At 73.1% G+C, this 57671-nt stretch carries 48 protein-coding genes and 1 pseudogene (1 of these 49 running past the window's edge); 35 read left to right on the forward strand and 14 right to left on the reverse strand.

Features of this window, described 5'->3' with window-relative positions; all coding sequences use genetic code 11:
• Positions 1-71: 71 nt before the first annotated feature.
• From WA762_RS27515 to WA762_RS27525, 3 genes are all read right to left on the reverse strand, one after another.
• Positions 72-605 carry an EF-hand domain-containing protein gene (locus WA762_RS27515; protein WP_335939193.1) on the reverse strand — a complete coding sequence of 178 codons (534 nt, stop codon included), beginning with the start codon at positions 603-605 and terminating at the stop codon, positions 72-74.
• A gap of 238 nt (positions 606-843) precedes the next feature.
• Complete coding sequence (locus tag WA762_RS27520; protein ID WP_335939195.1) at positions 844-2184, reverse strand: nucleotide sugar dehydrogenase; 1341 nt, start codon at positions 2182-2184, stop codon at positions 844-846.
• Positions 2184-2489, reverse strand: a complete 306-nt coding sequence (locus WA762_RS27525) for a hypothetical protein (protein ID WP_335939196.1) — start codon at positions 2487-2489, stop codon at positions 2184-2186. Before WA762_RS27525 ends, WA762_RS27520 begins: the two co-directional genes overlap by 1 nt.
• Before the next feature lie 526 nt (positions 2490-3015).
• Here WA762_RS27525 and WA762_RS27530 point away from each other — a divergent pair.
• The 3 genes from WA762_RS27530 (at position 3016) to WA762_RS27540 (ending at position 5740) form a co-directional block, all read left to right on the forward strand.
• A complete protein-coding gene (locus WA762_RS27530; RefSeq protein WP_335939198.1) occupies positions 3016-3729 on the forward strand; it encodes a 4'-phosphopantetheinyl transferase family protein in 714 nt (237 codons plus the stop codon).
• A gap of 192 nt (positions 3730-3921) precedes the next feature.
• Positions 3922-5073, forward strand: a complete 1152-nt coding sequence (locus tag WA762_RS27535) for a DmpA family aminopeptidase (RefSeq protein WP_443080691.1) — start codon at positions 3922-3924, stop codon at positions 5071-5073.
• A 115-nt stretch (positions 5074-5188) separates the two neighbouring features.
• A complete protein-coding gene (locus WA762_RS27540; protein WP_335939199.1) occupies positions 5189-5740 on the forward strand; it encodes a hypothetical protein in 552 nt (183 codons plus the stop codon).
• A gap of 175 nt (positions 5741-5915) precedes the next feature.
• Here the strand turns inward: WA762_RS27540 and WA762_RS27545 are convergent, their stop codons facing one another.
• Together WA762_RS27545 and WA762_RS27550 are read right to left on the reverse strand one after the other, a co-directional pair.
• A complete protein-coding gene (locus tag WA762_RS27545; protein WP_335939200.1) occupies positions 5916-6746 on the reverse strand; it encodes an acyl-CoA thioester hydrolase/BAAT C-terminal domain-containing protein in 831 nt (276 codons plus the stop codon).
• 118 nt (positions 6747-6864) lie between these two features.
• Complete coding sequence (locus tag WA762_RS27550; RefSeq protein WP_335939202.1) at positions 6865-7749, reverse strand: SIS domain-containing protein; 885 nt, start codon at positions 7747-7749, stop codon at positions 6865-6867.
• Positions 7750-7935: 186 nt separating this feature from the next.
• Between WA762_RS27550 and WA762_RS27555 the strand changes: the two genes are divergently transcribed.
• The 22 genes from WA762_RS27555 to WA762_RS27660 all read left to right on the forward strand — a co-directional run bounded on the left by WA762_RS27555 (position 7936) and on the right by WA762_RS27660 (position 34235).
• A complete protein-coding gene (locus tag WA762_RS27555) occupies positions 7936-8739 on the forward strand; it encodes a DeoR/GlpR family DNA-binding transcription regulator (protein ID WP_335939204.1) in 804 nt (267 codons plus the stop codon).
• 565 nt (positions 8740-9304) lie between these two features.
• Positions 9305-10282, forward strand: coding sequence for an ABC transporter permease (locus WA762_RS27560; RefSeq protein WP_335939259.1), 978 nt, complete (start codon positions 9305-9307; stop codon positions 10280-10282).
• Entirely contained in the window at positions 10279-11238 is a 960-nt protein-coding gene (locus tag WA762_RS27565) for a carbohydrate ABC transporter permease (RefSeq protein WP_335939205.1), read from the forward strand. The genes WA762_RS27560 and WA762_RS27565 overlap by 4 nt, the downstream gene beginning before the upstream one ends.
• 131 nt (positions 11239-11369) lie before the next feature.
• Complete coding sequence (locus tag WA762_RS27570; RefSeq protein WP_335939206.1) at positions 11370-13010, forward strand: type 2 periplasmic-binding domain-containing protein; 1641 nt, start codon at positions 11370-11372, stop codon at positions 13008-13010.
• A 90-nt stretch (positions 13011-13100) separates the two neighbouring features.
• Entirely contained in the window at positions 13101-14273 is a 1173-nt protein-coding gene (locus WA762_RS27575) for a Gfo/Idh/MocA family protein (RefSeq protein ID WP_335939208.1), read from the forward strand.
• Positions 14274-14872: 599 nt separating this feature from the next.
• Positions 14873-15874: an MBL fold metallo-hydrolase gene (locus tag WA762_RS27580; protein WP_335939209.1), complete on the forward strand. Its 1002-nt coding sequence runs from the start codon at positions 14873-14875 to the stop codon at positions 15872-15874.
• Positions 15875-15979: 105 nt separating this feature from the next.
• Positions 15980-17446, forward strand: a complete 1467-nt coding sequence (locus WA762_RS27585) for an ATP-binding protein (RefSeq protein ID WP_335939211.1) — start codon at positions 15980-15982, stop codon at positions 17444-17446.
• Positions 17443-17868, forward strand: a complete 426-nt coding sequence (locus WA762_RS27590) for a roadblock/LC7 domain-containing protein (RefSeq protein ID WP_335939212.1) — start codon at positions 17443-17445, stop codon at positions 17866-17868. The genes WA762_RS27585 and WA762_RS27590 overlap by 4 nt, the downstream gene beginning before the upstream one ends.
• The gene (locus WA762_RS27595) at positions 17865-18218 is read left to right on the forward strand and encodes a DUF742 domain-containing protein (RefSeq protein ID WP_335939214.1); all 354 of its coding nucleotides are present in this window, start codon (positions 17865-17867) and stop codon (positions 18216-18218) included. Before WA762_RS27590 ends, WA762_RS27595 begins: the two co-directional genes overlap by 4 nt.
• Positions 18196-18810, forward strand: a complete 615-nt coding sequence (locus WA762_RS27600) for a GTP-binding protein (protein WP_335939216.1) — start codon at positions 18196-18198, stop codon at positions 18808-18810. Before WA762_RS27595 ends, WA762_RS27600 begins: the two co-directional genes overlap by 23 nt.
• A complete protein-coding gene (locus WA762_RS27605) occupies positions 18807-20105 on the forward strand; it encodes a cytochrome P450 (RefSeq protein WP_335939218.1) in 1299 nt (432 codons plus the stop codon). Before WA762_RS27600 ends, WA762_RS27605 begins: the two co-directional genes overlap by 4 nt.
• Positions 20106-20209: 104 nt before the next feature.
• On the forward strand, positions 20210-20611 hold the full coding sequence (locus WA762_RS27610) for a cell division protein SepF (RefSeq protein ID WP_335939220.1): 402 nt from the start codon (positions 20210-20212) through the stop codon (positions 20609-20611).
• A gap of 765 nt (positions 20612-21376) precedes the next feature.
• Entirely contained in the window at positions 21377-22552 is a 1176-nt protein-coding gene (locus WA762_RS27615) for an AAA family ATPase (protein ID WP_443080694.1), read from the forward strand.
• Between the two features lie 2 nt (positions 22553-22554).
• The gene (locus WA762_RS27620; protein WP_335939222.1) at positions 22555-22926 is read left to right on the forward strand and encodes a nucleotide pyrophosphohydrolase; all 372 of its coding nucleotides are present in this window, start codon (positions 22555-22557) and stop codon (positions 22924-22926) included.
• Between the two features lie 124 nt (positions 22927-23050).
• Positions 23051-23629: a DUF6099 family protein gene (locus WA762_RS27625; RefSeq protein WP_335939224.1), complete on the forward strand. Its 579-nt coding sequence runs from the start codon at positions 23051-23053 to the stop codon at positions 23627-23629.
• 144 nt (positions 23630-23773) lie between these two features.
• Positions 23774-24697 carry an LLM class F420-dependent oxidoreductase gene (locus WA762_RS27630; protein ID WP_335939226.1) on the forward strand — a complete coding sequence of 308 codons (924 nt, stop codon included), beginning with the start codon at positions 23774-23776 and terminating at the stop codon, positions 24695-24697.
• Between the two features lie 60 nt (positions 24698-24757).
• The gene (gene mmuM, locus WA762_RS27635; RefSeq protein WP_335939228.1) at positions 24758-25774 is read left to right on the forward strand and encodes a homocysteine S-methyltransferase; all 1017 of its coding nucleotides are present in this window, start codon (positions 24758-24760) and stop codon (positions 25772-25774) included.
• Between the two features lie 54 nt (positions 25775-25828).
• Positions 25829-27400, forward strand: a complete 1572-nt coding sequence (locus WA762_RS27640) for a 3' terminal RNA ribose 2'-O-methyltransferase Hen1 (RefSeq protein ID WP_335939229.1) — start codon at positions 25829-25831, stop codon at positions 27398-27400.
• Positions 27397-29961 (forward strand): polynucleotide kinase-phosphatase, encoded by a 2565-nt coding sequence (locus WA762_RS27645; protein ID WP_335939230.1) that lies wholly within the window; start codon positions 27397-27399, stop codon positions 29959-29961. Before WA762_RS27640 ends, WA762_RS27645 begins: the two co-directional genes overlap by 4 nt.
• 155 nt (positions 29962-30116) lie before the next feature.
• Positions 30117-31352, forward strand: coding sequence for an arginine deiminase (locus tag WA762_RS27650; RefSeq protein WP_335939231.1), 1236 nt, complete (start codon positions 30117-30119; stop codon positions 31350-31352).
• A gap of 120 nt (positions 31353-31472) precedes the next feature.
• Positions 31473-32492: an ornithine carbamoyltransferase gene (gene argF / locus WA762_RS27655; protein ID WP_335939232.1), complete on the forward strand. Its 1020-nt coding sequence runs from the start codon at positions 31473-31475 to the stop codon at positions 32490-32492.
• Between the two features lie 273 nt (positions 32493-32765).
• Positions 32766-34235, forward strand: coding sequence for an amino acid permease (locus WA762_RS27660; protein ID WP_335939233.1), 1470 nt, complete (start codon positions 32766-32768; stop codon positions 34233-34235).
• 45 nt (positions 34236-34280) lie between these two features.
• Here WA762_RS27660 and WA762_RS27665 read toward each other — a convergent pair whose 3' ends face one another.
• Positions 34281-34715, reverse strand: a complete 435-nt coding sequence (locus WA762_RS27665; RefSeq protein WP_335939234.1) for an ATP-binding protein — start codon at positions 34713-34715, stop codon at positions 34281-34283.
• Positions 34716-34943: 228 nt separating this feature from the next.
• Between WA762_RS27665 and WA762_RS27670 the strand changes: the two genes are divergently transcribed.
• The gene (locus WA762_RS27670; RefSeq protein WP_335939235.1) at positions 34944-35771 is read left to right on the forward strand and encodes an enoyl-CoA hydratase family protein; all 828 of its coding nucleotides are present in this window, start codon (positions 34944-34946) and stop codon (positions 35769-35771) included.
• Positions 35772-35775: 4 nt separating this feature from the next.
• Entirely contained in the window at positions 35776-38103 is a 2328-nt protein-coding gene (locus tag WA762_RS27675) for a bifunctional salicylyl-CoA 5-hydroxylase/oxidoreductase (protein ID WP_335939236.1), read from the forward strand.
• A gap of 115 nt (positions 38104-38218) precedes the next feature.
• Here the strand turns inward: WA762_RS27675 and WA762_RS27680 are convergent, their stop codons facing one another.
• Both WA762_RS27680 and WA762_RS27685 read right to left on the reverse strand, forming a co-directional pair.
• On the reverse strand, positions 38219-39058 hold the full coding sequence (locus tag WA762_RS27680) for a GNAT family N-acetyltransferase (protein WP_335939237.1): 840 nt from the start codon (positions 39056-39058) through the stop codon (positions 38219-38221).
• Positions 39059-39206: 148 nt separating this feature from the next.
• Positions 39207-40829, reverse strand: a complete 1623-nt coding sequence (locus WA762_RS27685; RefSeq protein ID WP_335939238.1) for an AMP-binding protein — start codon at positions 40827-40829, stop codon at positions 39207-39209.
• 434 nt (positions 40830-41263) lie between these two features.
• Between WA762_RS27685 and WA762_RS27690 the strand changes: the two genes are divergently transcribed.
• Positions 41264-42403: an acyl-CoA dehydrogenase family protein gene (locus WA762_RS27690; RefSeq protein ID WP_335939239.1), complete on the forward strand. Its 1140-nt coding sequence runs from the start codon at positions 41264-41266 to the stop codon at positions 42401-42403.
• On the forward strand, positions 42400-42801 hold the full coding sequence (locus tag WA762_RS27695) for a RidA family protein (RefSeq protein WP_335939240.1): 402 nt from the start codon (positions 42400-42402) through the stop codon (positions 42799-42801). The genes WA762_RS27690 and WA762_RS27695 overlap by 4 nt, the downstream gene beginning before the upstream one ends.
• Positions 42802-43096: 295 nt before the next feature.
• Here the strand turns inward: WA762_RS27695 and WA762_RS27705 are convergent, their stop codons facing one another.
• From WA762_RS27705 to WA762_RS27720, 4 genes are read right to left on the reverse strand one after another with little or no spacing between them, the layout of a single operon-like run.
• Entirely contained in the window at positions 43097-43666 is a 570-nt protein-coding gene (locus WA762_RS27705; RefSeq protein ID WP_335939241.1) for a GTP-binding protein, read from the reverse strand.
• A gap of 6 nt (positions 43667-43672) precedes the next feature.
• Positions 43673-44077: a DUF742 domain-containing protein gene (locus WA762_RS27710; protein WP_443080692.1), complete on the reverse strand. Its 405-nt coding sequence runs from the start codon at positions 44075-44077 to the stop codon at positions 43673-43675.
• Positions 44074-44511, reverse strand: coding sequence for a roadblock/LC7 domain-containing protein (locus tag WA762_RS27715; protein WP_335939242.1), 438 nt, complete (start codon positions 44509-44511; stop codon positions 44074-44076). The genes WA762_RS27710 and WA762_RS27715 overlap by 4 nt, the downstream gene beginning before the upstream one ends.
• Positions 44508-47282 (reverse strand): nitrate- and nitrite sensing domain-containing protein, encoded by a 2775-nt coding sequence (locus tag WA762_RS27720; RefSeq protein WP_335939243.1) that lies wholly within the window; start codon positions 47280-47282, stop codon positions 44508-44510. The genes WA762_RS27715 and WA762_RS27720 overlap by 4 nt, the downstream gene beginning before the upstream one ends.
• A 400-nt stretch (positions 47283-47682) precedes the next feature.
• Between WA762_RS27720 and WA762_RS27725 the strand changes: the two genes are divergently transcribed.
• From WA762_RS27725 to mnhG, 6 genes and pseudogenes are all read left to right on the forward strand, one after another.
• On the forward strand, positions 47683-50688 hold the full coding sequence (locus WA762_RS27725) for a Na+/H+ antiporter subunit A (protein ID WP_335939244.1): 3006 nt from the start codon (positions 47683-47685) through the stop codon (positions 50686-50688).
• Positions 50685-51275, forward strand: a pseudogene (locus WA762_RS27730) (Na(+)/H(+) antiporter subunit C); the annotation flags it as partial. The gene WA762_RS27725 and the pseudogene WA762_RS27730, both read left to right, overlap by 4 nt.
• 209 nt (positions 51276-51484) lie before the next feature.
• Positions 51485-53140, forward strand: coding sequence for a Na+/H+ antiporter subunit D (locus WA762_RS27735; RefSeq protein ID WP_335939246.1), 1656 nt, complete (start codon positions 51485-51487; stop codon positions 53138-53140).
• Positions 53137-53754: a Na+/H+ antiporter subunit E gene (locus tag WA762_RS27740; RefSeq protein WP_443080693.1), complete on the forward strand. Its 618-nt coding sequence runs from the start codon at positions 53137-53139 to the stop codon at positions 53752-53754. Before WA762_RS27735 ends, WA762_RS27740 begins: the two co-directional genes overlap by 4 nt.
• 13 nt (positions 53755-53767) lie before the next feature.
• On the forward strand, positions 53768-54169 hold the full coding sequence (locus tag WA762_RS27745) for an MrpF/PhaF family protein (protein WP_335939247.1): 402 nt from the start codon (positions 53768-53770) through the stop codon (positions 54167-54169).
• Positions 54166-54519, forward strand: coding sequence for a monovalent cation/H(+) antiporter subunit G (gene mnhG, locus WA762_RS27750; RefSeq protein ID WP_335939248.1), 354 nt, complete (start codon positions 54166-54168; stop codon positions 54517-54519). The genes WA762_RS27745 and mnhG overlap by 4 nt, the downstream gene beginning before the upstream one ends.
• A 279-nt stretch (positions 54520-54798) precedes the next feature.
• Here mnhG and WA762_RS27755 read toward each other — a convergent pair whose 3' ends face one another.
• Positions 54799-55596, reverse strand: coding sequence for an AfsR/SARP family transcriptional regulator (locus tag WA762_RS27755; RefSeq protein ID WP_335939249.1), 798 nt, complete (start codon positions 55594-55596; stop codon positions 54799-54801).
• A 944-nt stretch (positions 55597-56540) separates the two neighbouring features.
• Positions 56541-57671 carry the end of an amino acid adenylation domain-containing protein gene (locus tag WA762_RS27760; RefSeq protein ID WP_335939250.1) on the reverse strand. Its footprint extends 4047 nt past the window's final position, so only the last 1131 of its 5178 coding nucleotides appear in the window; its start codon lies beyond the right edge, outside the window; the stop codon is at positions 56541-56543.

A 57671-nucleotide genomic window follows, 5' to 3' on the forward strand; every position in this document is an offset into this window, starting at 1 on the left:
GGGCTGCGCGGCCCGGGCGGGGGCGGGGCCGGCGGGGGGTGTCGGGCCACGGCCCCGGCCTTGTGCCGTGCTCAGCCCAGCAGCTCGACGTCGAGACGCCCGTAGTGGTACTCACGCACCACACGCAGCAGCTCGTCCTCGCTCAGCTGCCCGTCGCCGTTCTCGTCGATCTTCTGGAAGGCCTCCGCGGCGGTGGTACGCGGCAGACCGATCGCGCTCAGCCACGTCTCGAACTCGGAGGCGTCGAGGGTCCCGTTGCCGTCGCTGTCCGAGAGGGTGACGAGGGCCTTCACCACCGGCGCGAGGGCGCGGCTGAACGCCGCCTCGCCCTCGGTGAACAGCAGCCGCTCGGTGGCCTGCAGGAAGCCCTGCTCCGAGATGCCGGCCTGGGCGTCGCCGCCGGACTGCTCGGCGAGGTGGGTGTAGAGGGCCTCGAAGGCGTCGTGCAGCGCCCGCGCCCCGGGGGAGTCCGGCGCCGCGTCGAACCCGCTGACGATGCGGGCGGCCTCCTGGCGGAAGTCCTCCAGCTCCAGCAGGCCGTTGCCGTCCACGTCCCAGCGGGCGAAACGCTTGCGCAGCCGGTCCTTGGCCAGGGCATTGCTCATGATGTGCTCCTTACTCATGGTGTTTCTCGATATCCGCGACGCCGCGACGAGCAGGCCGCGACGCCTCGGTGAAGAACCGGGCCCCGAAGCCCCCGTGCGACGGGGGTGAACGGAACCCGGCCGCGCACGCCGGACCGGCGTGCGAGCACGGGGGCCACCGCCCGGTACGCGGGCGGGGCACGGAAAACGGGGAGCCGACGAGGCGCGGGGGTGAGGACGCGAGGGCGGCGGGGCCCGCTCAGAGCGGGGTGATGTGCCGTCCGACGAGCGTCCCCCGGGTGTCGAGCACGGGGCGGCCGCAGCGGCCCAGTGTGTGCGGGGCGTAGCAGGAATGGGGTTGGAGGAGGACGACGAGGTCGGCCGTGTCCAGCGCCGCCTCCAGGTCGGTCGCCCGGGGCAGCGAGTCGCCGTGCACCGGGAAGTCCGCCACGTACGGGTCGTGGTAGCTCACCTGGGCCCCGGCCTCCAGCAGCCGGGCCGCGACGGCCCGGGCCGGCGTCTCGCGGGTGTCGGCCACGTCCGGTTTGTAGGTGACGCCCAGGAGCAGCACCCGCGCCCCCTCGGCCTTGACGCCGTGCGCGTCGAGCAGCTCCAGCGCCCGCCCGGCGACATGTCCCGGCATCGCGTCGAGCACGTCCCGCGCGGCGTCGAGCAGCCGGAAGGAGAAGCCCTGACGCTCGGCCTCGACGGCGAGATAGCGCGGATCCACGGGGATGCAGTGACCGCCCACCCCCGGCCCGGGCGTGAAGCGGCCGAAGCCGAAGGGTTTCGTCCCGGCGCAGTGCAGAACGTCCCAGACGTCGATTCCGGCGCGGTGGCAGTAGAGCGCCACCTCGTCGATCAGAGCGATATTGACATAGCGATAGGTGTTCTCCAGGAGCTTGGCCATCTCCGCCTCTCGCACGCCTTTCGCCAGGACGAGATGGCGGACAAATGCGGAATAGAAGGAGACCGCGCGTCTCGCGCATTCCGGAGTGTGCCCGCCGATGATTTTCGGCGTGTTCTCCACCCCCCATTCCCGATTGCCGGGATCGATGCGCTGAGGGGAATATGCGAGTGGGAAATCCCGGCCCGCGACCAGCCCGCTCCCTTTCTCCAGCAGCGGTTTGACGATGCCGTCCGTGGTGCCCGGATGGCTCGTCGACTCCAGGACCACCAGGGTCCCGGGGGCGAGGGCGCGGGCCACCTCCGCGGTGGCCGCCTCGATCGCGGAGAGGTCCGGACCGCCGTCCGGGGTGAGCCCGGTGGGCACGCAGATCACCACCGTGCGCGCGCCGCGCAGGACGGCGGGGTCGGCCGTGGCGCGGAAGCCGCGCTCCAGCATCCCCGCGACCTCCTCGTCCGAGACCCCGCCGACGTGCGAACGCCCGGCTTCCAGACCGGACACCACCGGGGCGGCGACGTCCATTCCGACGGTCCGGACCCCCGCGGCGCAGGCGGCGCGGGCGAGCGGCAGCCCGACGTGTCCCAGCCCGACGACCACCAGCTCGGCGGGCCGGTCGTCCGCCCCCGGCGACGGCGTCTGCCGGGGCAGCCGCGCCGCGGCGCCCACCGGGCCCCCGTAGGGCGCTTCCCCCATCAGACGGAGAAGCTGCCGCTGCCGGGCGCGACATGCGCGCCGTGCCCGGGCTGCACGACCAGCCCGGGGGTGAGGCAGAACGGGTCCCCGTACACCGTCACCGGGCGGTCGCTCCGATTCACCAGGACATGGGAATCGGCCGGGAGCTTCCGGCAGCCCGCGGGATTCTCGTACACCGTGACCGGAGAGACCTCGGTACGGAAGACGACGACGTCACCGCTGCCCGAGTCGGCATAAGCCCCCGGCGCGCATACGGAAAGCGCCCCCGCGGCGGCGAGCACGGCTGCGGCCCCGAAACGATGCAATTTCCAACCTCCTGTTAAGCGGTGTGCGCGAAGAATTCGCGGACACTGAATATCTTGGGGCCCTGAGCGGCCCTTCACGGCCACCGCGGGGGATGTACACCCGTATGGGTGACGACGGGGATCGCGGCGGCGGCGCGCGAACGGCCGCCGGAGGCGGGCCGGGCCCCGGCGGCCCGGGTGCCCGCCCCGCGACGAACCCCGGGATGACCTGCGGGCCGGAAGCCGAGCCAAGGGTCTCCGGCGGCCGGCCCGGGTGCGCGGCGGGCGTCAACAGAATGGTTTCCTCTCGCGGACCCGCCGGTGCCGGGCCGTGCGCCCGGGGACCGCGCCGCGCCCCGAGGCCCCGGGCCGTGTCCCGGGAAGCCCGCCGGGGACGGGCGGGCAGCCCGTAGGCTTTGCGGGACACGGCCCGACGTCCGACGGACACGGCCTCGTGTCCAGCTGGAGGGGAAGCGCCGGAACCGGCGCCGGGCGGACGGGCGGTGGGCCCTCCGGCGGCGCGGTGGATGAGGATGAGGGGGAGACCGTGATCGAGAGAATCCTGCCGTCCCGGGTGGTCGTGGAGGAGGCGTTCTCCGATCCGCCCGAGGTCGCGCTCTTCCCCGCCGAGGAGGAGCTGATCCGCAACAGCGTGGAGGTGCGGCGCCGGGAGTTCGGCACCGTGCGGCACTGCGCCCGACGCGCGCTCGGCGCCCTCGGTGTGGCCCCGGCGCCCATCCTCAAGGGCGAGCGCGGCGCGCCGCTGTGGCCGGCCGGGACGGTCGGGAGCATGACCCACTGCGCCGGATACCGGGCCGCCGCGGTGGCGCGCCGGGCGGACGTCCTCACCATCGGCATGGACGCCGAACCGCACGCCGCGCTGCCCGAGGACGTGCTGGAGACCATCGGGCTGGTGACGGAGCGGCAGCGCGACCGCGAGCTGCGCGGCGCGCACCCCGGCGTCTGCTGGGACCGGCTGCTGTTCAGCGCCAAGGAGAGCGTCTACAAGGCGTGGTTCCCGCTCACCCGACGCTGGCTGGGCTTCGAACAGGCCGACATCGTGCTCCGTCCGGACGGCACGTTCCTCGCGGAACTCCTCGTCTCCGAGGCGGAGTCGGCGATCCGGGCGGACGCCCTGCCGGAGACGGCGGCCGCCGGCCCGGCCGGGACCGCGGCGGTGCCCCGGGAGCTGCGGGGCCGCTGGCTGGTCGCCGACGGCCTGCTGGCGACCGCGATCGTCATCGAGAACGGGACGCTCTGAGGGGAGCCCCCGGGCGGGGTCCGCGCGGTTCTGCGGCCGGACCGGCGGACGGGCGCGGCGGCCGGCGTTCCCCGGCCCGCCCGGCGGCGGTCGCGCGCCCTCTCGGGCGGGGGCGGCCGTCGGGCCCGATGCCCGGGGGACGGCGGCCGGACTCTCGTCCGGGAGCGGGGACGACTCGTAGTCTCTGCTCCCATGACACCTGATCACATGAATCCACGTCAGGAGAACGAGGGCCGCATGCGGGCGCGCGAGGCGGGCATTTCGCTGACCGGCGAGCCGGGCCCCTGGAACGCGATCACGGACGTCCCGGGGGTCGAGGTCGGGTACGTCACCCTGATCGAGGGCGAGGACGTGCGCACCGGGGTGACCGCGATCCTGCCGCGCGGCCGGGACGGCGTGGGCGTCCCCTGCGCGGCGGGCTGGCACTCCTTCAACGGCAACGGCGAGATGACCGGTACGGCCTGGATCGAGGAGACGGGACAGCTCGCCGTCCCGGTGGTCGTCACCAACACCTACGCGGTGGGCCCGGTGCACCGGGGCGTCGTCGAGTGGGTGCGGGCCAACCGCCTGGACATGGCGCCGGAATGGCTGCTGCCGGTGGTGACGGAGACCTGGGACGGCCACCTCAACGACATCCACGGTTCCGCGGTGGGCCCGCACCACGCGGCGGCCGCGATCGACGCGGCGGTCTCCGGCCCGGTGGCGGAGGGGTGCGTCGGCGGCGGAACCGGCATGCGCTGCTACGGATTCAAGGGCGGTTCGGGGACCGCCTCGCGGGTGGTCCGCCACGGCGAGGACCGCTACACCGTCGGCGCGTTCGTGCAGGCGAACTTCGGCGCCCGGCGCGAACTGGTGGTGGCCGGGAACCCGGTGGGGCGCTCGCTGCCCGATCCGGCGACGGCTCCCGCCCGGGCTCCGGCGGACGGCGGGGAGCGCCAGGCGCCGCCCGGCGCGGGTTCGGTGATCGTGGTGGTGGCGACCGACGCGCCGCTGCTGCCGGGGCAGTGCAAGGCCCTCGCGCGCCGGGTGACGCTCGGCCTGGCCCGCACCGGGACCACCGGCAGCCACTTCTCCGGGGACCTCTTCCTGGCCTTCTCCACCGCCAACCCGTCCGCGCTGACCAGCACGTTCCCCGAGAACGACGGCAGCGCCCCGTACGAGTCGATGCGCTTCGTCCCGTGGGGGCGGATGGACCCCTTCTACGCCGCGGTGGTCGAATCGGTGGAGGAGGCGGTGCTCAACGTGCTCACCGGCGCGCACTCCATGACCGGCCGCGACGGTCACCACGTCGAGGCGCTTCCGCTGGACCTGGTGACCGGAGCTCCGGCGGACGGCGCGCGCTGAGACCGGCCCCGGGCCCCCGCCGGGGCCCGGCATCCGGGGGAGCCGCCGGGGCGTACGGGGGTCCCGGGGCGGGGGCCGCTGGTCTCGTACAGGTTCGTCGGCCATACTGCCCGCCGTGGAGCAGCGCATAGATCCGAACACTCAGCCCGGGTACGCCGCGGGGACGGACCCGGCGTACATCCCCGGCCTCACGGCGCCCCGCACCGCCGGCACGCCCGAACCGGGCGCGGGGCAAGGGGAACAGGACCCGGCCCAGGACCCGGCGCCCGCCGCGGTCGCCGTCGACGACGCGCCCCCGGCCGACGCGGCGGCGGGCGACGAGGAGGCCCCCGACGACGCGGCCCCGGAGGCCGAGGGGAAGGAGGAGAAGGACCGACGGCCGCAGGACGGCCCGGTGTTCGAGGTGAGCGACCGCCGCGGGGCGATCACCGCGGACCACGAGGGCGTCCGGTTCCGGCTGGACGACCAGGAGGCCGAGTTCGACTGGGACGAGATCGGCGCGGTCGAGGTGAAGACCCCCCGGTTCGGCCGCCGGTTCACCGTCACGGTCCACGTCGAGGCCAACCGGTGGTTCAACGCCGAGGTCGAGGCGCCCGCCAGGGGCGACCTCAAGCAGTGGGCGGAGCGGCTCGACGCGGTGCTCGACGTCTACTTCGAGGAATCCTGATCCTTCGGGCCGGCCCGAGCGCCCACCGGACGCCGGAACGGGGCGCCCGGGCCTGAACCCCGCCCGGCCCCCGGCCCGTCGGGTCCGGGCGGGCAGCCGGAGCACCGTCGGGACCGGGCCCGGCCCCCGCCGGGACCCCGGGCCCGGCGTGACCGGTCCGACGCCGCCCGGCCGCTCACGCCCCGCGGAGCGCGTCGAGCACCAGCGGCCACGCCTTGGCGCCCAGCGCCGCGTCCGCGGCCGGCGAGCCCCCGTAGAGGAAGTGCGGGGACTCGGGCGCCGGGCCCTCGCCGGGGAAGCGCGGGCGGTGGCCGGCGTCGCGGGCGCCGATCAGCCGTACGGGCAGGCCGGCGGCCGCGCGCCGGGCGGCCAGTTCCTCCGCGTAGGGCAGTGAGGGCCACATCGCGTCGTCCCCGCCGGCGACGAGCACCAGGTCGGCCGGCGACTTCTGCACGGCGATCGCCGCCGCCCCGGCGAGGTCGGCGTACGTGCGACGGCTGCGCTCGTACCAGCCCCGGATGGCGACGGGGCCGCCCGGTGGCGGCGCGGGGACCGGGGCCCAGGAGTCGTCGTACGGGACGAACGGCAGCGGCCGGCCCCGCCAGGTCCACGAGGAGCGGTACGGCCGGTCCCGGCCGTCGGCGCCGGGGCCGACGTTGGCCCAGGTCAGCGAGGTGGGCGAGACCGCCACCACGACGTCGATCCCGGGCAGCAGCACGGACAGGTGCAGGGCGGCCTCCGCGCCCTTGGACACGCCGAGGACGCCGATCCGCCGGGCGCCGTGCGCGCGGAGCGCCTCGATCGCGGGGCCGAAGGTCTCCAGCGGCACCTCGCAGACGCCCGGCGGCTGCCCCGATCCGCCGAACCAGCGGAAGGACAGCGCGGTCATGCCCTCCCGGGCGAGGAGCCGGCACCGCTCGTCCTCGACGCGCCCGCTGGACCCGGAGAGCACGAGCACCCCGACGCCGTCGTCCGCCCGCGCGTCCGGGGGCCGGTGCGCGGGCATGGCGAGAAACCCCTCGCGAACGCCCGGGCAGGGCGGTTCGCGAGGGGTTTCTCGGGTGGCCTCCCGCGTGTGCGGGCGCGGGACGCCGAACGTGCGCTCGACGACGGCCACCGGCCGGTCAGGCATCCGTGAGCACGACCGAGCGGGTCAGGTGGCGCGGGCTGTCCGGGTCCAGGCCACGGGCCTCGGCGCGGGCGACCGCCAGGCGCTGCACGCGCACCAGATCCGCCAGCGGGTCCAGGCCGCTCTCCACCCAGCGGGCGCCGGTCGCGCGCAGCTGCTCCGGCAGACCCTCGGGCGCGGTGCCGAACATCCAGGTCGCGGTGGTGTCGGTGGCGATGCTGATGGGACCGTGGCGGTACTCCATCGCCGGGTACGACTCGGTCCAGGAGAGCGACGCCTCCTTCATCTTCAGCGCGGCCTCGTTGGCGAGACCCACCGTCCAGCCCCGGCCGAGGAAGGTGAACTGGGTGCAGTCCAGCAGCCCTTCGGGCAGCGGCTCCGCCAGCGCGGTCTCCGCGTCCCGCACCACGGCGTCGGTGTGCAGCCCGAGATGGGCGCGGAGCAGGGTGAGCGCGGTGGTGGCGAACCGGGTCTGCACCACCGACTTCTCGTCCGCGAAGTCCAGGACGACGACGTCGTCGGCGGCGGACATGACCGGGGTGTCGGGGTCGGCGGTGATGGCCACCGTACGGGTGGCGCCGCCGAGGCGGCCGAGCAGCTCCAGCACCTCGGTCGTGGTGCCCGAGCGGGTGAGCGCGACGACCCGGTCGTAGCCCCGGCCGAAGGGGAACTCCGAGGCGGCGAAGGCGTCGGACTCGCCCTGCCCGGACTCCTCGCGGAGCGCGGCGTACGCCTGCGCCATGTAGAACGAGGTGCCGCAGCCGACGACCGCGATGCGCTCACCGGCGGCGGGCAGAGCGGCCGCCCGGGTCCCCGCCAGATCGGCGGCACGGCGCCAGCACTCCGGCTGGCTGGCTGTCTCGATCTCGACAAATGACACTTTATGCACTCCGAACTTTCGTAGTGGATGCTCGTTTGCGCACGTTATACATGCGGTATGAGCATTATCAAGCATGCTTCTTGCAGGATGCTTGACTGGACAGTGCCTTGTGCGACGCTTGCGCGTGTCCGGTGACCGTACCCAAGGGGATGGGTGCCCGAAGCCCGGCTCGTGAGGAGAGTTCTCTTGTCCAGGGAAGCCCGGTGGAACGCGCTGCTGGAACTCGTCGGTAAGAACGGCCGGGTCGAGGTCGAGGACGCCGCCACCACGCTGGACGTCTCGGCGGCGACCATCCGCCGTGACCTGGACCAGCTGGCCGAGCAGCAGCTGCTGACGCGCACCCGCGGCGGCGCGGTCGCGCACGGGGTGAGTTACGAACTCGCGCTGCGCTACAAGGCCGGCCGGCACGCCCCCGAGAAGCAGGCCATCGGCCGCGCCGTCTCCGAACTGGTGGCGGTGGGCGAGGTGGTGGGGCTGACCGGCGGCACGACCCTGACCGAGGTGGCCCGTTCGCTGGCGGTGCGCTCCGACGTCGTCGGCGACACGGCGGCGGCGGGGATGGGTGGCCAGCCCGCCCTGACCGTGGTCACCAACGCCCTCAACATCGCCCATGAGTTGGTGATCCGGCCGCAGATCAAGATCGTGGTGACCGGCGGCGTGGCCAGGCCGCAGTCGTACGAGCTGACGGGACCGCTGGCCAGCGGTGTGCTGCGGGAGATCACCCTGGACGTCGCCGTGCTGGGGGTCAACGCGATCGACATCGAGCGCGGCGCCTATGTCCACCACGAGGGCGAGGCCAGCATCAACCGGCTGCTCGCGCAGCAGGCGCAGCGCGTGGTGGTGGCGGCCGACTCCTCGAAGATCGGCAAGCGGGCCTTCGCCCGGGTCTGCGACCTCGGGCAGGTCGACTTCCTCGTCACCGACAAGGGGATCGCGCCGGAGGCCGAGGCCCGCTTCGCTGAGGCGGGGGTCACCGTCGTCGCCGTCTGAACCGGACCGCTCGCCCCGACGGCGGGCCGTCACCCGAGAGGGAGCGGCCCGCCGTTCGCATGCGCGGACGGGCGCCCGCGCGACGCGCCCGTGCGCGGCGCGACGGAACCGGCGGAAGGGGGCGATGCGGACGAAGAGGGTGGTGTCGGCCAGGACGGCTGCGTGCGGATGTCGTTTGAAGTATCTGTTGACGCATCAGCAAGCGTGCGGTGTCGCCCTGGTAAGCCTCCGAGCTGCTCGTCCGTGCGCCCTCCGGGGCATGCGCGAGCCCTTCGGGTGCCTCTTCTGCGCCCTATGTCGGGTCATGGGCGGTAGCCCGGGGAGCGTGTGAGTCTCGTAGAAACTTTTTCTGTGTCAATAGATGTTCGTTACCACTGCGAAATGAACAACTCTTGCCATCGGGGTGCGGCGTCGTGAACTATGTGGCTGTCGCCGCGAAGGGGCGCCGGTCGCACCCGCGGTGGTGCGGGCCGCCTCCGTGCCTGCGGGACACTCCCTCGCTCCAACAGCCCTGGAGGTGCCTGTGACGACGGCGGATGCGCCGGTCTCGGCCGTGCGGTCTCCCGTGCCGCGGCCCCATGACCCCGACGACGCGGACGGCGGCCCCGCCGGGAAGAAGCGCGGAGGCATACGGACACGGCAGCCGCTCCGGCGCCGTCTCCGGCGGGACAAGACGCTGCTGCTGCTCTGCCTGCCGGGGGTCCTGTACTTCCTGCTCTTCTTCTATCTCCCGCTCGCGGGCAACGTCATCGCCTTCCAGGACTACCAGCCGTTCCTGGGATTCAAGGAGAGCCCGTTCGTCGGCCTCGCGAACTTCACCGCGCTGCTCGCCGAACCGGACTTCTGGAGCGCGGTCTCCAACACCCTCCAGATCACCGCGATCCAGCTGCTGCTCTACTTCCCGGCGCCGATCGCCCTGGCCCTGCTGCTCAACTCGCTGATCAGCGAGAAGATCAAGCGGTTCATCCAGACCGTGGTGTACCTGCCGCACTTCCTGTCGTGGGTCGTCGTGGTCGCGATGTTCAAGCAGGTGCTCGGAGGCGCCGGCTCGGTCACCACGTTCCTGATGGAGCACGGCATCACCATCGGCAACGTGATGACCAACCCCGACACCTTCAAGCTGCTGATCACCACCCAGGCCATCTGGAAGGACTGCGGCTGGGGCACGATCATCTTCCTGGCGTCCATCGCCTCGATCGACACCGGCCAGTACGAGTCCGCCGCCATGGACGGCGCCGGCTGGCTCCGGCGGATCTGGCACATCACCCTGCCGGGCATCCGGCCGGTGATCCTCATGCTGCTGATCCTCCGGCTCGGCGACATCCTCTCGGTCGGCTTCGAGCAGATCATCCTGCAGCGCGACGCCGTCGGCCCGGACGCGTCCGAGGTGATGGACACCTATGTCTACTTCCACGGCGTCATCGACGGCGACTGGGGGATGAGCACGGCCGCGGGTCTCATGAAGGGCGTCATCGGCTTCGCCCTGATCCTCGCCGCCAACAAGCTCGCCCACCGCTTCGGCGAGCAGGGAGTGTACCGATGAGCAGTCAGACCCTCGCCGCACGGCTGCGCGGCGCCCGCCCCGGCCCCCGCGACGGCGGCCGCCGCCGAGCCTCGTCCGGGCGGCCGCCGTGGATGGAGCGGCCGCACTGGTACGGGCAGGGCGCGAAGGCCGCCGCCCTGGTCGTCCTGACCGTGATCGTGCTCTACCCGTTCGTCCTCGCCGTCGGCACCAGCCTCGCCGGGCGCGAGGAGCTCAACGCCAACGGCGGATACGTCCTGGTGCCCAAGCACCCGACGCTGGAGGCGTACCGGGTCATCCTGTCCGGCGGCGTCGTCACCCAGGCCGCGCTGGTCTCCATCTGCATCACGCTGATCGGCACGGCGCTGAGCCTGGCCTGCACGGTGATGATCGCCTACGGCACCTCGCGGCCCGGCACCGTCCTCGGCAAGCCGATCCTGCTGCTGGTCCTCGGCACGTTCCTCTTCGCCCCGGGCATCATCCCCACGTACCTGGCCGTCCAGCAGTTCAAGATGCTCGACACCTACGCCGCGCTGATCCTCCCGGTGCTGCTCAACGCGTTCAACATCGTGGTGGTGCGCTCGTTCTTCCAGAGCATTCCCGAGGAGCTGTACGACGCGGCGCGGATCGACGGCGCGGGCGAACTGACGGTCCTCGTGCGGATCGTGATGCCGCTGTCCAAGGCGGTCCTCGCGGTGGTCGGGCTGTTCTACGCGGTCGGGTACTGGAACAGCTTCTTCAACGCGGTGCTCTACCTCAACGACTCCAGCAAGTTCCCCATCCAGGTGATCCTGCGCAGCTACGTCCTCAACGGCCAGAGCATCAACGCGCAGGCCATGGGGGTCCACGCGACGCCGCCCGCGACCTCCCTGCAGATGGCCGTGCTGATCATCGCCATCGTGCCCATCCTCTGCGTCTACCCCTTCCTGCAGAAGTTCTTCGTCAAGGGCGTCCTCACCGGGGCGATCAAGGGCTGATCCGCCCGCGCGCCGACGACCCCGCGGGGCCGGCCGCGCACGACGGACCGGCGGGCCGCCCCTCCGGAGGCCCGCCCGCCCGGCCCGCGCCCCCGCCGCCCCGTACTTCGCACACCTCCTAGGAGCACTCCATGTCCACCAACCTGTCCAGGCGCGGCTTCATGGGCGCGGCCGGGATCGCCGGCCTCACCGCGGCCGGTCTGACCTCCCTGTCCGCGTGCGGCAGCGGCGCCACCGTCAGCAAGGGCGGGGCCAAGGCGTCGGCCAGGCTGAAGCTCCCTGCGTACGTCCCCGCCCGGACCGCCCCCGCCGACCTCGCGGGCAACGCCGCCGGACTGGACGCCACCTATCTGCGTTACCCCAAGCAGCTGACCAGGTCGGTGCCCAAGGCGCCCGGCGACGGCAGCCGCATCACCGCCCTCACCGAGACGTTCACCACCCCCGCCCCGCCGCAGGCCAAGAACGCCTACTGGCAGGAGCTGAACAAGCGGCTGGGGGCGCGGTTCGACATGACGATCGTCGTCGACCAGGGCGTCGACGCCTACCTCACCAAGTTCAACGCCATGATGGCCAGCGGCGACATCCCGGACCTGGTCTGGTTCCCGCCGAACCAGGGCATCCAGCGGGTCCCCGAGCTGCTCGACGCGAAGTTCCACGACCTGACGCCCCATCTGTCCGGCGACGCGGTCAAGAAGTACCCCAACCTGGCGAACCTGCCGACCACCGCGTGGAAGACCGCCGTGATCAACGGCAAGATCCGCGGCGTCACCGTCGCCTACGGCTCCATGGGCCAGGTGTACGTCGTCAACCAGGACTTCTGGAAGCCGGTCGGCGGCGCCGAGTTCACCAGCGCCGAGGACTTCCTCGCCAAGGGCAAGGAGCTCCTCGACGCCAAGCGCAACAAGTACGTCCTGGAACCGGCGTACGTGAACCACGTCGGCATGTTCGGCCAGTGGTTCGGCGCCCCCGCCGGCTGGCGGCTGGAGGGCGGCAAGCTCACCCACATGTACGAGACCGAGGAGTACCAGGAGGCGCTCGCCTTCGGCGTCAAGGTGGCCAAGGCCGGACTCTTCTGGCCCGACCCCAACCTCTCCACCACCATGGAGAAGATGGCGCAGGGCTCGCTGGGCGCCTATGTGCAGTCCTTCCCCAGCTTCCTGGTGGACGCCAAGACGTACGACTTCCCGTTCGGCGTCGTCGTCCCGTTCGCCGCCAGGGCCGGGGCGAAGCCGCGGTACACCATGGGCTACGGCTCGGTCGGCTACACCGCCATCAGCAAGAAGGCCGACGCCAAGCGGGTCGAGATGCTGCTCGGCGTGCTCGATTACCTGGCCGCGCCGTTCGGCACCGAGGAGCGGCTCTTCCTCGACAACGGCGTCGAGGGCACGCACTTCACCCGCACCTCGGCCGGCGACATCGAGCTCACCGCCAAGGGCGAGGCCGAGGCGGTCACCACCGCCATGCCGCTGGCCTTCCTGGCCGCCGGCCCCGAGTACATCTACCTGCCGGGCAAGGCGGACCTGGCCCGCCGGATCCACGGCTGGCAGCAGGAACTGCTCAAGATCAGCCAGTCGAGCCCGGTCAGCGGCCACTTCTCCGACACGTACACCCGCAAGGGCGCCTCGCTCACCACGGCCATGAGCGACGTCCAGAAGGACATCATCGCGGGCCGCAAGCCGCTCTCCGCCTTCAAGGAGGAGCTGCGCACCTGGCGCTCCGGCGGCGGCGACCGGATGCGCGCCGAGTACGAGGCGTCGCTCGCCGGGAAGTAGCCCCGCCCGCACCCCGTCCCGTACGGAACGGACCGCGCCCCGTTCCGTACGGAACCGCCCGCACCACCAGCACAGAGAGAAGGGACCACCGTGTCAGACCTGCGACTCGGCGTCATCGGGCTCGGCCTGCGCCGCTCCATCGCGACGTCCGCCCACCATCCCGGAGAGGGGTCGGCGATCACCGCCGTCTGCGATCTCGACCCCGAGGTGCGACGGCGGGAGGCCGAGCGCTTCGGCGCCGACGTCGCCGTCGAGGACTACCGGCAGCTCCTCGACCGCGACGACCTCGACGCGATCATCGTCGCCACCCCCGACGACACCCACGAGGCCATCGCCGTGGACGTGCTCCGCGCCGGGAAGGCCGTCTTCGTCGAGAAGCCGCTCGGCATCACCGTCGAGAGCTGCGACACCATCCTGCGCACGGCCTACGAGACCGGCACCCGGCTGTACGTCGGACACAACATGCGCCACATGGGCGTCGTGCGGCTCATGCGCGACATCATCGCCCGGGGGGACATCGGGGAGCCCAAGGCCGTCTGGGTGCGGCACTTCGTCGGCTACGGCGGCGACTACTACTTCAAGGACTGGCACGCCGACCGGACCCGCACCACCGGCCTGCTGCTCCAGAAGGCCGCCCACGACATCGACGTCCTGCACTGGCTGGCGGGCGGCTACACCCGCCGCGTCAACGCGCTCGGCGACCTCCTGGTCTACGGCGACCTGCCGCGCCGCGAGCCGGACACCCCTCGTCCGGCGAACTGGCTGCGCGAGTTCGACTGGCCGCCGACGGCCCGCAAGGACCTGCACCACATCGTGGACGTCGAGGACGTCTCGGTGATGAACATGCAGCTCGACAACGGCGTCGTGGCCGCCTACCAGCAGTGCCACTTCACCCCCGACTACTGGCGGAACTACACCGTCATCGGCACCGAGGGCCGGCTGGAGAACTTCGGGGACGGCCCGGGCGACGAGGTCAGGGTGTGGAACTCCGGCCCCAGCGGCTACCGCCGCGACGCCGACATCACCTACCGGGTGCCGGACGCGGGCGGTTCGCACGGCGGCGGCGACACCCGGATCATGGAGGAGTTCTGCCGGTTCGCGCGCGAGGGCGGGGTCACCGACACCTCGCCGGTCGCCGCGCGGATGAGCGTGGCCGCCGGGGTGCTCGCGACCCGGTCCCTGCGCGAGGGCGGGGCGCCCTACGAGGTGCCGGCCCTGGACCCGGAGCTGGTCGCGTACTTCGAGCGCGGTCAGGTCCGCTGAACCGCGCCCGGGCGTCGCGCGGAGTGTTCCGGACGGCTCCGGAGCCCTCCGCGCGGCCCGGAGCCCTCCGCGCGTCCCCGGCCGGTCGGGGAGCGTCCCGGTCCCCGGCGAGGGCGTCGACCGCCTAGGCCGTGTCTGACAAATCCCGCCTGGCGCGCGACGCCCGGCACGCGCACTCGCCGCGTTGTCGGAGTCATCCAAGTACGTCCAGTACGAGGATGATCCTCCGCCTTGCGATTGCACGCACCGGACGCCGCGCGCCCCGCCCTGCGGGCGGACGGCGCTATTTGTCAGACACGGCCTAAGGGCCGCCCCGTCGCCGGAGGAGTCGATACGGCCGTTTTCGGCCATGCTCGGTGGGTAATCGATGCCGCCGGGTTTGACGACCGCGCGGCGGTGCCTCGCCGCGATGCGTGAGGGCTCCGGGGGAGTTGGCATCAATCATCCGGTAAGTCCCGTACGGGGATGCGAGGTGTCGGTCTCTCAGGGTCACCGGACCGCCACCGTCGGGGGATGGTGTGATCGATTTCACGCCAATGGAACACATTGATGACTCACTTCGAACGCATGGCCGGATCTCGGTCGGCATAATCGCGTCCATGTCGATCACGGGTGGAGACGTCGTTGATCTCGGGCGGGGCCTGTACGCATGGCTGCCGCCGAAGCGGGGCTGGGGGCTGGCCAACTGCGGCCTGCTCGTCTCGCCCCGCGGCGCGCTCTGGATCGACACCCCGTACGACACGGTGCTGGCCGGTCAGTTCCTGGCCGAGTCGACCAAGCGGCTGCCCGACGGGGTCTCCGTCGACCGGGTGATCGTCACCCATGCGAACGGGGACCACTTCTGGGGCGCCGGAGTGCTCCCGGACGCGGAGATCATCGCGACCCGCGAGGCCCGCGAGCACATCCACTACGAGCCCACCCCGCAGCAGCAGCACGCGCTCGTCGCCTCCGGGGACCGGGGGTCCCCGCTCGGGGCCTACCTCGCCCGCCACTTCGGGCCGTTCGACTGGTCGGACGCCGACCCCGTGCGCCCGACCACCTACTTCACCGGCGAGCTCGAACTGACCCTGGGGGACTACCCGGTCCGGCTCACCTCGCTGGCCCCTGCCCACACCACCGGCGACCTGCTGGTCCATCTGCCCGCGCAGAGCGCCGTGTTCAGCGGGGACGTCATCTTCTCCTCGACCGCCGCCCGGCCCGGCGACCACCCGGTGCACTGGGCCGGCCCGCTCGACAACGTGATCGCGGCCTGCGAGCGGGTCCTCGCCACCGGCGCCGAGACCGTGGTGCCCGGACACGGACCGGTGCTGGACCGCGCCGGGGTGCGCGACCACATCGTGTACCTGGAGTACGTGCGCGAGCGCGCCCACGCCTTCCACGCCGCGGGCGTCCCCGCGATCGAGGCGGCCCGCCGGGTCATCGCCGAGGGACGCTACCCGGAACTCGGGCTCCCGGAGCGTCTGGTGGTGACCATCGGCAGCGAGTACCGGCAGCTCGACGGCTCCGAACTGCCCGGCGTGCTCCAGGTCATGACCGACGTGGCCGTCGTCGCCCAGGAGGCGGAGCGGTCCCACGACGAGGCGGGCACGGCGGAACGATGAACGGAGCCGCCGCTTCCGCCGCAGCCCGGACCGGGCCGGGCGCCCGGCCCGGCCGAAGACCCCGGTGGCCGAAGTCCGGTCCGACCACGGAGGAGTGGTGACGGCATGGGATGGATCGTCGCGTTGATCGCCGCCGCCGTCGCCGTGGCGGCGGCCGTCCGCACGCAGAACACGGCGCGCGCGGAGCAACTGGCGCTGACCCGCGCCGAGCTGGCCGAACGGCAGGCGAAGTCCGCCGAGGCCCGCGCCGCCGCCCTCACCGAGGAGATCCGGCAGCTGGCCCGCCGGCGCATACCCGCCGCCGCGCTGGCGCTCTCGCACCCCACCGCGCCCGTCCCCGGGCTGCGGCAACCGGCCGGGATCGACGGCGAGGCGGCCCGGCTGCTCGCCGAGGCGGTGCAGGCCGCCCGCACCGCGGTCGTCGAGGAGCGCGGACGCGTCGACGCCGCCGCCCGCGCCGCGATGCGCGGCACCTCCGCGAAGATCCAGTCCCTGCTCAACCAGTCCCAGCAGCTGCTCCACGAACTCCAGCACGAGTACGACGACCCGCGGATCCTGCAACTCGACTTCCGCAACGAACTGGCCCTGCGCCGCACCCAGGCCACCGCCGTGCTCTGCGACGCCTGGCCGGGGCTGGCCCGCCAGAACTCGCCGCTGGTCGAGATCGTGCTCGGCGCCCAGTCCCGGGTCGCCGGCTACGAACGGATCAAGGTCGCCAACCACCTCCGGGACGAACGGCTCGCGCTCGTCGCCCGGGCCGCCGAACCGCTCGCCATCGCCCTCGCCGAACTGCTGGCCAACGCCACGGCGTACTCGCACCCCGCGACGGACGTCCAGGTGACCGTCCAGCAGAGCGGCGGGCGCGGGGCCTTCCTGGTCGTCGACGACGGCGGCATCGGCATGGACGACGACCAGCTGGAGCGGGCCCGCGGGCTGCTGGCAGGCCGGTCCGAGGTGCTGCTGACCGAGCTGGGCGACCCGCCCCGGACCGGCTTCGCCGTCGTGGGCCGGCTGGTCGCGCAGTACGGCTTCGCCTGCCACATCGAGGCGTCGCCGTTCGGCGGCATGCGCACGATGCTGCGCGTCCCGGCCCATCTGCTGACCGTCCTGGAGGACGACCACACCCTGTCCGCGCTGGCCCCGGCGCCGGTCCGGAAGGCCGGCCCGGCCGCGGGCGCCGCCCCGGCGTCCGGCCCGGCGCCCGCGTCCGGGACCGCCCCCGCCGAGCCCGCCGCCCCCGCCGCCGAGCGGGCGCCCTTCGCCGCCGCGTCCGCCGGGCCCGGGACCTCCGCCGCGGAGCCGCCCATCGCGCTCCCCACCCGCCGCCGGCGGTCGCCCCGCCCCGCCCCGACCCGCTCCCCGGCGGGCGCCGCCGCGGACCGCGAGCCGGTGTCCCGTACACCGGAGCAGGCGGGGGCTTCCTGGGCGGCACTCCAGCAGGGCACCCTCAACGGCAGGGGATCGGCAGGGCCGTCCGCCGCCGCACCGGCGCCGGACGCACCCGGCCGCCCCGCCCGCCATGACGGCCCCGGCCGCCAGAACCACCAGGACGACCAAGGAGACAAGACGTGAGCGCCCCCACCCCGACCTCCGGTGACCTCGCATGGGTGCTGACCCCCCTGCTGGAACTCCCCGGAGTCCAGCACGCCGTGGTCGCCACCGGTGACGGCCTCGTCGAGGGCGCGTCGCCCGGCCTGGACCGCGCCTCGGGCGAGCGGGTCGCCGCCATGACCGCCACCCTGCACGCCGCGGCCCGCGCGTTCACCACGGCCTTCACCGACGTCGAGTCCCCGCGCCTGGCGCAGACGGTCGTCGAGTCCGACCTGGGCTTCGCCATCGTCGTGCCGGCGGGGAACAACACCACCCTGGCCCTCTTCGCGGAGCCCGGGGCCAAACTCGGCGACATCGCCTATCAGATGCAGGTGCAGGTCACCGCCCTGACCCGGGCGATGAACGCGCCCGCCCGCCGACCGGACACCGCCGACCGGCCATGACCGCCGGTCGAGGACGTCGCCTGATCCCCGCCTACCTGGTCACCGGCGGCCGCACCCGGCCCGCCGGGCCCCCGCTCGACCGGCTCGCCGTACTCGTGCGCACCGACACCGAGCTGCCCCCGGAGACCGGATCCGAGCAGCGCCGGCTGTGCGAGCTGCTCGAACCGGGCGCGCTCACCGTCGTCGAATGCGCCGCCCACCTGGAACTGCCGGTCAGCGCCACCGTCTTCCTGGCCACGGACCTCGCGGCCGCCGGACATCTGCACACCCGACCGCCCATCCCCAGTGCCGGGGAGATCGACCGGTCGCTCGTCGAGAGGCTGCTCGTTGGACTCCGCTCCCTCCACTGACCGCGGCGGCGTCGGCTACCTGCCGTCCGCCGCCAGGACCCTGATGAAGATCGTCGTCACGGGCCCGTTCGGCGTGGGCAAGACCACGCTGATCCGCACGCTGTCGGAGATCGCCACGCTCCACACCGAAGAGGCGATGACCCAGTCCAGCACCCCGTTCGACGACACCGCGGGGCTGCCGGACAAGACGACCACCACCGTGGCCGTCGACTTCGGCCGGCTCACCGTTCTCGACGACCTGGTGCTCTATCTGTTCGGCACCCCCGGCCAGCAGCGGTTCTTCCCGCTCTGGGAGGACATCGCGCGCGGCGCGCTCGGCGCCCTGGTGCTCGTCGACACGCGTCGGCTCGCGGACTCCTTCGCGGTCATGGACATGGTCGAGGAGCAGGGACTGCCGTACGCCGTCGCCGTCAACCGCTTCCCCGACGCCCCCGCCCACAGCGACGAGGTGCTGCGCAAGCACCTCGATCTCGCCCCCGAGACCCCGCTGGTGCAGTGCGACGCCCGCGAACGCCGCGGCAGCATCGACGCGCTGATCGCGCTCGCCGAGCACGTGCTGACCAGGCTGCCCCGGCCCGAGGACCCGTCATGACACCGTTCGCCCGGCCGCCGCGGCCGCTCGCGCTCTACGGCCCGGACTTCGCCGCCGACCCGCGGGGCCACTACCGGCGGTTGCGCGCGCACGGCCCCCTCGCCCCCGTCCGGATCGCCCCCGGCATCGACGCCCTCCTGGTCACCGACTACCAGGCCGCCGTCGACCTGCTGCGCGACACCCACACCTTCACCAAGGACCCGCGCGCCTGGCAGGCCACCGTCCCCGAGGACTCCCCGGTCCTGCCGATGCTCGGCTACCGCCCCACCGCGCTGTTCAGCGACGGCGCCGTCCACGCCCGCTACCGCGAGGCCATCAACGACGGCCTCGCCCTGATCGAGCCGCACATCCTGCGGGCCGAGGTCGCCCGGGTCGCCCGGCGGCTGATCGGCGGCTTCGCCGCCACCGGCAGCGCCGACCTGATCGCCCAGTACGCCCGACGGCTCCCGCTGCACGTCTTCGTCACCTGGTTCGGCGTCTCGCCGGACGACGGCGAACGCGTCGTCAACGGCATCGCCGGCATGTTCAACTCCGCCGAGAACGCCGCCACCGCGTACGCCGACCTCGTGCGGGTCGTCACCGATCTGGTCGCCGCCCGGCGCGCCCGGCCGGGCCGCGACCTGACCTCCTATCTGCTCGCCCATCCGGCGGGCCTCGACAACGACGAGACCGTGCGCCAGATCACCCTGCTCATGAGCGCCGGCCACGACCCGACGACCAATCTGATCGGCAACGCCCTGCTCCACATGCTCACCGACGCCCGCTACGCGGGCTCGCTGCACGGCGGCGCGATGACCGCGCACGAGGCGATCGACGAGGTCCTCTGGCACGACCCGCCGCTGGCCAACCTGTCGGCCCACTACCCCCGCCACGACACGGAGTTCCACGGCGTCCGGCTGCGCGCCGGGCAGCTGATCCTGGTCTCCTACGCCGCCGCCAACGCGCAGTCGGAGGAATCCGGCCTCCCGGGCCCCGCCGCCCGTTCCGGTTCCAGCGCCCACCTGGCCTGGTCGGCCGGTCCGCACCGCTGCCCTGCGAAGCAGCCGGCGCTGCTCATCACGATGACCGCGATCGAGCAGCTCACCAGTCAGCTGTGCGACATCGGACTGAGCGTGCCGGTCGAGGGACTGATGTGGCGTCCGGGCCCGTTCCACCGCGCTCTGGTCCGGCTTCCGGTACGTTTCACCCCGGTCGACATGAACGCGGCCCCGGGCCCGGCGGACGCGGGTCCGGGCCCCGGCGGCGTCGGCGACCCGGCTCAGGAGGCTCCGGCGGTGGAGTCGATCGGCCCCTGAACCGTGTCGGTAGTACGCCGAACGGGTGAGGGACGAGAGAATTGCCCGATGAACAGCGAGCGCAGCGGGCGCAACGCCGACCGAAGCACAGACGGGGTGGTCCGGTGAGCAGGTATGACAGGTACGACGACGTCACGGACGAGCAGTGGGAGGGGCTTGCCCAGGTCGTGCCTCTGCGCAGTCGCAACGAGTGGCCCTCGCGGGTCGACCACCGGACGGTCCCCGACGAGCCCGCGGAGGCCGAGCAGCGGCGCCTCGTGGTGATCCGGGTCCAGGTGTTCGCGGACGCCCGCGAGGTGGCGGAGTACCTGGTCGGGCAGGTTCCGGTGCTGCTCGACCTGACCAGCGCCGACGCGGATGTGGCCAAGCGCATCCTGGACTTCACCAGCGGAGTCGTCTTCGGTCTCGGCAGCGGGATGCACCGGGTCGACCGGAACGTCTTCCTGCTGTCACCGGCCGGCATGGAGGTCGAGGGCGTCACGGCGGCGGGCCTCCCCGGTTCGTGACCGCCGTCCGGCCGGGCCTCCCCGGCCGGTAGCCGCTGCCCGCCGCTCCGTCGGGCCGCGTGCTGCCCGCCGCCTGCCGCAGGCCGGGCGCGGGAGAGGGCGCCGGGCGTGGGTCGCGCCCCGTGCGGACGGATGCCGCGACGGGCGGGCGGACAGGGGGCGGGCGGGGGAGGGGCCTTACCCGATCGAGCGATGAGCGACCGTGCGAGGTTGCCGCGTGCGATGTAACCCGATCGTGGGAAGGCCGAGCAGGCGGAACGGTTCTCCTTTTGACGGTCTGCGTACCGTCCGCCCATGACTGCACTCCGCCCGGGGGCCGCCGCCCCGCCGGTCCCCTCCGGTACGCCGATGCCCGCCGCCGCTGCCGCCGGGAGCGCCCACGGAGCCTGCGGCGTCCGGGCCGCCGGTGACACGCCCCGGCACGACGCCCCGTGTGCCGCCGCCGCCCCGGGAGCGCCGGGCGCGGCGAGCTCCGGCTTCCGGGACGGCGTCGCCGAGGGGCGCGGCCTTGACGGCGACGACGACGGCGACCGCGGCCTCGACGGCGACCGGGGCGGTCGTGGCGTTGACGGCGGCGGAGGCGGTCATGGCGTTGACGGGGCCGGCGCGTCCGACGCGGCGGCGGGGGCCGGTGGGGGGAGCGCGACCGCCGGCGCCGGTGACCGCGCCGGGGGTGCGGGGCCGGACGCGGGCGCGAGCGCCTCGCGTCCCGCCGGGGTCGTCGGGGCCGCCGGTCTCAGGGCATCCGCCCGCCTCGCGGGACCCGTGCGCCGTGCCACCGGCCCTCTCCGTCCCCTGGGGCCGGTCCGGCCCACCGGATTCGTGCGCTCCGCCGGACCGGTGGTCACCGAGCTGCGACTGTCCGCCTTCGCCTCGCACCGAGGCGCGACCTTCCCCATCGGCCCGGTCACGCTCTTCACCGGCCCCGGCGGCAGCGGCAAGTCCAGCGTGCTGCGCGCGTACGAGGCGCTGGCCCGGCTGGGCGGCGGGGAGCGGCTCGACCAGGTGTTCCCGGACCCGGCGGCCTGCGTGCCGGAGCGGTCGGCGGCCGATCCGCAGGGCCGGCGGGGGTTCCGCATCGGCTGCACCACGGACGGACCGGCGGGACCGGTGCGGCTCGACGTCGCCGTCCAGGCGGAGCCCACCCTCCGTATCGTCGGTGAACGCCTCACCGGCGGCGGCGAGACACTGCTCACCACCGCGTTGCGCGACCCGGGCCGCTCGGCGGTCCAGGCGGCCTGGCACACGGCCGGCACGGTCCCGGTCACGCGCGCGCCGCTGCCCGACGACCGGCTCGGAACGGCCCTGCTGCCGCTGCGGGTGGCGGGCGGGACCGAGGGACAGCTGCGGGTCCTGGCCGCGGCGGAACAGACGGTCGTCGCCCTCAGATCGGTCTTCCCCTGCGAACCGCGGCCGTCGCGGATGCGTGCCCCGGTCCCGGCGGACGACGACCGGCTTCGCCGGAGCTGCGACAACCTCGCCGCCGTGCTGGAACGCGCGCGCACGCGGTGCGCGCGACGCCATGCCCGGCTGGTCGCGGCGGCACGCGTCGGCTTCGCGCGGCCGGTCACGGCGCTGGGCGCCGAGAAGCTGGCGAACGGGCTGCTGCGCGCGACCGTCGGCCGCGACGAGGGGCGCGCCACACCCCTCGGCCGGCTCGGTGACAGCGAACTGCGCTATCTCGCCCATGCGTTGGTGCTGCTCGTCGGCCCCGGGGTGCTGGCGCTGGACGCCGCGGGGGAGGTGCCGACGGCCCTGCAGACGCTCACCGTGCTGGCCGACGGCTTCGACCGCGACCTGGACGGACGGCAGTTGCGCGCCCTGCTGGACCTCGCCGTGTCGGCGGGGGCGGGCGGGCACATCGGGCTGGTCGGCACGGTCTCGGAACGGGGCGCGGCCGGGGCCCGGGAGACGGCCGGCGTGACGGTGGTAGACCTGTAACGGTGACAGCGGAACTTGATGTACGAGCCCTGCAGCGACGACTGGCCGCGTTCGCGGCGGCGCGGGACTGGGAGCAGTACCACAACCCGAAGAACCTCGCGATCGCGCTGAGCGTCGAGGCGTCCGAACTGATGGAGATCTTCCAGTGGCTGACGCCGGAGGAGTCGGCGCGGGTGATGGAGAGCCCCGGCACGGCACACCGGGTCGCCGACGAGGTCGCCGATGTTCTCGCGTACCTGCTCCAGTTGTGCGAGGTCCTGGGCGTCGACGCGCTGACGGCGCTGTCGGAGAAGATCGACCGGAATGAGGTCAGATTTCCGGTTCCGGACCGGCCCGGCGGCACCGGATCCCAAGATCGTCACTCTTCGGAGTGATCGACTTATCCACAGTTGAATTCGTGTCCACAGATTTCCGAATTCCCCTGGCTTTTCGGTGCCGGTGCCCTCACTGTGGGTAATGGATGAGTTGAGCGGCTTTTCGTATGGACGGGGGTAACCCATGGAAGCGGAGCGGCTTGTTGGAGTCAGTCGGCGTGCGCTGGCGCAGAGCCGGGGCACGCCGGACATCATCGCCGAGGCGTGGCAGGCCCAGGCGCTCGCCCGGGCGATCGGGAGCCGACTGGCGGCGGAGGGCCCGAAGGAGTTACGGGGCGAGGCGCGCGGCCTCAGTGAGATCGGCGGCAGGAGCGGCGGGCCGCTGGAGCATCCGGCGGCCCGGGTGCAGGTGGCGCGAGCCGCCCAGCTCTCCGGACTGGCCGAGCCCCGGGCGACGTTGACGGTCCTGGGCGTGTTGCTGGGAGAGGTGGGGATGGCCCTGGTCGGGGTGGCCTGCGAGACCGACGAGCAGGCGCTCTACTGGCAGTGCATGGAGGCGATCGACGCGGCCGACGAGTCGATGGACCGGGTGCACGGAATGCTCCGGCGTCTCGACGAACGGGAGCGGGAACGACAACAGGATCTGGAGCGCGGCCGGGAGCGCGACGGCCCGTACAACCCATGCGCCGGTCCGTTCGGCAGGGTCGGCGACGCGTACGGTCCGGTCGGTGGTCCCGCGCCGACGACGACGGGCCGGTCGTGATCACGGGAGCGCGGCGCGAAGCGGCGGCCGGAGACGGGGGCGGTGCCCGGCGGGGGCACGGCGCCGGATCATGCCGTCGGCGGGGCGGGCCGGGCGGGGGAGGCGGAGAGGAATGACCGGCGTCCCGGGGTGCAGGATGGATGCATGGATCTTCGAATCTTCACCGAGCCCCAGCAGGGGGCGAGCTACGACACCCTGCTCACCGTCGCCAAGGCCGCCGAGGACCTCGGCTTCGACGCCTTCTACCGCTCCGACCACTACCTCCGCATGGGGCCCGGCGACGGGCTGCCCGGCCCGACCGACGCGTGGATCACCCTGGCCGGACTGGCGCGCGAGACCAAGCGGATCCGCCTCGGCACGCTGATGACGGCGGGCACGTTCCGGCTGCCCGGTGTGCTGGCCATCCAGGTGGCGCAGGTCGATCAGATGTCGGGCGGGCGCGTGGAGCTCGGCCTCGGCGCCGGATGGTTCGAGGAGGAGCACAAGGCCTACGGCATCCCGTTCCCCAAGGAGAAGTTCGGCAGGCTGGAGGAACAGCTGGAGATCGTCACCGGACTGTGGGCGACCGAGGTCGGTGAGAAGTTCGACTTCGACGGCGCCTACTACCAGTTGACCGACTCGCCCGCACTGCCCAAGCCCGCACAGGCCAAGGTGCCGATCCTGATCGGCGGACACGGGGCCACCCGGACCCCGAGGCTGGCCGCCCGGTACGCGGACGAGTTCAACATCCCCTTCGCGTCGCTGGAGGACAGCGAGAAGCAGTTCGGACGGGTCAGGGAGGCCGCCGGAGCCGCCGGCCGCGCCCCCGACGACCTGGTGTACTCGAACGCCTTGGTCGTCTGCGTCGGCAAGGACGACGCGGAGGTGGCGCGCCGCGCCTCCGCCATCGGCCGCGAGGTGGAGGAGCTGAAGGCGAACGGGCTCGCGGGCTCGCCCGCCGAGGTCGTCGACAAGATCGGCCGGTACCGCGCGATCGGCTCGTCCCGCGTCTACCTCCAGGTCCTGGACCTGGACGACCTGGACCACCTGGAGCTGATCGCGTCCCAGGTCCAGCCGCAGCTCGGCTGAGCGCCCCCGGCGGGCTGCTCGGCGCATGAGGCGGCCCGGGGCACGAGGGAGGTTCGTTCCATGAGAGAGGAATCGGCGGGGCGGGGCGTCGGGCTGGCCGGAGCAGGTCCCGCCGGTGTCCCCGTCCGCCCGTTCGGCCAGGCGCCGGCCCGGGGAGCGGTCCTGCTCGACGGCGGCCTCTCCAATCAACTCGAGGCCCAGGGCTGCGACCTGTCCGACGCCCTGTGGTCGGCCCGGCTGCTGGCGGACGGGCCGGAGCAGATCGTGGCGGCGCACACGGCCTATGTGCGGGCGGGGGCGCAGGTGCTCACCACGGCGAGCTACCAGGCCACCTTCGAGGGCTTCGCGCGGCGCGGGATCGGCCGGGCCGGGGCGGCGGAGCTGCTGGCCCGCAGCGTACGGCTCGCGCGCCGGGCCGCGGCCGGGGCGGAGCGGGAGATCTGGGTCGCCGCCTCCATCGGCCCGTACGGGGCGATGCTGGCGGACGGCAGCGAGTACCGGGGCCGGTACGGGCTGTCCGTCCGGGAGCTGGAACGGTTCCACCGGCCCCGGGTCGAGGCGCTGGCCGCGGCCGGGCCCGATGTCCTGGCACTGGAGACGGTGCCGGACGTCGACGAGGCCGAGGCGATGCTGAGAGCGGTCGAGGGGTGCGGGCTGCCGGTCTGGCTCTCGTACAGCATCGCCGGAGACCGGACCAGGGCGGGCCAGCCGCTGGAGACGGCCTTCGCGCTGGCCGAGGGGAACGACCAGGTGATCGCGGTGGGCGTGAACTGCTGCGATCCGGCGGACGCGGACCGGGCCGTGCCGGTGGCGGCCGGCACTGCGGACAAGCCCGTCGTCGTCTACCCGAACAGCGGCGAGCGGTGGGACGACCGCGCACGGGCCTGGACGGGCGGCGCCACGTTCGATCCGGCGAGGGCGCGGTCCTGGCGGGACGCCGGAGCCCGGCTGGTGGGCGGCTGCTGCCGGGTCGGCCCGGACGCCGTCGAGGAGCTGGCCGGGCTGCTCGGCGCCGGGAGGGAACGCGAGGGAAGCCGCGGCGAAGGGAGGAACGACCAGGAAGGACGGGGGAGATGAAGGTGTTCGAAAATGCTTGGTGGCGGCGGAGCGGGCCAGACCATACTCGGACGCGTGTTCCTGACGATCAGTACCACCGGCGACCTGGAACGTCCCGCGACCGACCTCGGATTTCTGCTGCACAAGCATCCCGACAAGGCACAGGCGTTCTCCACCTCCCATGGCACGGCACACGTCTTCTATCCCGAGGCGTCCGCCGAGCGCTGCACCGCGGCGCTCCTGCTGGAGGTGGATCCCGTGGCGCTGGTGCGCAGAGGCAGGGGCAAGGGAACGGACGGCGCCCCCGACGCTGCGCTCGCGCAGTACGTCAACGACCGTCCGTACGCGGCGTCCTCGCTGCTCTCCGTGGCGATGAGCACCGTCTTCAAGTCTGCGCTGAGAGGCGTGTGCCAGGCCCGGCCCGAGCGGGCCCGGACGCCGCTGCCGCTGCGGATCGTGGTGCCCGCGCTGCCGGCGCGCGGAGGGCCGGAGCTGGTGCGACGGCTGTTCGGGCCGCTGGGCTGGAGGAGCCTGGAGGCCGTGGCCGTGCCGCTGGACGAACGGTTCCCGGAGTGGGGGGACTCGCGCTACGTCCGGCTGGTGCTGGAGGGCGAGATGCGACTCGCGGACGCGTTGCGGCAGTTGTACGTCCTGCTGCCGGTGCTCGACGACGCCAAGCACTACTGGGTCGCGCCGGACGAGGTGGACAAGCTGCTGCGGGCGGGCGAGGGCTGGCTGGCCGCCCACCCCGAGCAGAAGCTGATCACCCAGCGCTATCTCTCCCGGCGCCGGAGTCTGACCCTCCAGGCGGCGCGGCGGCTCGAACTGGTGCGGCTGGCCGAGTCGGACGACCTCGACGTCGAGCACGTCGACAACGCGGTGGACGAGACCGTGGACACCGAGGAGAGGCCGGTGCCGCTCGCCGAGCAGCGACGTACCGCGATTCTGGACGCGCTGCGCGCCGCCGGAGCGCGGCGGGTGCTCGACCTCGGCTGCGGCCAGGGGCAGTTGGTGCAGGCGCTGCTGAAGGACGTGCGGTTCACGGAGATCGTCGGCGTCGACGTCTCCGTGCGGGCCCTCACGATCGCCGCGCGACGACTGAAGACGGCCCGCATGGGCGAGCGGCAGGCGGCGCGGGTCACGCTCCAGCAGGGTTCGCTCACCTACACCGACAAACGGCTCCAGGGGTACGACGCGGCCGTGCTCAGCGAGGTCGTCGAACACCTCGACCCGCCGAGGCTGCCGGCGCTGGAGTACGCCGTGTTCGGTTCGGCACGGCCGCGGACCGTTCTCGTGACCACGCCGAACGCCGAGTACAACGTCCGCTGGGAGACCCTGCCGGCCGGGCACATGCGCCATGGCGACCACCGGTTCGAATGGACCAGGGCCGAGTTCCGCGACTGGGCCCGGGGCGTGGCTGGTCGGCACGGATACGGCGTCGAGTTCCTCCCCGTGGGTCCCGACGACCCGGAGGTGGGGCCGCCCACGCAGATGGCCGTCTTCACGACGGCCCCCGACGACGGCCCCCGGCCCCGAGCCGGCATCCGGGCCGGGGCGGGAACCGGGCACGCACCCGGGAACGAGCCGGGAACCGAGCCCGCGAACGGATCCCCGGACAGCACCGAGAAGGAGGTGGAAGCCGCATGACCAGCAGCGACCCGATCACCCTGCCCGTGACCGACCTCTCCCTGGTGGTCCTCGTCGGAGCCAGCGGTTCCGGCAAGTCCACCTTCGCCCGCAGGCACTTCCGGCCGACGCAGGTCGTCTCGTCGGACTTCTGCCGCGGCCTCGTCGCCGACGACGAGAACGACCAGAGCGCCAGCCGGGACGCCTTCGACGTCCTGCACACGATCGTCGGCAAGCGGCTCGCCGCCGGCCGGCTGACCGTGGTGGACGCCACGAACGTCCAGGCCGAGGGCCGCGGACAACTGGTCCGACTGGCCCGCAGCCACGACGTGCTGCCCATCGCGATCGTCCTCGACCTGCCCGAGGAGGTGTGCCTCGCACGCAACGCGAGCCGCCCCGACCGCGCCGACATGCCGCGCCACGTCGTCCAGCGCCAGCGCCGTGAGCTGCGCCGCTCGCTGCGCGGACTGGAACGCGAGGGGTTCCGCAAGGTGCACGTCCTGCGCTCCGAGGAGGAGGCGGAGCGCGCCGAGGTGGTCCTGGAGCGCCGCTACAACGACCTGCGCCACCTCACCGGCCCGTTCGACATCATCGGTGACGTCCACGGCTGCGGTTCCGAACTGGAGACGCTGCTGGGCAGGCTCGGCTACGTCGACGGCGCGCACCCCGACGGGCGCACGGCCGTCTTCGTCGGAGACCTGGTGGACCGGGGCCCCGACAGCCCCGGAGTGCTGCGCCGCGTCATGTCCATGGTGGCGGAGGGCAATGCCCTGTGCGTGCCGGGCAACCACGAGAACAAGCTCGGCCGGTACCTCAAGGGCCGCAAGGTCCAGCACACCCACGGGCTGGCCGAGACCATCGAGCAGTTGGAACGGGAGGACGAGAAGGACCCGGAATTCCGCGAGCGGGTGAGGGAGTTCATCGACGGACTCGTCAGCCACTACGTGCTCGACGAGGGCAGGCTCGTCGTCTGCCACGCCGGGCTGCCCGAGAGGTACCACGGCCGCACCTCCGGCCGGGTGCGCTCGCACGCGCTGTACGGGGAGACCACCGGCGAGACCGACGAGTTCGGCCTGCCCGTGCGCTACCCGTGGGCGGAGGAGTACCGGGGCCGTGCCGCCGTGGTCTACGGCCACACCCCGGTGCCCCGCAGCTCCTGGCTCAACAACACCATCTGCCTGGACACGGGCGTCGTGTTCGGCGGGAGGATGACCGCGCTGCGCTGGCCGGAGCGGGAGATCGTCGACGTACCGGCCGAGCGGGTCTGGTACGAGCCGGTCAAGCCCCTGTCCACGGGGGCGCCCGGGGCCCGGGAGGGCCGGCCGCTGGACCTCGCGGACGTGCACGGCCGCCGGATCGTGGAGACCCGGCACCTGGGCCGCGTCGCGGTCCGCGAGGAGAACGCCGCGGCGGCGCTCGAAGTCATGAGCCGGTTCGCCGTCGACCCGCGGCTGCTCGGCTACCTCCCGCCGACCATGGCGCCCACAGCCACCTCGCGCGAGGACGGCTGGCTGGAGCACCCGGCCGAGGCGTTCGCCCAGTACCGGGCGGACGGCGTGGCCCGGGTGGTGTGCGAGGAGAAGCACATGGGCTCCCGCGCCGTGGCCCTGGTCTGCCGGGACGCGAACGCCGCCCGCGAACGCTTCGGCGTCGGGGACGCCTCCGGCGGGTCCGGACCGACCGGGGCGCTGTACACCCGCACCGGGCGGCCGTTCTTCTCCGACGCCGCGTTCACCGAGGCGGTCCTCGACAGGCTGCGCACCGCCGTCACCGCCGCCGGGCTCTGGGAGGAGTGGGGCACCGACTGGGCGCTGTTCGACGCCGAGCTGATGCCGTGGTCCCTCAAGGCGTCCGGGCTGCTGCGCTCGCAGTACGCCGCCGTCGGCGCCGCGTCCGGGGCCGTCTTCCCCGATGCCGGCGCGGCCCTGGCCGCGGCGGCGGCCCGAGGGGTGGACGTGGCGGCCCTCGCGGACCGTCAGCGCGGACGGGCCGGGGACGCGGCCGCGTTCACGGAGGCGTACCGCCGTTACTGCTGGAGCACCCAGGGCCTGGACGGGGTCCGGCTCGCGCCGTTCCAGGTCCTCGCCGTGGAGGGCCGCTCGCTGGCCGCGGTGCCGCACGACGAGCAGCTGGCCTGGATCGACCGGCTGGTCGAGCACGACCCGACCGGGCTGCTCCAGGTCACCCGGCGGCTGATCGTCGACACGGGCGACGAGGCATCGGTGCGTTCCGGCGTCGACTGGTGGCTGGAGCTGACCGGAAGCGGCGGTGAGGGCATGGTGGTCAAGCCGCTCGCCGCGCTGGTGAGGGACGAGCGGGGCAGACTCGTCCAGCCGGGCGTCAAGGTGCGCGGCCGGGAGTACCTCCGGATCATCTACGGACCCGAGTACACCCGCCCGGAGAACCTGGAGCGGCTGCGCGGCCGGTTCCTCGGCCACAAGCGGTCGTTGGCGCAGCGGGAGTACGCGCTCGGGCTCGAAGCGCTGGACCGGCTGGCCGACGGGGAGCCGCTGTGGCGGATCCACGAGGCGGTGTTCGCGGTGCTGGCCCTGGAGTCCGAGCCGGTCGACCCCCGTCTCTGAGCCACGCCCGTGCCGCGCCGCTCTGTGTCGCCCGCCCGAACCGGGCGGCACCGGGCGGCGCGGGCGGGCGGCCGGCGGGTCGTGGGAACGAGGCCGTGGGAAACCCGCTGGCGATTCGCCGGGTGAACGGTGTGCCGCACGGTGAGGATGGAGACATGGGATTCCACGTCGACTCCGAGACCGGGCGGCTGCGCCGCGTCATCCTGCACCGCCCGGATCTGGAACTGAAGCGGCTCACACCCGACAACAAGGACGCGCTGCTCTTCGATGACGTGCTCTGGGTCCGCCGGGCCCGTCAGGAGCACGACGGCTTCGCGGACGTGCTGCGCGACCGGGGGGTGGAGGTGCATCTCTTCGGCGACCTGCTGCGGGAGTCGTTGGAGATCCCGGTCGCCAGACGGCTGGTCCTGGACCGGGTCTTCGACGAGAAGGAGTACGGCCCGCTGGCCACCGAGCACCTGCGCGCGGCCTTCGAGAAGATGCCCGCGGCCGAGCTGACCGAGGCACTGGTCGGCGGCATGACCAAGCGGGAGTTCCTGGACCGGCACGCCGAGCCGACCTCCGTCCGCTTCCACGTCATGGACCTCGACGACTTCCTGCTCGATCCGCTGCCCAACCACCTCTTCACCCGGGACACCTCCGCCTGGATATACGACGGGGTGTCCATCAACGCGATGCGCTGGCCGGCCCGGCAGCGCGAGACCGTCCACTTCGAGGCGATCTACCGCCACCACCCACTCTTCACCGGCCCCGACGCGGGCGCCTTCCACCACTGGTCGGAGGGGCAGGACGACTACCCCTCCACCATCGAGGGCGGGGACGTCCTGGTCATCGGCCACGGGGCCGTGCTCATCGGGATGAGCGAGCGCACCACCCCGCAGGCCGTGGAGATGCTGGCCCGAGGGCTCTTCGACGCGGGTTCGGCCCGCACCATCGTGGCGCTCGACATGCCCAAGCGCCGGGCGTTCATGCACCTGGACACGGTCATGACCATGGTCGACGGCGACACGTTCACCAAGTACGCCGGTCTGGGCATGCTCCGCTCGTACACCATCGAGCCGGGAGAGGGCCCGAGGGATCTGAAGGTCACCGACCACCCGCCCGAGCACATGCACCGGGCGATCGCGCACGCGCTGGGACTGGACTCGATCCGGGTGCTCACCGCCGTCCAGGACGTGCACGCCGCCCAGCGCGAGCAGTGGGACGACGGCTGCAACGTGCTCGCCGTCGAGCCGGGCGTCGTCGTCGCCTACGAGCGCAACGCCACCACCAACACGTATCTGCGCAAGGAAGGCATCGAGGTCATCGAGATCCGCGGCAGCGAACTGGGACGGGGCCGGGGCGGACCGCGCTGCATGAGCTGCCCCGTGGAGCGGGACGCCGTCGCGTGACGCGTCCGCTCGCCCGCCCGGCGCGGTGGTTCCGGGATGTTTCGTATAGCGATGCAATCCTTCGTATAGACTTCCATTGTTACTGTACGTTCGACCACCGTCCTACCCAGGAGCTGTCCCATGGCCATAGACCTCGCAGGCCGCCACTTCCTCAAGGAACTGGACCTCACGGCTGAGGAGTTCCGCGGTCTGATCGACCTCGCGGCCGAACTCAAGGCCGCGAAGAAGTCGGGGACCGAGGTGCGGCGGCTGTGCGGCAAGAACATCGCGCTGATCTTCGAGAAGACCTCGACCCGCACCCGGTGCGCCTTCGAGGTCGCGGCCGCCGACCAGGGCGCCTCCACCACGTACCTCGACCCCTCCGGCTCCCAGATGGGGCACAAGGAGTCGGTGAAGGACACGGCTCGCGTCCTCGGCCGCATGTTCGACGGCATCGAGTACCGCGGCGACAGCCAGGCGGCCGTCGAGGAACTGGCGGCCCACAGCGGTGTGCCGGTCTTCAACGGGCTCACCGATGACTGGCACCCGACGCAGATGCTCGCCGACGTCCTCACCATGACCGAGCACAGCGACAAGCCGCTGGACCGGATCGCCTTCGCCTACCTCGGCGACGCCCGTTTCAACATGGGCAACTCGTATCTGATCACCGGCGCGCTGCTGGGCATGGACGTGCGGATCGTGGCGCCGAAGGCGTACTGGCCGGCCGAGGAGGTCGTCGCCGAGGCCCGCAGGCTGGCCGACGCGAGCGGCACCACCTTCACCCTCACCGAGAACGTCGCCAGGGGCGTCGAGGGCGCGGACTTCGTCGCCACCGACGTCTGGGTCTCCATGGGCGAGCCCAAGGAGGTCTGGGCCGAGCGGATCGAGGCCCTGGCGCCGTACGCCGTGACCATGGACGTGCTGCGCGCCACGGGCAACGCGGACGTGAAGTTCCTGCACTGCCTCCCGGCCTTCCACGACCTCGGCACCCGGATCGGCCGGGAGATCCAGGAGGCCCACGGCCTGAGCGAACTGGAGGTGACCGACGAGGTCTTCGAGTCCGCGCACTCGATCGTCTTCGACGAGGCCGAGAACCGCATGCACACGATCAAGGCCGTCCTGGTGGCCACCTTGGCCGGCCCGGCCGGCCCGGCGGCCTGAGCGACTCAACGCGCATCGCGGCACGACTGCATGATCATGCACCCGATTGGGTGAACATGCGCAGGGGTGACTACCATGTGACCTCTCGGTGGGGTTCGGGCTCGCACGCTCGAACCCCGCTGTCGTACGCGCCCCACCGGCCCTCCCCACGGGTCGCCGGGCACCCCCCCCGCACACTCCCGCGTCCCCCACCTCGCTTCCCCCACCCCCGCCCGCCGTTTCTCCCCGCTTCCCCCCACTCACCCCCCACGTGCACCACCGGAGAGCCGCCCCGTGAGTCCGCTGCGCCCGTCGCACCGCCCGAGCCCGTCGGGTCCGCGCGTCAAGAACCCCCACCAGCTGATCGCCGAATCCGGCGCCGACCTGGAGGGGCACGGCCTCAAGCGCACCATGGGCCTCTTCCAGCTCGTGTGCTTCGGCATCGGAGCGGTCGTCGGCACCGGCATCTTCGTCGGCCTCTCCGACAGCGTCGCCCAGGCCGGCCCCGCCGTCGTGCTCTCGTTCGTGCTGGCCGCCCTCACCTGCGTCTTCACCGCCTTCTCCTTCGCCGAGCTGGGCAGCGCGATTCCGGTGTCCGGCAGCTCCTACTCCTTCGCCTACGCGACCTTCGGCGAACGCGTCGCGTTCCTCGTCGGCTGGTGCCTGCTGCTGGAGTACGGGGTCTCGGTCTCCGCGGTCGCCGTCGGCTGGAGCCAGTACGTCAACGAACTGCTGGACAGCCTGATCGGCCGGCAGCTGCCCGCCGCCCTCTCGGCGGGGCCCGGCGACGGCGGAGTCGTCAATCTGCCGGCCGTGCTGGTGATCGTGCTGGCCGCCACCCTGCTGGTACGGGGCGTCCGGGAGAGCGCCGGGGCCACCGCCGCCATGGCCATTCTCAAGATCGCCATTCTGGTGCTGTTCTGCGTCATCGCCTTCACCGCCTTCCGGCACGGCAATCTCGTGCCCTTCGCCGCGCACGGGGCGGGCGGGATCACCGCGGGCGCGTCGCTGGCGTTCTTCTCGTACATCGGCTTCGACGCCATCACCACCGCGGGCGAGGAGGTCAGGAACCCGCGCCGGAACATCCCGATCGCGATCATGGTCTGCATCGGCCTGGTCACCCTGCTCTACTGCGCCGTCGCGCTCGCCGCCATCGGCGCGCTGGGCCCGGACGCCGTCGCCGACAAACCCGCCGCGCTGTCGATCGTCGTGGACCAGGTCACCGGCTCGTCCATCGGCGGCGGGGTCATCGCGTTCGGGGCGGTCGTCGCGATCGCCTCCGTGGTGCTCGCGGTGATGTACGGGCAGACCCGCATCCTGATGGCGATGTCCCGCGACGGACTCATCCCGCGCGTCTTCGAACGGGTCTCGGCGCGCACCGCGACGCCCGTGGCCAACACCTGGATCGTGGCGGTCGTCTTCGCGGTCCCGGCCGCCTTCTCCTCGCTCGACGTGGTGGTGAACCTGACCACCATCGGCACGCTCGGCACCATGGTCGTGGTCAACCTCGCGGTGATCATGCTGCGCCGCCGCAACCCCGAGGTGCGGGGCTCGTTCCGGGTGCCGCTGTATCCGCTGAGCCCGCTTCTGGGGGTCGGCTTCTGCCTGTATCTCATGTACGGAACGGGCTGGGCGACCTGGCTGCAGTACGCCGTGTTCCTGATCGTCGGCGCGACGCTGTACGCCTGTTACGGCCGGAGCCGCTCCCGGCTGGCCGCGAGCGCGGCGGAAAAGGCGGGCACGGCGGGCACGTCCGGCCGCTGAGCGCCCGGCCCGCCCGCGACCCCGTCCCCGGCCCCCCGGGCGGGGTCAGGCTCCGGGCTTGCCGGACGGCAGTGTGAACCACACGGCCTTGCCCTGGTCCGTCGTGCGGTGGCCGCAGGACGAACTGAGCGTGCGGATGAGCAGCAGCCCCCGGCCGTGCTCCTGCCAGGGGTCCGGTTCGCCCCCGGGTCCGGGGCGGAAGAGGTCGCCCGGCGGAGTGGGGTCGCGGTCGTGCACCTCCACCTGGAACGCGGTCGGCCAGAGCTCCACCACCAGCTCGATGGGCTCGTCGCCGGGGGTGTGTTCCACCGCGTTGGCGACCAGTTCGGCGGTGAGGAGCTCGGCGGTCTCGGAGTCGGCCGCCGCCCCGATGTCCGCCAGCGCCGTACGGATCAGCGCACGGGCGACCGGCACGGCCACCGTCGAATGCGGCAGGGAGATCCGCCAGGAGGAGGGAGGGAAGGGGGCGTCGGAGGGCACGGCGGCGTTTCCGTTCCGGAGTCGGTGGACTCTCTCGGGGTAAATGCTTCTGAACTTCAACCTTACGAACCGCAACAACACGGACAAGGGTCGGTCGACCGGTGCGAAGGGGACGTTCGGCACTACGCTCTCACGCTCCGCTTATCGCGTTCTCATGACGAGGGTCACGTACAAGTGATACGTTGCGAACGCAGGCAGCGGCCCGACGGCTGAAGGGGAGTCCCCTCCATGAGCCCGTTTCCCAGCTCCGCCCCTCGAACGGATGAATGGCGTCATCTGCGGCTGACGACGGAGGACGGCGTCGCCACCGTCACCCTCGCCCGGCCGGAGAAGCTCAACGCGCTCACCTTCGGCGCCTACGCCGATCTGCGCGACCTGCTCGCCCAGCTGTCCCGCGAACGCGCGGTGCGCGCCCTGGTGCTCGCGGGGGAGGGACGCGGCTTCTGCTCCGGCGGGGACGTCGACGACATCATCGGCGCCACGCTCGCCATGGACACCGCCCAGCTGCTCGACTTCAACCGCATGACCGGCCAGGTGGTGCGGGCCCTCCGTGAGACCCCCTTCCCCGTCGTCGCCGCCGTACACGGGGTGGCAGCGGGGGCCGGGGCGGTGCTCGCGCTGGCCGCGGACTTCCGGGTCGCGGACCCCTCCGCCCGTTTCGCCTTCCTCTTCACCAGGGTCGGCCTGTCCGGCGGCGACATGGGGGCCGCCTATCTGCTGCCGCGCGTCGTCGGCCTCGGCCACGCCACCCGGCTGCTGATGCTCGGGGAGCCGGTGCGCGCCCCCGAGGCGGAACGCATCGGTCTGATCAGCGAACTGACCGAGGAGGGCCGGGCGGACGCCGGGGCGGCCGCGCTGGCCCGCCGGCTCGCGGACGGCCCGGCCCTCGCCCTCGCCCAGACCAAGGCGCTGCTGACCGCCGAGCTCGACATGCCGCTCGCCGCCGCCGTCGAGCTGGACGCCGCGACCCAGGCCCTGCTGATGCACGGCGAGGACTACGCCGAGTTCCACGCCGCCTTCAGCGGGAAGCGGTCGCCCGAGTGGCGGGGGCGGTGACGCGATGCCGACCGAGGCGCGGCCGACCGGCGTCGAGCGGTTTGGCGTCGAGCGGACCGGCGTCGAGCGGGTCGCGGTCATCGGCGGCGGGCCCGGCGGACTCTACGCCGCCGCCCTGCTCAAGCGGCTCCGCCCGGAGCGCGACATCACCGTCTGGGAGCGCAACGCCCCCGACGACACCTTCGGCTTCGGAGTCGTCCTCTCCGACGAGACCCTGGGCGGCATCGCCCACGCCGACCCCGTGGTCCACGCCGCCCTCCAGCGCGAGTTCGTGCGCTGGGACGCCATCGACATCGTCCACCGCCGAACGGCCCAGACCTCCGGCGGCCACGGCTTCGCGGCGCTGGGCAGGCGCCGGCTGCTGGAGATCCTGCGCGAGCGCTGCGACTCCCTCGGCGTACGGCTCCGCTTCCGCGCCCCGGCCCCGCCCGCCGCCGAACTGGCCGCCTCCCACGACCTGGTGATCGCCGCCGACGGGGTGAACAGCCTCACCCGCACCGCCCACGCCGACGCCTTCGGCCCCCGCCTCACCACCCACCGCTGCCGCTACATCTGGCTCGCCGCCGACTTCGCGTTCGACGCGTTCCGCTTCGAGATCGCCGAGACCCCGCACGGGGTGATGCAGCTCCACGGCTACCCCTTCGCCGCCGACGCCTCCACCGTCATCGTCGAGATGCGCGAGGAGGTGTGGCGCGCCGCCGGATTCGACGCACAGGACGTGTCGCGCTCGATCGAGCGCTGCGCCGACGTCTTCCGCGACGCGCTCGGCGGCCGGCCGCTGCGCTCCAACAACTCCGCCTGGCTCACCTTCCGCACCGTCGTCAACTCCCGCTGGTCGCACGGCAACACGGTGCTCATCGGCGACGCCGCCCACACCGCGCACTTCTCCATCGGCTCCGGCACCAAGCTCGCCGTCGAGGACGCCCTGACGCTCGCCGCCTGCGTCGAGGAACAGCCCGATCTGCCCGGCGCGCTCGCCGCGTACGAGGCCGAACGCCGGCCGGTCGTCGAGTCGACCCAGCGGGCGGCGGCGGCCAGCCTGCGCTGGTTCGAGGAACTGGGCGCCTACGTCGACCAGCCGCCCCGCCAGTTCGCCTTCAACCTCCTCACCCGCAGCCGCCGCGTCACCCACGGCAATCTGCGGATGCGGGACGCCTCCTTCACCGCCGGTGTCGAGGAGGAGTTCGGCGCCGCCCCCGGCAACCCGCCCATGTTCACCCCGCTGCGGCTGCGCGGGCTCGAACTCCGCAACCGCGTCGTCGTCTCCCCGATGGACATGTACTCGGCCGTCGACGGCGTCCCCGGCGACTTCCACCTCGTCCACCTGGGCGCGCGCGCACTCGGCGGGGCCGGACTCGTCATGACGGAGATGGTGTGCGTCAGCGCGGAAGGCCGCATAACTCCGGGCTGCGCCGGGCTCTACACCGACGAACAGGCCACCGCCTGGGCCCGGATCACCGACTTCGTCCACGCGAGCTCGCCCGGAACCGCCGTCGGCGTCCAGATCGGCCACTCCGGCCGCAAGGGTTCCACCAAGCTCATGTGGGAGGGCATCGACCAGCCCCTCGACCACGGCAACTGGCCCCTGGCCGCAGCCTCCCCGATCCCCTACGCGGCCGGCGTCAACCAGATTCCGCGCGCCCTGGACCGGGCCGGACTCACCGCCGTGCGCGAAGAGTTCGCGGCGGCGGCCCGGCGCGCCGTCCGCTGCGGCTTCGACCTGCTCGAACTCCACTGCGGACACGGCTATCTGCTGTCCGGCTTCCTCTCGCCCCTCACCAACCACCGCACCGATGCCTACGGCGGCCCGCTGGACAACAGGCTCCGCTTCCCCCTGGAGGTCTTCGACGCGGTCCGCGCCGCATGGCCCGACGACCGCCCGATGACCGTCCGCATCTCCGCCACGGACTGGGCCGAGGGCGGCACCACGGCCGAGGACGCCGTCGAGATCGCCCACGCCTTCGCCGCCCGCGGCGCCGACGCCATCGACGTGTCGACCGGACAGGTCGTCCCCGACGAACGCCCCGAGTTCGGCCGCTCCTACCAGACCCCGTACGCCGACCGGATCCGCAACACGGTGCGCGTGCCGGTCGTCGCCGTCGGCGCGATCTCCTCCTGGGACGACGTCAACTCCCTGCTGCTCGCGGGCCGCGCCGACCTCTGCGCCCTCGCGCGCCCGCACCTCTACGACCCGCACTGGACGCTGCACGCCGCGGCCGAGCAGGACTACGACGGCCCCGGCGCGCCCTGGCCGCCCCCGTACCTGGCGGGCAGCCGCCCCCCGCCGACGGGCCGCACCGACGCCCCGAAGCCCCGGCTCACCCTGGGGTGACGGGCCGGCGCCCGTGGCAGAGGCACGGGCCGGGGCGCGGGCCCGGGCGGTGGGCGTGCCGCTCCTCCCGGGCGACCCGCTCCGGCAGCGCGGCCGGCCCCTCGGCCTCCTCCCTTCATCGCTCCTCCGCGCTGATCAGGAGCCGGTCCGAGACCGGCCGGTAGCCGATGCGCCGGTACACGCCGTTGCTCGTCGGATTGGCCAGGTCGGTGAAGAGCAGCACCTCGGAGGCGCCGGCCTCCCGGGCGGCGCGGCTCGCCTCCGCCGTCACCGCGGCCGCGTAGCCGTGGCGGCGGTGCTCGGGAGGCGTGTAGACGGCGGTGATCCGCACCATGCCGGCGATCCGCGACGAGACGCCCGCCATCGACACCGGGACGCCGCCGTCCTCCCAGAGCGTCAGCCCGCCGGACGCCGTCCGCTCGTCCACCAGCCGCTCGACCCGGGCGCCGGGCTGCCCGGTCTGCTCGGCGAAGGCGCGATGCCGGCGCACCAGCAGGTCCCGGTCGGCGGGCGTGGCGGCCCTGGCCCGGCCCGACGGCGCCGGGTCGGGCGGCGTCAGCGTCCCCAGCCGGTACAGCCGCTGCTCCTGGAGGACCCGGTGACCGGGCCAGAGCACGGCGGCCAGAGCCTCGGCGGTGTCCCGGTCCGCGTTGACCGATGCCGGGACGGCGTCCGCCCGGGCGAGCGCGGCGGCCAGCGGAGCGACCGCCTCCGGGGCGACGGAGCCCAGGACCGGCGGATGCGGCGGGGTCCGCACCAGTGTCCCCGCGACCTGGCCGTCCGCCCCGCGCCACCAGCCCAGCGACGGGGTGCCGGAGCCGTAGGCGTGCGGGCCGTCGCGGCGCAGGACGGCGGTGACGGTCAGGATCAGGGTGTTCTCGGCGGGGCGGGCGGCCAGCGATTCCCCGGCCGCGTCCAGGAACACGTCGACGTCATGGGTGAAGGTCCAAGGCATGGTTCATCGTGCCGGGGGAGTCCGGGGCGGGGCATCCGGGTTTCCGGACGCGCGCCCCCGGCCGGGGTCCGTCCGGCCGCCCGCCCGGCCGTGTTCCCGCGGTCCGGCCGGATGCCCCGGCGGGCCGGGCTCCTGCCCCAGGCCGGGCTCACGCCGTCCGGTCGCCGGTCCGGTCGTCGCGGAGCCGGAAGCGCTGCAGCTTCCCGGTCGCGGTACGCGGCAGGGCGGGCAGGAACTCGATGACGCGCGGACACTTGTGCGGGGACAGCTCGCCCTTGACGAACGCGCGCAGCTCGTCGGCGGTCGGCTCCGCGCCCTCGCGCGGCACCACGTACGCCACCACGATCCGGCCGCGGAGCTCGTCCTCCCTGCCCACCACCGCCGCCTCCGCCACCGAGGGATGACGCAGCAGGGCGTCCTCCACCTCGGGGCCCGCGATGTTGTAGCCGGACGAGACGATCATGTCGTCGGCGCGGGCGACGTAACGGAAATAGCCGTCCGGGTCGCGGACATAGGTGTCGCCGGTGATGTTCCAGCCGTGCGCCACGTAGTCCCGCTGGCGCTCGTCGGCGAGGTAGCGGCAGCCGACCGGACCGCGTACCGCGAGCAGCCCCGGCTCCCCGTCCGGCACCTGCCGCCCCTCCCGGTCCAGCACCCGGACCTGCCAGCCGGGCACCGGAACCCCGGTGGCGCCGGGGCGGATCGCGTCGTCGGCGGCGGAGACGAAGATGTGCAGCAGCTCGGTGGCGCCGATGCCGTTGATGATGCGCAGCCCCGTCCGCTCGTACCAGGACCGCCAGGTGGCGGCCGGCAGGTTCTCGCCGGCCGAGACACAGCGCCGCAGCGCGCTCAGATCGTAGGCGTCCACCCGGTCGAGCATCAGGCGGTAGGCGGTGGGCGCGGTGAACAGCACCGAGACCCGGTGGGCGGCCAGCGCGGGCAGCAGCAGGTCCGGGCCGGACTGTTCCAGCAGCAGCGCGCTGGCCCCGGCCCGGAGCGGGAAGACCACCAGGCCGCCGAGCCCGAAGGTGAAGCCGAGCGGCGGACTGCCCGTGAACACGTCCTCGGGCGTGGGGCGCAGCACATGGCGCGAGAACGTGTCCGCGACGGCGAGCACGTCCCGGTGGAAGTGCATGCAGCCCTTGGGGCGGCCGGTGGTGCCCGAGGTGAACGCGATCAGCGCCACGTCGTCCGCCGCCGTGTCGACCGCGGGATACGGGCCCGGCCGGGCCTCGGCCAGGCGCAGCAGGTCGTCCGGCGCGTCGCTCCCGTAGACCGTGATCCGCAGCCCCGGCGCCCCGGCCCGCGCCAGGTCGTCGACCGACCGGACGTCGCACAGCGCGTGGCCGACCCGGGCGATGGAGCAGATGGCGGCCAGTTCGCCCGCCCGCTGCCGGTCCACGACCGTGACGGCGATCGCCCCCGCCTTCTGCACCGCGAGCCAGCAGGCCGCCAGCCGGGGGGTGGTGGGCCCGCGCAGCAGGACCCGGTTGCCGGGGACGACGCCCAGGTCCTCGGTCAGGACGTGGGCGATCCGGTCCACCCGGTCCCGCAGTTCCCCGTAGCTCCAGACCTCGCCGTCGGGGGTGCGGAAGGCGGGGCGGTCGGGGCCCAGCCGTTCGACGGTCCGGTCCAGGAGCTCGGTCGCGCAGTTCAGCCGGGCGGGATAGCGCAGTTCGGGAAGGTCGAAGAGCAGTTCCGGCCACTGGTCCGGGGGAGGAAGGTGCTCCCGGGCGAAGGTGTCGAGGTGCGCTGAGGTCTTCGGGCCCATGAAGGATCGCCCCCTTGTCGCCTCTGGAGCGTATCGTTTGGGTGACGGTAGTCAACGGTCCGCGATAGAGCGAATGGACGACGACCGCCCCGGGGGCCGGGCGTCCGTGCGGAGACCGGGTACGGAGCCGGGGTGCGCAGAAACGGGTACGGAGCGCGGCGGCGCGGCCCGCCGCGGAGGACCGGCCGTGCGGAATCCGGGCGGAATTCCGGCGCGCCGGACGTCGGGCGGAAGAGGAGAGCGGGCAGACGAGAAGACGGACGCATCATCGGAAAGTGATGTCATGTCAGAAAGCGGGCCGTCGCCGGGAAGCGACGCACCGTCAGGCAGCACCGCGATGAAGGAGGGACGCGCCGCCAGGACGACGAGCCGACGGACGGCCGGCCGAGAAGGACGACACAGCCGAGACACGACGCGACAGGAGAGACGCCGTGATGACGGCATTCTCGCTCGACCCGAGACAGATCTCTTGGTGCGAGGAGTGGAGAGACCTCGCCGAACAGCGCCTGCGCCCCCTCGCCGAGAAGGGCGACCCGGGCCATGTCAACCGCCCCCTGATCGCCGCGCTGGGGGCGTCCGGTCTGCTCGACCGGATGCTGGGCTCCGGCGCCCTCGATCTCTGTCTGCTCCGCGAGTCCCTGGCCCGGGGCTGCACCGAGGCCGAGACCGCGCTGGCCCTCCAGGGGCTCGGCGCCCACCCGGTGCTCCGGGCCGGCACCCCCGCCCAGCGGGCGCGCTGGCTCCCCGAGGTCCGGGCGGGCCGGGCCGTGGCGGCCTTCGCGCTCAGCGAACCCGGCGCCGGCTCCGACGCGGCGGCCCTCGCCCTGGACGCCGCGCCGGAGCCCGGCCCCGGCTCCGGCGGCTGGCGGCTGACCGGTGAGAAGTGCTGGATCTCCAACGCCCCGGAGGCCGACTTCTACACCGTGTTCGCCCGCACCACCCGGGGCGCCGGGGCCCGCGGCGTCACCGCGTTCCTCGTGCCCGCCGACCGCCCCGGACTCACCGGCGCCGCGCTGGAGATGCTCTCTCCGCATCCCATCGGCTCCCTGGCCTTCGACGGCGTCCCGGTCTCCGCCGAGGACGTGCTCGGCGAACCGGACCGGGGCTTCCGGGTCGCCATGGACACCTTGAACCTGTTCCGTCCCAGCGTGGGCGCGTTCGCGGTCGGCATGGCCGGCGCCGCGCTGGACGCCACCGTCGCGCACACCGCCGGACGCACCGCGTTCGGCGGCCCGTTGAAGGACCTCCAGGCCGTCTCGCACCAGGTCGCCGAGATGGCCACCCGCACCGAGGCCGCCCGGCTGCTGGTGTACGCGGCGGCCGCCGCGTACGACGCGGGCGAGCCCGGGGTGCCGGGCCGCGCGGCCATGGCGAAGCTGTACGCCACCGAGACCGCGCAGTACGTCGTCGACACCGCCGTCCAACTGCACGGCGCCCGCGCCCTGCGCCGGGGCCATCTCCTCGAACACCTCTACCGGGAGGTCCGCGCCCCGCGGATCTACGAGGGCGCCAGCGAGGTCCAGCGCACCATCATCGCCAAGGAGCTGTACGCGAACAGGGAGGCGTCCGCATGAGTCCGGTCCACCGGATCAACCCCGCCGAACTGTCGCCGCCGACGGGGTTCTCGCACGCCGTCGCGGCGACCGGCGGCCAACTGGTCTTCCTGGCCGGGCAGACCGCGCTGGACCCGGACGGGGAGATCGCCGGCGCGACGCTGCCCGACCAGTTCGCCACGGCGCTCACCAACCTGCTGACCGCGCTGCGCGCGGCGGGCGGCGCCCCGGCGGACCTGGTCCGGGTCACCGTGTACGCCACCGACGTGGCCGACTACCGCGTCCACGCCGGGGAGCTGGGCCGGATCTGGCGCCGGCTGGCGGGCCGCGACTACCCGGCGATGGCGGTCATCGGGGTGGCGAGACTCTGGGACGAGCAGGCGCTCGTCGAGATGGACGGGATCGCCGTCCTGCCCTGAGGGCCCGTCGGGCGGCCGCCCGGCCGGAGGCCGTCCGACCGGCTCCGGGCCCGCCGCCCGCCGGCACCGCCCCGGCCGACGTGCCACGGCTCCTCGACCGTCACCTGGGAGCTCCGCGAATACACCACCGAGGCCGGGTCGGTGACCGCGGCGAGCGCCGACGCGACCGGGCCGGAGAACATCGTCAGCCGCTCGGCGAGCTGCTCACGGGCCGCTCACGGCCCGCTCGGGGTCCGGCCGGAAGCCCTCTCGGGTCTCCGGAGCAGAAGAGAAGAAGGAGGCCCGGCGCGAGGCGTCAGCCGGTGGCGACGGGCACGCCCATCAGGTGGTCCACCAGGGCCAGCAGCACGTCCCTGGCGAACGGCCGCTCGCGGACGTCCCCGATCAGCAGCGGCACGTGCGGATCGAGGTCGAGGGCGGCCCTGATCTCCTCCGGCGTACGGGTGTTGTGACCGTGGAAGCAGTTGATGGCCACGACGAACGGGATGTCCCGGCTCTCGTAGAAGTCGATCGAGGCGAAACTCGTGTCCAGCCGGCGGGTGTCGGCGATCACCACACCGCCGAGCGCCCCGTTGACCAGGTCGTTCCACATGAACCAGAAGCGCTCCTGGCCGGGGGTGCCGAAGAGGTACACCACCAGCTCGGGGCTGACCGTGATCCGGCCGAAGTCCAGGGCGACGGTGGTGGTGTCCTTCTGGCCGACCCCGGCCAGGTCGTCGACGCCGACGCTGGCCTGGGTCAGGTACTCCTCGGTGCTCAGCGGAGTGACCTCGCTGACGGCGCCGACCATGGTGGTCTTGCCGACGCCGAAGCCTCCGGCGATGAGGATCTTGACGGCGGCGGGGGCCGCCTGACTGCTTGTCATGATGGTTCAGAGTCTCCGGAGTCCGTCACGAAGGGCGGCCAGCACGCCCATGTCGGCCCCGCCGGCCGCCCGCGCCACCGAGAGCGGTGCGCGGGCCGTCAGCAGGCCCTGGGCGACGAGGTCGGCCAGCAGGATCTTGGTCACCGACACCGGGAGGCCGAGGTCGGACGCGACCTCGGCGACCGCGGACGCCCGGCGGCAGCGCTCCAGGATCAGCCGGTGCTCGGGCTGCAGCCGCCCCGGCAGAATCGGCGCGCCGCGCTCGTCCCTCGGATCCGGCACGGTCGTCAGCACGGTGATGAGGCTGAAGTCGTCGCGCTCGGGAGCGGTCCGGCCCCGGGTGATGGTGTACGGGCGCACCATCGTGCCCGCCCCGTCCTCCTCGGCGTCGTCCTCCCAGTACGGGGTCACGCCCGCGGCCCGTCCCCGGTGCCGAAGGCGTCGAAGTCGCCGCGGGCCGGGGTGGAGAGCTTCTGGCCGACCTGCTGGACGAGGTTGTGCATGGCCAGGGACATGATCTCGGCGTCGACCTCCTGGGAGGCGATCACGGCCAGATGGGTGCCCTGGCCGGCCGAGATGATGAACAGCCACAGGTCCGCCAGCTCGACGATCACCTGGTGGACGACGCCGCCGTCGAAGAGCTGGCCGACGCCGCGGGCCAGGCTCTGCTGGCCGGTGCAGATGGCGGCGAGCCGCTCGGCGTCGGCGCGGTCGATGGTGCGCGAGTGGCTCACCACGAGGCCGTCGTCGGAGAGCAGGACCGCGTTCCGGGTCTCGGCCACCGAGTCCACCAGGCCGTCGAGCAGCCAGTCGAGGTCCTGGTGTGTGGCGGTTGTGCGTGTCATGACCGTTCTTCTCTCGTGGGGAGCGGGGTGGCGGGCGATTCGGGCCGCGCCGTCTCTTCGGTCGCGCGGGCCGCGCGCGACCTGCGCTGGAAGGCTCCGATCGCGGCTCCGGCCCGGTGCGGGGCCGGCCGCGGCCGCGGGTTCTCGTCCCGGACCGGCGGAGCGGGCTCGGTGTTCCGGGCGGCCGGGGTCCGCAGCTCGTCCACCAGGCTGGCCTGCCGCACCCGGCGCGGCAGCGGCGGCTCGGCGCCGGGCACCGGCAGCGCGGTCCGGTCCGGGCCGCGCGCCGGGAGGGCGGCGCCCGGGTCGGGCGGCGCCGGGTGGTCGGGCTCGGACACCGGCAGCCGCGCCGGGGGACCCGCGGGGGCGGGCCCGGCGCCGGCGGAGTACGAGGCGGAGTACGGCGGCACCGACCCCGGATGGGGCGCCCCGGACGGCGGCTGGTCCACCGGGTACTGGCCGGCGGCCGTCATGTAGGGCTGCTCGCCCGTGCCGTACGGGGACGGCTGCGCGGGGAACGGCGCGGGGTACGCGTCGCCGGCGGGGGTGCCGTGGTGCTCGTTCGCGGCCGGAGCAGGGACGCCCGGCGCCGGGTGGGGCCGACCGCCCTCCGGCGGATGCGGGAGCTCCTGGCCGCCGCCCGGGTACCCGGTCCCGGGCGCCTGGTCCGGGGTCCCGGCGGCCTGGTGCGGCTGCTCGGCGTAGGGGGCGCCCGTCGTGTTCAGCGCGGTGACCCCGGCCAGCGCCCGGCCCTGGACACGGACCGGCAGCGGATCGCCCGCGGCCGTCTCCGGCACCGGGGCGGGCGCGGCGGCCGGGTACGACACGCCGACCGGGGACGGCACGCCGACCGGCCCGGACCGCGGCGCGGGGACGGTGAGTTCGTCCGGGACGAGAACGACCACGCGGGTGCCGCCGTACGGCGACGAGCGGAACTCCACCCGCAGCCCGTGCTGGTCCGCGAGCCGGGCGATCACGTACAGGCCGAGCCGGATGTCGTCGGAGTGGGCCAGCACGTCCATCCGGGGCGGGTGGAGCATCAGCTCGTTGGCCGCGGCCAGCTGGTCGTCCTCCATGCCCAGGCCCCGGTCCTCGACCTCGATGGCGAGACCGCGGCTGACCTTGGCGGCCCGTACCTCGACCGGGTTCGGCGGCCGGGAGAACGTCAGCGCGTTCTCGATGAGTTCGGCCAGCACATGCGAGACCGGACCGACGGCCCGCTCCGACAGCCAGGGGCTGTCGTCGAGGTCCAGCACCACGCGCCGGTAGTCCTGTACTTCGCCCTGGGCGGAACGCATCACGTCCAGCAGCGGAACCGGCTTGCGCCAGCGCCGGTGCGGGGTGCCGCCCGCGAGGATCACCAGGTTCTCCTCGTACCGCCGCAGACGCGCGGTGAGGTGGTCGAGGTCGAAGAGGCCCTCCAGGATCTCGGGGTCCTCGTGCTTGCGCTCCAGGGCGTCCAGCTTCCTCAGCTGCTGGCCGATCAGCTGCTGGGTGCGGCGCGCGATGCGCTGCAGCAGCCGCTCGAACCCGCGGTGCTGGTCGGCCTGCTTGACGGCCGCGGTCAGCGCGCTGGTGCGCGCCAGGTTGAGCGCGTCGCCGAGCCGGGTCAGCTCGTCGCCGTTGCTGTTCCTGGCGTCGGGCTCGATGGCGCGGGCCTCGGCGTCGACGTCGATGCGCTCGCCCAGGGCCAGCCGCTCGACCACGTCGGGCAGCGCCTGCTCCAGTTCCTCGGCCCGTTCCTGGAGGCTGCTGATCCGGCGGCGGAGGTTGCGGGTCAGACGCCAGGAGGTCCAGATGACCGCGATCACGGCGAGCAGTCCGACCGCCGTGGTCAGCACCATCTTGTACAGCAGGGACTGCGCGCCGTCCCGGCTCTCGTCGACCACGGCGGTGGTGCGCTTCTCCAGCAGGTCCATGAGCTGCGCGTTCACTTCGTCCATCGCGCCGCGCCAGGTCTTCTCGTCGGCGTCGACGGTGACGAGGCCGGAGCCGTCGGCGTCCGCCGACCGCAGCACCTGATCCTCCACCCGGGTCTTGGTCTTCCAGGCCGGACTGTGGACGAGCTTGTCCCACGCGGCCCTCTCGTCCTTCGTCAGATAGGGCACGACCTGGGAGGAGTACAGGAGCGGCTGGCCCATGACGGCCTCCCGCACCTGCGCGAGGTCCTTGTCGCCGAGCTTCCCCTTGGACCAGCCGCGCGCCAGCAGGGCGTCCGAGCGGGAGATCATCTCCTTGTTCCAGAAGAGGTCGACGAGCGGCTGGGCGAGCACGTTGACCTGGCCGCTGTCGGCGCGGCTGAGCGCCGCGAAGAGCTCCAGGTCCACCGCGATCAGGTCCGAGTAGTAGGTGTACACGGCCTGCTGCTGCGCGGTGCCGCCGTCGTCGACGAGGGCACGCTGGGCGGGTAGTTGGTCGATCGCGCCGCGTGCCGCGTGAACGGCGTCACGGATCTCGGCGGGGGCGTCGTCGGTCGCCACGTCGGAGAGCACCTGGAAGCTCTTGACGGCGTTGTCGGTCAGCTCGCGCTGCCGTCGCAGCGCCTCCTCGGCGCCCTTGCGTCCGTCCAGCACGTCGGCGCTTAGCCGCCGTTCCTCCTGGAGGTTGTAGTACACGATGTTGGACGGCCGGCCCGCCTTCTCGGCCAACTGGCCATGGGCCGCCTGCCGCCGGAAGTCCGCAAGGGTCTCACCACTGGTGACGGCCCACAGGGCGGCCAGCGCTACTCCCGGAACGATGGCCAGTACGAGAAGGGCTGTCCGCAGCGACATGGTGGTCGATTTGGGCCGCTGTGAGACGCGCGTGCGCAGGGCGTGCTCCTAGACGATGGCGCCAGTTTCGGAACTGGCCGAATCCGTTGAGAACTTCGACAGGAAGATAGTAGCCACAGCGCAAAAAATGAAAAGAAAATGATCTTACGAGTTCATCACTGATCACACACAGTGTCGCCACCATGTCCGGAAGTCCCCGTTCCATGTCGGTTCGGGCCCTGGGCCACGCTGTTCACGCGGACGCGCGAGGCGTCCGTGCGTCATGCCGCCCCATCTCGTCGCGCCGTAGGGGTGAGATGCGATCGGAGATATATCTGTATTGAGTGGCTTTTGTCCTTGATGCATCGTCCAGTTCTCGGATCTCCGGCCGGGGAAGGCACGGGACGCCTTCCGGGGCCGTATGACCGCGCTCCTCGTCTGCCACTTCGTCCTCGCCTGCTGCGCGCGCCCGCTGGTGCGCCTGCTGGGCCGGCGGGCCTTCGTCGTGCTCGCCGCGCCGCCGGCCGCCGCCACCGTGTGGGCGGCCACCCGGTGGAGCGCCGTCGCGTCGGGCGGCTCGGTCACCTGGACCTGGCGGTGGATGCCCGCGTACGGGGTCGGCGCCGACCTGCGCCTGGACGCGCTGGCCGAGCTGATGGTGCTGCTCGCGGCGGGCATCGGCACACTGGTCCTGCTCTACTGCGCCTCGTACTTCACCGACACGACCCCCCGACTCGCCGGCTTCGCCGGGAACCTCCTGGCGTTCGCGGGAGCGATGCTCGGCCTGGTCCTCGCCGACGACCTGATGACGCTCTATGTGTTCTGGGAGCTGACCACGGTCTTCTCGTACCTGCTGATCGGGTACGACTGCGAGCGGAAGCACAGCCGCCGCTCCGCGCTCCAGGCGCTCACCGTGACCACGCTCGGCGGCCTCGCGATGTTCGTCGGGTTCCTGATCATCGGTCAGCGGACCGGCACCTACCGGATCTCCGCCGTCCTCGCCGACCCGCCCCCGGCCGACGCCGCCGTCTCCGCCGCCGTGGTGCTGATCCTGTGCGGGGCCCTGTCGAAGTCCGCCGTCTGGCCGTTCAGCCTCTGGCTGCCGAACGCCATGGCCGCGCCCACCCCGGTCAGCGCCTATCTGCACGCCGCCGCGATGGTGAAGGCCGGCGTCTATCTGATCGCCCGGCTGGCCCCCGCCTTCGCCGACGTGCCGGTCTGGCGGCCGGTCGTGATGGCGCTCGGCGCCGCGACCATGCTGCTCGGCGGCTGGCGGGCCCTGCGCCTGCACGACCTCAAGCTCGTCCTCGCCTACGGGACCGTCAGCCAACTCGGCTTCCTCGCCCTGCTCGCCGGGGCCGGCAGCCACGACACGGCCCTGGCCGCCGGTGCGATGATCCTGGGCCACGCCCTGTTCAAGGCCCCGCTGTTCCTCGTCACCGGCATCGTCGACCACGCGGCCGGCACCCGTGATCTGCGCCGGCTGTCCGGCGTCGGCCGGGCCCTGCCGCAGGTCTGCGCCGTCGCCGTACTGGCCGCCGCGTCCATGGCCGCCCTGCCCCCGCTGCTCGGGTTCGCCGCCAAGGAGGCCGCGTTCGAGGCGCTGCTGCACGGCGACACCGGGGACCGCTGGGCGCTCGGCATGACCGTCGCCGGCTCCGCGCTGACCGTCGCGTACACGCTCCGGTTCGTCTGGGGCGCGTTCGCCCGCAAGCCGGGAGTCGAGGACACCCCGGTGCACCGGGTCGGCCCGGCGTTCCTCGCGGCGCCCGCCCTCCTCGCGGCCTGCGGACTGCTGCTGGGGCCCGGGGCCGGATGGGCCGACCGGCTGCTCGGCGCGTACGCCGACGCCTTCCCCCCGGGGGCGCACCCCTACCACCTCTCGATCCGGCACGGGCTGGGGACGGCCCTGCTGCTCTCGGCCCTCGCCGTGGCGGCCGGCGTACTGCTCTTCGCCGGCCGCACCACCGTGACCAGGGTCTCCCGCAGGATCGCCTGGCCCACCGCCGACAGCGTCTTCGGCCATCTGCTGCTGGGCCTGGAACGGCTCTCCCTCCAGCTCACCGGTCTGGTCCAGCGCGGCTCGCTCTCCTTCTACCTCGCCACCACCCTGGTCGTGATGCTGGCCGGCCAGCTCACCGTCCTCGGCGTGGACCGGCCCTGGCGCCGCTCCGTCGCGCCGAGGCTCTGGGACGTCCCGCTCCAGGGCGCCTTCGCCGTGCTGACCTGCGCGGCGGCGCTGCTCTGCCTGGTCGTCGGCCGCCGGATGAAGGCCGTGGTCCTGGCCGGGCTCACGGGCTACGGCGCGGCACTGCTCTTCGTCGTCCAGGGCGGCCCGGACCTGGCGCTCACCCAGTTCTGCGTCGAGACCGTGTCGATGATCGTGTTCGTGCTGGTGCTGCGCCGGATGCCGGTGCGTTTCGAGGAGACGGTGAGCAGCAGACGGCGGGCGGTCCGGATCCCGGTGGCGCTGGCCGCGGCGGCGACGCTGGGCATGGTGGTATGGGTCGCCGCGGCCGCCCGCGTGGCCGACCCGGCGGGCGCGGCCATGGTCGAGGAGACCGCCCACCACGGCCTCAAGGACGTGGTGGCGACCATCCTGGTGGACCTGCGCGCCTGGGACACGATGGGGGAGTCCGCCGTGCTCGCCGCGGCGGCGATCGGGGTCACGAGCCTGATCTATCTGCACCGCCGCACCGAGGGCGCGTCACTGCGCGAGGAGGTGCGCGGGCGCACCGCCTGGTCGTTGTCCGCGCCCGGGATGGCGGGCCTGCCGCGCGGCGACGAAGGGGCGCCGGAGCGCAGCTGGCTCGCGGCCGGTTCGACGCTGGCCCCCGAACACCGCTCGGTGGTCTTCGAGGTCGTGGCCCGGCTGCTGTTCCACCCCGTCCTGGTGCTCTCGCTCTTCCTGCTGTTCAGCGCCGAGAACCTGCCGGGCGGCGGCTTCGTCGCCGGACTCGTCGCCGGGCTCGCCCTGATCACCCGCTACCTGGCGGGCGGCCGTTTCGAACTCGCCGAGGCCGCGCCCCTGCAACCCGGGCTCTTCACCGGCCTGGGGCTGTTCGTCTCCACCGCGGTCGCCCTGCTCGGACTCGCCGGCGGCACGGTCCTGCACGCCTGGAGCCACCACGGACGGCTGCCGCTGATCGGCGCGTACCACGTCAGCACCCCGGTCCTCTTCGACTTCGGGGTCTACCTGCTGGTCCTGGGCGTGGTGCTGGACATCGTGCGCGCGCTCGGCGCCAAGATCGACCGGCAGATCGAGCGGGCGGCCGTCGACGCGGCCGCGCAGCCGCCGGGGAACGGGCCGCGGGGGAACGGGCCTTCGGGCCCGGGGCCGGAGGAGCCCGGCGCCGGCACGCCCCCGGGTCCGGGGCCGCGACCGGGACGCGGACCGGCGCCCGGGACGGGAGGCGCCCCCGCATGACGGTGAGCGCGTCGCTCCTGGCCACCGCCGCGGTGCTGTGCGCGGTCGGCGGCATCCTCATGCTCACCCGGCCCCTGACCCGCATCCTGCTGGGCGCGGTGATCGCGAGCAACGGCATCAACCTGCTGGTCCTCGCCGCGAGCGGACCGGCCGGCCGGGAACCGCTCCTCTACGGCGCCCCACTCCGGCGGATCACCGACCCGCTGCCGCAGGCCATCGCGCTGACCGCGATCGTCATCACCCTCGCCACCACGGCGTTCCTCCTGGCCATGGCGTACCGCAGCCACCAGCTGAACGGCACCGACGAGGTCCACGACGACGACGAGGACCGGCGCATCGCGCTGCGCGCCGAGGTGCTGGGGGAGCGGGACGAACTGCGCGACCGCTACCGGGCCGTCGCCGACGTCACGCCCGAGCAGCGCGCCCGGTACCGCGAGGAGCGCCGCCGCCTGCGCGCCCGGCTGCGCGCGGACCGCGCCCTCCAGGCCCGCGGCCGGTACGCCACCGGGGACCTCTGGCACGACGTCCTGGGCGCTGACCCCGAGGACTACGCGGAGGGACGGGCCCGCCCGCAGAACCACGCGCCGCCGCCACCGCCCCGGCCCGGCGACCGCCCCTCGGCACCACCGCCCCCCGGAAACCGGCCACCGGGACCCTCCCGTGCCGGTGAGCCCGGCCCCGGGGGCCGGTCACCAGGCCGTCCCGGCCCCTGCGGGCCCGGCCCCGGAGCCCCCCGTCCTCCGGAGCCCGGCCCCGGAGAGCCCCGTCCCGACGACACCGACCCGGGAGCCACCGGATGAACGCCCTCGTCCCCCTGCCGGTGCTGCTGCCGCTCTGCGCCACCGGCCTCAGCCTCGCCTTCGGCACCCGGCTCAAACAGGTCCAGCGCCTCGTCAGCGTCGCGGTGCTCACCGCCGTGCTCGGGCTCTCCGTCACCCTGATGATCTACGCCGACCTGCACGGCCCGCTCGCCGTCCACCTCGGCGACTTCGCGCCGCCGCTCGGCATCAGCCTGGTCGCGGACCGGCTGTCCGGGCTGATGCTGACCGTCTCCTCCGCCATCACCCTCTGCGTACTGGTCTACTCCCTGGGCCAGGGCATGGCCGACCGGGACGAGGAGACGCCCGTGGCGGTCTTCCACCCCGCCTATCTGATCCTGGTCGCCGGGGTCTCCGACACCTTCGTCGCCGGCGACCTCGTCAACCTCTTCGTCGGCTTCGAGATCATGCTCGTCGCCAGCTTCGTCCTGCTCACCCTCGGCGGCACCGGCCCGCGGGTCCGCGCCGGCTCCACCTATGTGATCGTCTCGCTGCTCTCGTCCATGCTGTTCCTCGCCGCCATCGCCATGACGTACGCGGCGACCGGCACCGCCAACTTCGCCCAACTGGCCGGACGGATCGCCGTGCTCCCGCTCGGCGTGCAGACACTGATCCAGTTCATGCTGCTCACCGTCTTCGCCATCAAGGCCGCCGTCTTCCCGCTCGCCGCCTGGCTGCCCGACTCCTATCCGACCGCGCCCGCCCCCGTCACCGCCGTCTTCGCCGGACTGCTCACCAAGGTCGGCGTCTACTCCATGCTGCGCACCGAGACCCTGCTCTTCCCCGGCAACCGGCTCGGGGACCTGCTGCTGGCCGTCGCGCTCGCCTCGATGCTCGTCGGCATCCTCGGGGCCGTCGCCCAGACCGATCTGAAACGGCTGCTCTCCTTCACCCTGATCAGCCACATCGGCTACATGGTCTTCGGCATCGGACTCGCCACCCGGGACGGGTACGGCGGCGCGATCGTCTACGTGGCCCACCACATCACCGTGCAGACCACCCTGTTCCTCGCCGCCGGACTGATCGAACGCCGGGGCGGCACCACCGAACTCACCCGCATCGGCGGACTGGCCGACGCCGCCCCCCTGCTCGCCGCCCTCTTCTTCGTCCCCGCCATGAACCTGGCCGGGATTCCGCCGCTGTCCGGATTCATCGGCAAGCTCGGGCTGATGCGGGCCGGCGTCGAAGAGGGCGGCGGCTGGGCGTGGCTCCTCGTCGCCGGCTCCGCCGCGACCAGCCTGCTCACGCTCTATGTGATGGCCAAGGTCTGGAACCTGGCGTTCTGGCGGACCGCGCCCCCGGGCCAGGCGGCGTACGGAACGGTCCTGGAGTCCGACTCCGACGAGGACGACAGCGACATGGACAGCGGCCCCGACCACATCCGCGGCAGCGGCGACGAGTCGGTCCCCCACCGCCACGAGCCCGCCGGACGCGCGGTCGCCGCCACCCTGCACGGACGCGCCGTCACCACCACCACGCGCCTGCCGCGCCCGATGACGGCAGCCACCGCGGCGGCCGTCGCCTTCGGACTCGCCTTCACCGTGTTCGCCGGACCGCTGACCTCCTACACCGACCGGGCCGCCGCCGAACTCCTCGCCCGGGCTCCCTACACGGAGGCGGTGCTGGGCCGGTGAAACGCGTCATCACCCTGCCTCTCCGGCACCGCGGCCGACCCGGCCCCGACGGCCGGACCGGCCGACGACGGGTGCTGGACCTGCCGCTGATCGCCTGGCTCACCCTGATCTGGGTGCTGCTCTGGTCCGGGCCGAACTGGGTCAACGTCCTCACCGGCGCGGTCGTCGCCGTCGCCGTCTGCCTGGCCTTCCCGCTGCCCCGGGTCGAACTCGGGCTGCGGCTGCGCCCCTGGGGCATCCTGGTCCTCACCGGCTCCCTGCTCCACGACATGTACATCTCGGGCGTGCGGGTCACCCGGCAGATCTTCGTCGGCCATCCGCACCGGGCGGCGGTCATCGCCGTGCCGCTGCGCTGCCGCTCCGACCTGATGCTCGCGGCCACCGCTGTCGCCGTCTCGAACGTGCCCGGCGGGTCGGTCGTCGAGGTCCGGCGCGCCACGGCCACGGTCTTCCTGCACGTCCTCGACGCCGACCGGCCCGCCGTCCTCGACGCCGCACGACAGTCCGTCTGGCGGCTGGAACGCCTGGTCGTACGGGCCTTCGGCACCCCCGACGAGATCGCGCGCGTGGCCGGACCGCCGCCGGCCGCCCGCCGCGGCGGGCCCGGAACATGAGGAGGAGCGGCGCATGAGTGTGCCGGAGACCGTCGACCGGGTGCTGCTCACCGCGGCCGTGGTCATGATCGTCGTCGCCGGGGCGGCCCTGCTCGCCCGGATCTGGCGCGGCCCCTCCATGCTGGACCGGGCCATCTCGCTGGACGTGTGCGCGGCCCTCATCATCGCGGGCCTCGGGGCGAAGTCGGCCTCCGCCCGCGACCCGTTCTACTTCCCGATCATGCTGGTGCTGGCCTTCCTCGGGTTCACGGGGTCGGTCGGCATCGCGCGTTTCATCGCCGCACGCGACCGGCCGACGCCCCGTCACGGCCCGGGCCCGGCGGGCGACGGCGGCGGACGCGGCCGGACGGGACCGTCCGGCGACCGCGACCGGGGGAGCGGCAGGAGCGACGGCGCCGAGGGGGAGGGACGGTGAACCCCTGGCTCCAGGCCCTCGACACGGCCGGCGCGGCACTGGTCCTCGTCGGCGCGGCGATCTGTCTGCTCGGCGTGATCGGCATGCTGCGCCTGCCCGATGTGCTGTCCCGCAGCCATGCCGCGACCAAACCGCAGACCCTCGGCATGATCCTGGTCCTGCTCGGCGTGGCCCTGCGGCTGCGCAGCGGCATGGACCTCGCGACCCTGGCGCTGATCGCCTTCTTCCAGCTGATGACCGGACCGGTCGCCGCCCATCTGGTGGCGCGGGCGGCCTACCGCACCGGTCAGGTCGACCACGGCGAGCTGCTCTTCGACGAACTCGACGAGCAGCTGACCGAGGAGAACTGACGGGCCGGGCGTCACGGCCGGGCGGCACACGGGCCACGCGCGCCGCCGGGGCGGCCCGCGTGCCCCCGGGGCCGCGGGGGCGCGGGGGCGCTTGCTCCGGTGTGCGCGACGGCGGCCGGAGGTGAGCGGGAACGGAGGAAACCGAGCAGGAACAGAGGAAAGCGAGCAGGAACGGGGGAGTCGAGCAGGGATCGGCGGGGAAGGGACGAGGGGCGGGTGGGGGCGGGCGGGGAATGGCGGAAGAGGCGCGGCAGTGCTCCTCCTCGGTCCCGCCGGAGGTCAGCAGCGCAGCTGCCTGCCGCGCAGCGCGTGCTCGTAGAGGCGCCGCGTCTCGTCGTTCGGGGGCACCTGCAGCTCGTCGTGCAGCCGTTTGGCACACAGGCTGTACCACCGCTGCACCTGAGTGAGCTGACCGAGTTCGGCGTGCACGGATATGAGCATGCGGTAGGAGTCCTCGTGCAGCGAATCCACCGCCAGCATGCGCCGGCACACATCGATCACACCGAGGTGGTCGCCCTGCTTGAGGTGTCTCTCCGAGAGAAAGCCCAGCGCGACGAGTTGGCGGCTTCTCAGCCATTCGCGCTGGGTGGCGGCCCAGTCGTCCACCAGGCCCGGCAGGAACTCGCCTTCGTACAGCTCGCTCGCACTGCCGTAGAGTTCGTCCGCGAGGCGGAGGTCCTGTCTTTTCTGGGCGTTATGTGCCCGGTCGACCAGCGATTCGAACTCGTTGAAGTCAGTCCAGACGTTACGGGTCTCCAGCTTGTAGCCGGATTCATAGGTGCGCACCCGGATCGAGGAGCGCAGGCTCTCCGCGGGATGCAACTTCTGCGCCTGCTGGAGTATTTTCCTGAGCGCGTGCACCGCCACTTTGAGCGAGCTGGAGTTGTTCGACCGCATCGCCTCGGGCCAGAGCGCGTCGTAAAGACTTTCGCGCGAGACAATCTGGTCCCGGTGCAGCAGCAGGAACTGTAATAATTTCCGGGCCTTGCCCGCACTCCAGCGCTCCACGGGATCCCCGTCGAACGTGACCTTGAATGCGCCTAAAGCGCGTACCGAAATCGTACAGTCGCCATCCATGAAACTGTCCCACGAACCTTTCTCGGTAACGTCTCGGCCTGATCGGCGACACCTGCCGGGGCCCGAGGGATCGCCCCGGCTCCCGCCTCCCCCGGCAGCACAAGGCCCCTGGCCGGACGCGCTCTCAGCGAGAACGTGACCGACCGAGGGGCTTCTCGTGGGACCGGGGGTGCCGCCTACACCACTGGGTTGGACATCAACCGCTTCATCGCCGGGCTCCTGGCCGGGCCGCCTGGGAAAACGCCCTGGTCGGCCGGATGCCCGTCGCCGGATCCGCGTGTCCCGGACCGTCTCACGCGGGCCCTTCCGGAGCGGCGCCGGTTCCTCGACCGGCCCCGGGGCCGACAGCCGGCCCATGACAAAGCACTGTCCACCCCAACCTCCCCGTCGGCTTCACCGTGCTCGTCGGCACTGCCCCTGTCAATCCCCCCGAACTGTGGGGATGTTCTCGTGAACCGCTCCGCTCCGATGCCCGTCGGGTTTCACTTCCCGCCGCTCACCGGCACGGATTCCCCGGTCGCGCGCGTTCCGCGTCCCGGATGCCCGCGTTCCGTTCGACGGGCCTTCCGCGGACGGAATCCCCGTGGAACCCGGGACCGGACACACGTCGTCCGGACTCCGTGCCCCCCAACCTCCCCCGCGATCACCGGGTTCACGCATCGGGAGGAGGCCCGGTTCGCGCGTCGTCCCGGTCCGGGCGATTCGTCCGCCCCTGCCCGACCGCCCGCCGGAGAATACCCGCACGCATTCCTCCGGAATTGCCTGAGGTGATTACCTCCACGCTTTTCCGTGACGGGAAACGCCGATTCCCCGGCGTCTGCCGGAATGGAGACACCGGGGGCCGGAGAATCCGCGCGCGCGGGCAACGGGCGGGGGCGGACCGGAATCCGGCCGCCCCCGGAGAAAACCCTCTCTTTACCATTCCTTGAATGGTCGATGTGCGCTCAGTGATCGCTCGCCAGGGAACGCCGACGGCTCGCGAGGCTCCGGATGGAGGGCCCCAGGGGGCGCGCCGGCGCGGCACTCGCCAGCCGTCGCGCGAGGTCCGCGACCACCGGCGCCTCGAACACCGTCCGGACCGTGAGCTCCAGGCCCAGTGCCGAGCGGGCGCGGTTCACCAGCTTCGCGGCGGCCATCGAACTCCCGCCGAGCGAGAAGAAGTCGTCCTCCCTGCCGACCGCCGTCACCGCCAGGACGTGCTCGAACAGCAGACACGCCTTGCGCTCCCACTCCGTGCGGGGCGGCTCCCCGCCCGGCGAGGCGGCCGCCGGGAGGGCCGGGAGCGCCCGCCGGTCCAGCTTGCCGTTGCCGGTCAGCGGCAGCGCGTCGAGCGCGACGAAGGCCGACGGCACCATGTACTCCGGAAGCTGCGCCGCGACGTGCCCGCGCAGCACCGACGGGTCCGGGCAGCTCTCCCCGGACACCGGCACCACATAGGCGACCAGCCGTTTCTCCCCGGACTCCGACGTCCGCGCCAGCACGGCGGCCTGGGCGACCCCCGGGCAGCCGGACAGCACGGTCACGATCTCGCCCGGCTCGATGCGCACCCCGCGGATCTTCACCTGGTCGTCGGCGCGCCCCAGATAGTCGAGCTCGCCGTCGGGCCGCCACCGGGCGAGGTCGCCGGAGCGGTACATCCGCGAGCCGGGCGGGCCGAACGGGTCGGCGACGAAGCGCTCACCGGTCAGGCCCGGCCGGCGGAGATACCCGCGCGCCACGCCGTCGCCCGAGAGATACAGCTCGCCCACCACCCCGACCGGCACCGGGTTCAGCTCGCCGTCCAGCACATAGGTCCGACTGTTCCACACCGGCGCGCCGATCGGGGCCGCCGCGGGCCAGTCGTCCACGGCGGGCGGCAGGGTGTACCCGGTCACCACATGGGTCTCCGAAGGGCCGTAGTGGTTGTGGAGCCGCACCCACGGACGGCGGCGGTGGAAGGCGATCACGTTCTCCGACAGCCGCAGCGCCTCCCCGGCCTGCAGCACATGGCGCAGCGAGCGGAGTTCCAGGTTCCGTTCGTTCGCCGCCTCGTACACCCCGCCGACGACCAGATCGGGTGCGAAGAACTCGGTCAC

The sequence above is a fragment of the Streptomyces tyrfis genome (assembly GCF_037034285.1).
Classification (GTDB): domain Bacteria; phylum Actinomycetota; class Actinomycetes; order Streptomycetales; family Streptomycetaceae; genus Streptomyces.

Coding starts and splice junctions, on each gene's coding strand:
- WA762_RS27520 (WP_335939195.1), bottom strand. CDS start 2,184: ATGGGGGAAGCGCCCTACGGGGGCCCGGTGGGCGCCGCGGCGCGGCTG.
- WA762_RS27695 (WP_335939240.1), top strand. CDS start 42,400: ATGAGTCCGGTCCACCGGATCAACCCCGCCGAACTGTCGCCGCCGACG.
- WA762_RS27595 (WP_335939214.1), top strand. CDS start 17,865: ATGACCGCCGGTCGAGGACGTCGCCTGATCCCCGCCTACCTGGTCACC.
- WA762_RS27535 (WP_443080691.1), top strand. CDS start 3,922: ATGACACCTGATCACATGAATCCACGTCAGGAGAACGAGGGCCGCATG.
- WA762_RS27725 (WP_335939244.1), top strand. CDS start 47,683: ATGACCGCGCTCCTCGTCTGCCACTTCGTCCTCGCCTGCTGCGCGCGC.
- WA762_RS27585 (WP_335939211.1), top strand. CDS start 15,980: ATGGGATGGATCGTCGCGTTGATCGCCGCCGCCGTCGCCGTGGCGGCG.
- argF (WP_335939232.1), top strand. CDS start 31,473: ATGGCCATAGACCTCGCAGGCCGCCACTTCCTCAAGGAACTGGACCTC.
- WA762_RS27675 (WP_335939236.1), top strand. CDS start 35,776: ATGCCGACCGAGGCGCGGCCGACCGGCGTCGAGCGGTTTGGCGTCGAG.
- WA762_RS27650 (WP_335939231.1), top strand. CDS start 30,117: ATGGGATTCCACGTCGACTCCGAGACCGGGCGGCTGCGCCGCGTCATC.
- WA762_RS27715 (WP_335939242.1), bottom strand. CDS start 44,511: ATGACACGCACAACCGCCACACACCAGGACCTCGACTGGCTGCTCGAC.
- WA762_RS27545 (WP_335939200.1), bottom strand. CDS start 6,746: ATGCCCGCGCACCGGCCCCCGGACGCGCGGGCGGACGACGGCGTCGGG.
- WA762_RS27580 (WP_335939209.1), top strand. CDS start 14,873: ATGTCGATCACGGGTGGAGACGTCGTTGATCTCGGGCGGGGCCTGTAC.
- WA762_RS27630 (WP_335939226.1), top strand. CDS start 23,774: ATGGATCTTCGAATCTTCACCGAGCCCCAGCAGGGGGCGAGCTACGAC.
- WA762_RS27625 (WP_335939224.1), top strand. CDS start 23,051: ATGGAAGCGGAGCGGCTTGTTGGAGTCAGTCGGCGTGCGCTGGCGCAG.
- WA762_RS27570 (WP_335939206.1), top strand. CDS start 11,370: ATGTCCACCAACCTGTCCAGGCGCGGCTTCATGGGCGCGGCCGGGATC.
- WA762_RS27745 (WP_335939247.1), top strand. CDS start 53,768: ATGAGTGTGCCGGAGACCGTCGACCGGGTGCTGCTCACCGCGGCCGTG.
- WA762_RS27755 (WP_335939249.1), bottom strand. CDS start 55,596: ATGGATGGCGACTGTACGATTTCGGTACGCGCTTTAGGCGCATTCAAG.
- WA762_RS27515 (WP_335939193.1), bottom strand. CDS start 605: ATGAGCAATGCCCTGGCCAAGGACCGGCTGCGCAAGCGTTTCGCCCGC.
- WA762_RS27735 (WP_335939246.1), top strand. CDS start 51,485: ATGAACGCCCTCGTCCCCCTGCCGGTGCTGCTGCCGCTCTGCGCCACC.
- WA762_RS27680 (WP_335939237.1), bottom strand. CDS start 39,058: ATGCCTTGGACCTTCACCCATGACGTCGACGTGTTCCTGGACGCGGCC.
- mmuM (WP_335939228.1), top strand. CDS start 24,758: ATGAGAGAGGAATCGGCGGGGCGGGGCGTCGGGCTGGCCGGAGCAGGT.
- WA762_RS27705 (WP_335939241.1), bottom strand. CDS start 43,666: ATGACAAGCAGTCAGGCGGCCCCCGCCGCCGTCAAGATCCTCATCGCC.
- WA762_RS27645 (WP_335939230.1), top strand. CDS start 27,397: ATGACCAGCAGCGACCCGATCACCCTGCCCGTGACCGACCTCTCCCTG.
- WA762_RS27690 (WP_335939239.1), top strand. CDS start 41,264: ATGACGGCATTCTCGCTCGACCCGAGACAGATCTCTTGGTGCGAGGAG.
- WA762_RS27670 (WP_335939235.1), top strand. CDS start 34,944: ATGAGCCCGTTTCCCAGCTCCGCCCCTCGAACGGATGAATGGCGTCAT.
- WA762_RS27720 (WP_335939243.1), bottom strand. CDS start 47,282: ATGTCGCTGCGGACAGCCCTTCTCGTACTGGCCATCGTTCCGGGAGTA.
- WA762_RS27565 (WP_335939205.1), top strand. CDS start 10,279: ATGAGCAGTCAGACCCTCGCCGCACGGCTGCGCGGCGCCCGCCCCGGC.
- WA762_RS27685 (WP_335939238.1), bottom strand. CDS start 40,829: ATGGGCCCGAAGACCTCAGCGCACCTCGACACCTTCGCCCGGGAGCAC.
- WA762_RS27605 (WP_335939218.1), top strand. CDS start 18,807: ATGACACCGTTCGCCCGGCCGCCGCGGCCGCTCGCGCTCTACGGCCCG.